Source organism: Lysinibacillus sp. NPDC093692, assembly GCF_050280125.1.
GTDB lineage: Bacteria > Bacillota > Bacilli > Bacillales_A > Planococcaceae > Lysinibacillus.
Genome location: NZ_JBNNUW010000004.1, coordinates 197,173 through 252,121, shown reverse-complemented (window position 1 = coordinate 252,121; position 54,949 = coordinate 197,173). Strand labels below are relative to the sequence as shown.

Genomic DNA, 54,949 nt, shown 5'->3' with positions numbered 1-54,949 from the left:
AAAATGACTCCGGCAGCATACCGAAGTCATTTAATCGCTGTTTAATGTAGCAAATGGTCTTTTATTAAACTGTCTACTTTATAGGGTTCAGTTCATAGATAACATTCTTGGCTTTTATTTTTTACATTAATTTATTTTCTGAAAGAGTAAACATTAATGTCATAAAAAGATTCTTTTGATTCTTCATATTCTTGAAATGTTCCTTCAAACGTAAAATTCAATTTCTCTACTACTTTTATAGAATTACTATTACCAGGCTCTATTTTTGCTACAATTTTAGTGATGCTTAAAGTAGAGAAAGCGTAATCCATCAAAGCGGAAATACATTCGGGCGCATAGCCCTTTCCCCAATGTGCCTTAGCAAAATCATAGCCTATTTCTGCAGTAGCTCCTTCTACGTCAAATGAATTGAATCCACAAGAGCCGATAATCTCATTGGATTCCTTCTCAATAATTGTTAAGCGAATAGCTTTGTGCTCATCAGCCAATTGATCAAAAAGTTCAATCATCTCCTTCGCTTGCTCTTCGTGAGCAAAATTGGTGATATTCATAAATTTAGTAACTTCTGGGTCTGACCAAATGTTAAATAAACTATGTGCATCAGCCATCTGCATTTTTCGTAAATATAATCTTTTTGTGTTCATGTGTTCTATCAATACTTTTACCTCCAAGTTTTTCGTTAAGTTTGGATGAAAAATATTGCTATCTGCGCATAATTCAGTCCCTTCAAATTTCGTGTATCTATTATACAATAATTGTAGTAATTGTTAAAATATTATACTGTATGAAGAGTTACAAAAGAATAGGGGGAATGATAATGATTAAAGTTACAGCAGAGAATTATTCGATTATCAAAGAAACAATAGAAAGGGCGCCAACATTTGTCTACAGTATTCTAGATCAAGTAATAGAAGGTGCAGTCTATGCCGACAATGAAAACCTTCATTCACTACTGTTTCAAACCAAATCCGGAATATACTACGTTTATGGTGATTCATCCAGCGAGCAAGTTATAAATAAACTCGCGGCTTTACTACAAGAATCGATTGAGGAAAGTAAACGTTTCACATTATTCAGTTATTCAGATGAATGGAGCGCAAAAATTGAGCAACGATTAAATGATTATGTGAATAAATTAGAAAGGTACAATTTTAGCTTCGATATAAATGCTTATAACAATAGAGAGAAACGAGAGTCGCTTGACTATGAATGCATTAAAATCAAGCAACCTCAAATTGACCATAGTTTAGAATTTGAGAATCAATATTATGAGGACTACTGGGATTCTACCGATAATTTTCTAGAAAAAGGCTTTGGTTTTTGCCTTCAGCATGAAAATAAGATCATTAGCGAAGCAGTTTCTATTTTTAGATCTCATCAATTTGCAGAGATTGATATAATAACTGATGCCAATTATAGAGGAAAAGGGTTAGCAAGCTTTATTGCAGAAAAATTTATTAATGATTGCCTTTTAAATGATTTACAGCCTTGTTGGGATTGTGATATTGATAACAATGGATCGTATCATTTAGGCGTTAAGTTAGGCTTTACTAATCCAATGAAATATCCAGTTTTTTACAAAAAACAATAGATAAGCTCACGATGTAAAAATAACATCGTGAGCTTTCTGTATGGCTTAAAAGAACCGATTGCGGATATCGAAGATATTGTAAAACAATCTAGCATCTTTAGCCATTTTATTATTAGCATTCATTTGAGGTCGTAAGCAATTTTGGAACATTTCATCGCAATATCTTGATCTACCATATCGATCATAACATTCGTCGTGTAATTTGCAGCATGAATCTACAGCATTGGTAGGTCTACCTGGTCCTGAACACCCTGGTCCGCAGTATTTATAGCCAGGGTAGCAAAAACCAAATTTGCGTTGTCTGTACATCGTCTATTCTCCTTTTTAAAAGAAATAATTGTTACTATAAAATATGAAATTTTCGCTTTTAGAAAGGGATTAAAAACTAATGTAAGTGAAAAAAGGCATTAACTTATGAGAAAAATCTATAAATGTAAGGTTCCTGTAAGCTTTTAAAAAAACTATTGTAAGGATGGAAAGCTATGATAGTCATACACAGTAAAGTTTGAAAGATAAGGAGTTTTAAAAATGAATCCATCCGTACCTCAAAAAGAAAGAATCGTATCCTTAGACATTATTCGTGGGCTAGCGTTATTTGGCATTTTGTTCATAAATGTAGCGGCCTACCAGGTAATAATGGAGGGAGGACCGATGCCTGACTATAGTGGAGTTAATGGTATTATCGATACGCTCATAGATATTTTTATTGAGAAGAAATTCTTTTCAATTTTTTCATTCCTCTTTGGTGTAGGTTTTTATATTTTTACTTCACGTGCAGAAGCGCGTGGGGATAAACCAAAATGGCGTTTTGCAAGACGTTTATTAGCTTTATTATTAATTGGCATTGTTCATATATTTGTTTTCTGGGGATCAATCTTAGCTATGTATGCAGTAATAGGTTTTTTACTGATACCTTTTTATCATGCAAAGATTTTAACAATTAGTAAATGGTTATTTGCGATTATTACTGTTCATATCCTGTGCATTCTTGGGCAAATATTGATACCAAATCAAGAAGCCTTTTCAATTGTTTTTGGATTATTAGGAAATGATGCAATTACTATTTTCATCATGTTTTTAACTGGTTTTTTAGTAGCGAAAGCTGATTGGATTAGTCATGTAAGTGAATACTCAAAACAAATAAAGTGGCTACAATTTGTGACGTTCCCACTTTTTGTTGGCATTTCAATATGGATTTGGTTTGCATCTCAAAGTGAAGATCAAAGTTTACAATTAATTATTGGATTAGGTGTAATTCCTACAACATATTTTTATTTAGCTTGTCTATTTCTTTTGTTAGAGAATAAGAAAATTGCAAAGCTGCTTAAGCCAATAGGACGAGTTGGACAAATGGCATTTACAAACTATTTAGCTCAAAGCTTTATTGGCCTAGCTATTATGTCTGCAATGGGGCTTGAAGTTGTTTCGCCTTCTGATGTAGTAATCATTGCAAGCATCACTTTTGTCATTCAAATTATCTTTAGTGTCATCTGGTTCAAATTCTTTAAAATGGGACCATTTGAAAAGCTATGGCGCTTTATGACATACGGAAGAAAAGCAGTACCGAATAAATAATTTGTATAAAACTCCCTGATGGTGAATGAATCCAATCCATCAGGGAGTTTTTAGTGCAATAATAATATGTATGAATTTGTAAAAAATGAAACCTAGAGAAGTAAACATCCGTAAAGAAGGTATCGAGATAAAGGAGAAATATAATATGGCAAAACAAATGAAAAAATATATAGCAGTCACAACTGCGTCATTTATGGCTATGCAATTAGCCGCGTGTGGGAATACAGAAAGTCAAACTGTCGAGGAATCCTCTGCTCCTTCAACGGATACAAATAATGTAACGGAAGAAAACAATTCGGCAGCTACAGCTAGTGATGATTTACAAAGTGTTTATGACAGCGACATGGCAAATGCATGTGATGAATGGAAAGAAAGTGATGATGGCTCCTTCGAATGTTTAGATGAAAATTCGCCTCATTATGCACATCATTTCTTTAATGGACTTATGTATGCAACTACCGGTGCATTGATTGGAAGTGCCATTTATAAAAGCCGCAATCTAAAAAATGGTACAGATCGAGAGGATAAAAGTGGTGGTTCAGGTTCAGCAATGCCACGTTCGACTAATAGTAATACTAGCGAAAGTAAAAATACAAATGGAATCACGACGAACGGCTCTCAAAATTCGTCTGGCGCAACATCTAACAGTTCAAATAACTCAACAACAAATAGCTCTCATTCAAATACAAGCGGTTCCAACTCTTATTCGAGTGGCAAACGTTCATTCTCAAATAGTTCAGATTCATCTTCGAATAGTTCTTATTCAAATCACTCATCAGCCAGTACTGGGAAATCAGGTTTCGGCTCAGGTGGTGCCTCTCGAGGTGGCTCTTCATCTTCTTAAAAGGAGAAATCAATATGGACAATTATTTTCAACAACGCCAAGCATTTTATTCTCAATTTCCTGATTTTTTTCCTGACTTTGAGAACTTAGAGTACGCCTTATATGATGTAATGGATTTACCTAAAGAGAAAATCGATGAAATTAACTATGCATCTACTATACTCTGGAAAGTATTTTTGAAGGTGGGTAAACAATTTAAGCATTTATCGGATGAACAACTTTTAGCACTGGGCATTCGTTCTGAAATGCTGCCCTATATCCAATTGGATTATTTACAGCAACAATCGGTACTGGCACGCTTTGATTTTATTTGTACAGAGGACGGACAAATAAAATGTCTTGAATTAAATGGTGAAACGCCATTTCTTGTCCAAGAAACCTTTGAGATAAATGAAACGCTTTGTCATCATTTCGGATTTGATAGCCCAAATGATGTTTCGGCATTACAGAAAACCTTGTCTAGTGCACTCTTTGCAGCTATGAATTATGTAAATGATTTGAAAAAACCTAAAATCATTATCACAGGGAAAACGGCAGCGGAAGATTATGAGGAATACTGCCAGATACAGTTTTTAAAGAAATGTATACCTTTTGATGTAGAATATGTACCTATAGAAGAGCTAATCATTTTCTCTAGTAATACGGCTAATATAGCTCGAGGACTCTATACGCCTAAAATGGAGAAAATTGATATTTTGTATCGCCCTGCACATCCAGTAGAGTTTTTAATAGATGATGTGTCTTCCGACGGTGAGCGTATTGGTCTACATTTATTAGAACTTGTAAAAGATGGACAGCTTGCTATTATCAATGCACCCGCTGCATATGTACTGCAATCGAAAATTTTATTATGGCTGATTTGGGAAAGAAAAAATGATCCTCTTCTTTTTAATGCAGAAGAGCGAGCGGCCATTCAGAAATATATGTTACCAACATATGTTTCGGAAGAGCCCTTTGTTCAGGAAAATATGCCGTTTGTAAAGAAACCTGTCTATTCACGGGAAGGGAATACTGTAGAAATTTATGCAGGAGATGGTACGAAAACGAATGCCTCTGCGCATACCCATTATGATGATAATTTGTTTATTTATCAGCAATATGTAGAAATGCCTTCAATAACGATAAAGCTTAAAGAAGGATTACAAACAAAGAAATGGTTAATCGGCTCATTTATCGCTGATAATCGTGCATGTGGCTTATCTTGTAGAGTAGGCAATCAAATTACAGAATGGGATTCTCACTGGTTAGCCGTTGGATATAGGGAAGAAAGCTAAATCAAAATCGGCGAAGCTCTATAGAAAGTTTCGCCGATAATTATATCTTTATTCATTCCAGCCTTTGCAAACATCAACCCATTCTTGATATGGAGTATAGGTCTCTAATTCAGAAATAGTAAGTTCAATGGCGGAGTTACTGCTACCACATGCAGGGAATACTGTTGTGAAGCGTTTGAGTGATTCATCTAAATAAATAGCAACCCCCTCATTCACGCCAAAAGGACACACACCACCTACATCATGTCCGATCTTTTCGAGTACTTCATCTTTCCCAAGCATTTTTGCCTTTGAACCAAAGACAGCTTTATATTTTGCATTGTCGACTTTGGCATCACCTGCAGCAACAATTAATATCGCTCCATCGTTTACGAGAAACGATAAGGATTTTGCAATGCGTTCTGGCTCACACCCGAGTGCCTGTGCTGCCAGTTCAACAGTAGCCGAGCTTTCGTTTAGCTCCTGTATTTTATGTTCCGCATTCCATTGCGCTAAATGCTTACGTACTTTTTCAATTGCCATATGTAATACCTCCTTACAATAATACGTTTCATTTTAACATAATTTTCTGAACACATCGCTATTTATCTTTCTGATTAACCTTGGCTATGTCTCAGTAGAAAAAAGCTGAATAATTTGCTATACTAATAGCATAATCAAATATGAAAGTTTTCTAGGGTTCCGTAGCAAATGCTAGTCTGGTCCGAGAGAAAACCACAAAATTGATTTTGTGACACGGAAGGATAAAAGCCTGGGAGATACTGTTTACAGCAGTGTTTCTTAGGCTTTTTTTTATTTGGCTACTGTGGGAAAGGAGTTTTGTTCAGGGGTAGACAGCGTGAAGTGATTGGGTATCCTGAAGAAGTGATCAGTTAGGTCAGAAAATCGCTCAACATCCGTGTTTTTAACAATAAAATGGAGGAATTCGCAATGAACAAACAATGGTTAAGTGTCGTAATTGCTGCTTTTTTTGAAGTTGGCTGGGTTATAGGTTTAAAGCATGCAGGAAGTGTAGTTGAATGGGTTGGTACTGCTATTGCAATTTTTATTAGCTTTTATTTATTAATTAAGGCTGGAGAAAGCTTGCCGGTCGGGACTGTTTATGCAGTATTCGTAGGCTTGGGGACAGCGGGTACTGTGTGTGCGGATAGCTTATTGTTCGGAGAGCCATGGAAATTAGCCAAAATGTTATGTATTGTCGTTTTACTTGCAGGGGTCGTCGGTTTAAAGCTTTTGACCGGGGAGCCTACAGAAAAAGAGGTGAATGAATAATGGCGTGGATTGCATTAGTAGCTGCGGGGCTATGTGAGATGATGGGTGTTTATATGATTAGTAAATATAATGATACTAAGAGTACTAAAAATTTGGTGTTATTGATTTTTGCATTTACCTTGAGCTTTGCTGGCCTTGCATATGCCATGAAAACATTACCGATGGGCACAGCATATGCTATTTGGACAGGAATCGGAGCAGCGGGTGGAGCTTTACTCGGAATGCTGTTTTTCAATGAATCAAAGGACTGGAGACGTGTTGTTTGCATTGTCCTTGTTTTAGGGGCAGCGATTTCTTTGAAATTATTGTCTTAATTAATGGATTAAATAGTCACCCTGCATCGGTTTAATCGTTGTGGGGTGACTTTTTTTATCCTCACTTAACGACAAAAATTCGCTAATACTTTAAAAAGAAATAATAAACATTTGAATATTATGCGTTATTTGTTAAAATAAGGATAATGAGATAGATATTAATTATTCGATTCTGTTCATAACGGAGAAAGATTTTTATAGAGTAGCCTTAATGTTCTTCAAATAAGATAAGAAAAATCAATAAAAAAGACAGACAACTTTTGGTGAGTTGTCTGTCCATTTTTAAAAATTATTTTTTTACATCCTTCGTCCATTCAGCAACTTTATCTGGATTAGCTTCAACCCAATCTTTAGCAGCTTGTTTTGGGTCTTTGCCATCCATAACTTCAAGCATAACGCTCTCTAAGTCTTCTGAAGTCCAATGGAAGTTATCTAGCACAGAATATACATCTGGTTTATCTTCTTTTAACCCTTTACGTACGAATGTGTTAATTGTTTCTTGTCCACCAAAAATTCCTTTTGGATCTTCTAAATATTTAAGGTCATATTTAGCGAATTTCCAGTGAGGAGACCAGCCAGTCACGATGATGTCTTCTTTATTTTTAATTGCTTTAGCAAGAGAAGTTGTCATAGCACCAGATGAAGATGTTATTAGATTCCAATCTGCTAAGTTATCGTATTCATCTAAAGCATTTTCTGTAGCAGCTGTAATTCCAGCACCAGGCTCGATACCCGTAATTGTGTGATCTGCTTGATTTTTTAAATCTTCAATCGAATTAACGTTCATATAGCTTGGCACTACTAGACCTATTTTTGCACCAGCAAGGTTCTCGCCTAGCTCATCAAGATCATTCTTATATTTTTTGTACTGTTCTCCATGAGTATTTGGTAACCAAGCAGCAACCATACCATCTGCATCACCTTTTGAAACAGCCTCCCACATAATTGCATTATCGAGTGGTGTTAAAGTTACATTGTAACCTAAATCCTCTAGCACCTGCCCAACTACATTAGTGGAAGAAATTTCTGTATCCCATTCAACGTAGGCTAGATTGACGTCTTTTGAGTTACCATCGCTCTTACTTGAATCATCCCCACTACATGCAGCTAGCAAAAAGCCAAGCCCTAAAGCCATTCCTAATTTAGTTAAAGTTTTCAGTTTCATTGAATCTTCCTTTCGTATATTAATAACGTAAATCTTAGCTATGAAAATGAAAAACTAAGACTTTACTAATAAATTCCTTGTTTTTCTATACGGCTTTCTTCTTATTAAAACTTTGCGTTAAGCGGTCTATAATAATGGCGAAAATAACAAGACCTAGACCTGCAACGAAGCCATTTCCGACCTGTGTACGTTGTAGTGCAGTTAATACTTCACGTCCTAGACCAGGTGCACCAATCATTGAAGCAGTTACAACCATTGAAAGTGATAGCATAACAGTTTGGTTAATCCCTGCCATTATAGTTGATTTGGCAAGAGGTATTTCAACTTTAAATAGTTTTTGTCTTGAGGTACTACCATATGAATCCGCAGCTTCTACCAATTCTTTTGGTACTTGGCGAATTCCTAGGTTCGTCATTCGTACAGTAGGTGGTAAGGCAAAAATAACGGATGCAAATACGCCAGGTACTATTCCAATACCAAAGAAGGCAACGGCAGGAATCAAGTACACGAAACCAGGCATTGTTTGCATGAAATCGAGTATCGGCTTAATCACATTTTCAGCTACTGTTGACTTGGACATTAGAATGCCAAGCGGAATACCTAAAATGATGGAGATGATACTTGAAAAGAGCACGAGCGTAGTTGTTTCCATAAGATGTGTCCATAAGCCTTGATTATAGATAAATAACAAACCAATTAATGAAAACGTTGCGAGCCCGAATTTTTTGCCGGTAACGAAAAAGGCAAAAATGACAACAAGTAAAATAAGAATAATCGGGGGAATGCTAACTAATAGATCAGTGACCTGATTCATGAGTAGTTTTCCATTTTTTTGAATCAAGTTAAAAAACAGTGAAAAATTACTCGTCAACCAGTCCATAACTGATTCTACCCACGTTCCTACGGGTATAGCTGGGATATTGTCTAAAAAATTATTCATCTGCTACTACCTCCTCATCGCTAGTTGAAAGTGCTTCGATGACAACGCCCCGGATGAGAACACCAAGTAAGCGCTCATTTTTTACAACTGCAATAGGAGTAGGAGAATTATGAATCATGCCTAAAATATCTTGTAAAAGCATATCTGGTGGAACAGTCAAGATTTCAGATTGAACAATTGAATGTACCGTTTGTTCTTGTCTTTTAGCTGCAGCCCGAGCGTCGTCAGCAGTAATAAAGCCTTTCAAATGTCGATTTTTGTCAACGGCCATTAGTAAGCTAACCGTTTCTTCGCGCATTCGTTTAAGTGCCACGGTCGGTCCATCTACATCTATATTGACATATACAGGTCGAACCATTGCATTTTCAGCTGTTAATACTTTAGAACGATCGACGTCTTCTACGAAGGTTTTAACATAATCATTTGCGGGATTTGTTAAAATTTCTTCTCCAGTACCAATTTGAATGATTGAGCCATCTTTCATAATAGCGATACGATCACCAATACGTAATGCTTCATTCAAATCGTGTGTGATAAATAAAATTGTCTTTTTCACTGTACTTTGTAAATCGAGTAACTCATCTTGCATTTCTTTACGAATTAATGGATCGAGTGCAGAAAAGGCCTCATCCATTAGTAATATTTCAGGGTCGTTTGCTAGTGCACGTGCTAATCCAACACGCTGTTGCATACCACCTGATAATTGATTTGGATATTGGTCCTTATAAGCAAGTAAGCCTGCATTTTCGAGAGCCTGCTCTGCTTTGGCTTGTCGTTCTTCTTTAGAGATGCCTCTAATTTCAAGGCCATATTCAGTATTTTGAAGAAGTGTACGATGGGGGAATAAACCGAAGTTTTGAAAGACCATACTCATTTTATTTCTTCTTACATTTCGTAAACTCTCTTTACCCATTTTAGAAATATTTTCTCCGTCGATAAGAATATTTCCGCTTGTAGGCTCGATAAGCCGATTTAAAAGTCGGATAAGTGTTGACTTCCCACTCCCTGATAGTCCCATAATAACGAAGATTTCACCTTCATTTACTGTAAAACTTGCATCGTATACACCAACAGTTGCCCCTGTTTCTTTTAAGATATCAGTCTTGCTTTTTTGTTGCTTGACGAGTTCTAATGCTTGGGGAATATGTTTCCCGAAAACTTTAGAAACATGCTCCACTTTTATTTTTTCCAATAGAACCATTCCTTTCGTAGATCAATATCGCCTTGGCGTAAATGGCTTGCTTCACTTACGCACAGATAATATGCCACTGTACGTGACATATTAGGCTTAGTTCTTCTAGTACAGTAGGCGTTTGGACACCTACTGAATGAAGATAAATACTATTTGAGGATAATGATACCCAAATATGAACAAGTAACAACTTAACCCTAACAAAGAGTTGTTACTTTTGTCAAATCGACAAAATAGAAAAAATCCGCTTAAACGCTGTTATACCAGCGCTTAAGCGGATTTTAATTTGGATATAAAAAGCTCTGAACTCGAGCGAAACTTTCATCATTACCTATAAAGTAAACGATATCTCCTTCTTCCAATGACACATATGGACCAGGTGATAGTAATAATTCATTTTTACGACGAATTCCGACAATCGTGCTAGATGTATTTTGCCAAAAATTCAATTCCTGAACTGTTTGGTTGATACAAGGGCTTTCAGCTGTCATCTCTAATTGATATGGGATAAATGGATTGACGGATCGGAAATGTTCAGTTCGACTAATAAGTTGTTTAGTCTTATCCTGTAGATTTATTAATTCTTGGTGTTGCTTCTGAATGCTAGTCATAAGCTCATGCTGTAGTTCATGGACAGATTGAACATCCTGGAATTGTCGGACAAAAGATGCAGCCTTTTCATAGGAGATGATAATAACTCCACTACCTTTAGTTGCCTCCACAATTTCCAAGTCTTGCAAAACGGCAATTGCTCTTCTGGCAGTTTCCGAAGAGACATTGTATTGGCTAGCTAGAGACGATCTTGCGTAAATTTTATCGCCAATTCTATATTTTCTTTCCACGATTTTTGAGGCTAGGTCGACAGCTATTTGTTGGTATTTTGGCTGCTTCACCTGAACATTTTTTTCAAATTGCATTCTTAACTTCCTTTCGTCATTACAGTTGCCACAGCTTATTATAGACTAGCCTGCACAGAAAAAATAGCACCTCCATAAGCTATTAGTATATGATTACAACGTAATGTAGCAGTTTTTGTTTCTAATTAATTATTTTTAATAGAATAGGAGCTGTAGTTTGACAGTTTTTAGTTATTATTATAAACTAAGTTACGTAATGTAAGTGTTGTGAAAATACAAGTGCTCAGTTAGTATATGAAGCTAACTGTTTAACAATAGAAGGTTGGAGAAAATATGACAATTACTACTAAAGTTTTGGACATAGTGAAAGATAAAATGACGATCGTGAAACAATCTGAATCTGAAAGTATTTGCCTAGTTGGTCCAGTGAAATTACCGGTAAAACAGGGTGAATTTTCTGCGACATTTCAGTGGTATAACTGGTTAAAAGTAGGGACGAATCAATCAAAAGAAGAAATCATTGATGGATTAGCATCTGCAAATTTAGCTTTTTTACAGCAGTCATCAGTGCTTATTTATGGAGATTTTGCACATGCAGAGAATGCTTTAATTCGTATGCATAGCATTTGTCATACAGGTGATATTTTTGGAAGCCAGCGTTGTGATTGTGGCTATCAATTACAGGAATCGATGAAAATGATTGTGGAGCATGGCTGTGGTGCTATTTTCTATTTAGCAGATCATGAAGGTCGTGGTATCGGGCTATTCTCGAAATCGCTCGCTTATTTATTACAAGAAGAGGGGTTAGATACTGTTGAAGCAAACCATGCTCTTGGCTTCCCGGACGATACCCGCTCTTATGAAGATGCCATTACTGTGTTAGCTGCACTGCGCTCAAAGCCAGTTACACTGATTACCAATAATCCGAAGAAGCTTGCCGCGTTACAGGCGCATGGTTTAGCAGCAGAAGGACATGTCCCATTATGGGGAGGATTAACGGAAACAAATCGTTTTTATTTAGATACGAAAGTAGAGAAATCTGGACATTTGCGCGAAGAGAAGTGAATGGAGGAACGATGATGACAACAGATGAAAAATATATGCAGCTAGCACTTGATTTAGCTGCTAGTGCAAAAGGAAATACGAATCCCAATCCATTAGTAGGCGCTGTAATCGTCAAGGATGGTGTAATTGTTGGAACAGGTTTACACAGAAAAGCAGGTGAGCCACATGCAGAGGTGCATGCATTCCGTATGGCTGGAGAACATGCTAAAGGTGCTACACTTTATGTAACTCTTGAGCCATGCTCGCATTATGGAAAAACACCTCCTTGTGCAAATTTAGTGAAGGAATCTGCAGTTAGTCGTGTTGTTGTGGCGATGCAAGATCCTAATCCGGCTGTTGCTGGACGTGGTATTCAACTGTTACGAGATGCGGGCATTGAGGTAGAGGTAGGTGTTTTAGAAGCACAAGCTCGCCGTATAAATGAACGTTTTATTCATAATATGCTAACAAAACGACCATTTATTATTTCGAAATATGCGATGACTTTAGACGGAAAAATAGCTGCTCATACGGGACATTCCAAGTGGGTAACTGGTGAGGCAGCGCGTGAGGATGTTCATCGTATTCGTCATGAAGTGGATGGTATTTTAGTTGGGGTTGGGACTGTTTTAGCTGACAATCCATCCTTAACGACAAGATTAAAAGAAGATTATGGGAAAAATCCAGTACGCATTATTATGGATAGCTCACTTCGTACACCGGTGCATGCTAATGTCCTAAATGTAGAAGAAGCGAAAACAATTATTGTATGTAGTGAAAATGCCAATCCAGAAAAAATAACAGCATTTGAGGAAAAAGGCGTAACTGTATTGCCAGTTCGACATGAATCTGAGGGGCTTGTTGTTGATGATATGCTTGAAAAACTATATCAATATGGCATTACGGATATTTTAGTAGAGGGTGGAAGTACGATAAACGCTTCATTTTTACAGCAAGGTGCTATTAACAAATATGTAATCTACATAGCGCCAAAGATTCTCGGTGGTCGTTTATCTTTAACACCGATTGCTGGTCACAACCCAACTTCTATGGATGAAGCGTGGGATGTAGAATTTGCTTCGTTTGAGCAGGTTGGGCAAGATTTACGTATCATTGCTTATCCCAAGATAGGTGAGGAAAAGTGAATTATCAAGCAGATGTTTGTATTGTAGGGGCTGGGCCAGGTGGAGCACTTCTTTCGCACTTACTAGCGAAAAAAGGTCTTTCTGTAATCCTACTGGAAAAAAACGCAGCACTGGGGCAGGCATTTCGCGGTGAGCATTTAAATGAAGAGGGTGAGGCAGTTTTAAAAAGTCATCAACTTTTTGAAGCGGTCGAGGCACTCGGTTTATTACGTATGAGAAAGCTTGAATATTACACAGAAGGTAGAGTATTTAAAACTATTTTTCCTGATGAAGCTGTAGGACATTTAGGTATTCATGTGCCGCAAGCAAATCTATTAAAGGGAATTTTACAAGAAACACAGCATTTTCCGCACTTTTCGTGTTTCCTAAATACGAAGGTGACGAAGCTCATAGTTGATTCTTTTGGCAGATATATAGGCGTCATTGCAACAAAAAATGGGGAAACAATAGAAATAAATAGCCGGTTAATTATCGGTGCTGACGGTCGTTACTCTACGATTCGTAAGCAAGCGCACATTGAAAGTCAAAAGCATAAGCATGGTTTTGATTTATTATGGGCAAAAATTCCTGCACCTCACGGGTGGGAGCCGTCGATTAAAATGGCTTTAATAGGTGATAAGCAGCTATCATTGTTTACGCAGGTAGGTGGGTTTATTCAAATCGGCTGGAATATTGAACAAGGAAGTTTTCCCCAGCTTAGAAAAAATGCATTTACACCATTTATCCAACAGCTTTCAGAGCAATTTCCGGAACTATCCGATACTGTTAAGGAACATATCCGATCTTGGCAAGATTTTGTATTGCTCGACGTATTCAGTAGTCATTGTGATTGCTGGGGGACAAAGGGGCTTGTGCTATTAGGGGATGCTGTTCACACGATGACACCAACTGGGGCATTTGGTCTCAATAGTGCACTCAAGGATGCAGATTGTCTTGCATCACTATTAAATAAAGATGTGCTTGTTCATTTTAACGTACAAGAGTTTCAACAAATGCGCAAGCAAGCTATTGAGGAAGTATTAGCGACACAAATTGAAAAAGAGCAAACATTTGCGACTAACTTCATCAACAAGGCTTCGTGAAGGGAAGAAAAACAAGATGAAATTTGGCTTTGATATAGATGACACACTCATCGATTTACGAGCACATGCCTTTGGGCTCTATAATAAAAACCTTAGTAAAAATGTTGCACTAGAAACATTTCAAGCTTTGCAAAGAGTTGAAATTCACGAACCTTTTGGATTAACAGATGCTGAAGGATCGGCAATGTGGAATAGTTCATTAGAGGAAATTTATTTTACGGATTGTCCTTCTTTTGAGGGAGCACTCGAGATGCTTCAAGCTTTGGCACAGCAAGGACATGACATTTATTATATTACTTCGCGTCCAAAACAGTATTGTGAGCAAACACAAGCTTGGATGAAGGCACAAGGTTTTCCAATCACAGAAGGTCATTTTTTCTGCGGAATGCAGGATACAGAAAAAGTGGCGATCATCAAAGAGCTAGCTTTAGATGTTTATGTGGATGATAAACCAGCTGTATTAGAAACACTGCAAGATGTGCAGACAAAAGTAATTTTAAAAAATCAATCCTATAATCAACATGTTGAACTGCCACGCTTAAATCATTGGCAGGACTTCTTAGAAATAGTAAATAATTAAAGTAATAAACCCGAATAGAGGGCACTTAAAAAGTGAACCTATTCGGGTTTCTTTGTTTCTATCAATACAATTGCTTTTCGATTTCTAATGCAACGCTTTGAATAGCTTCAATTAATAAAGTTTCATCATAGTCACTATAGCGTACTTCTGGTATAACGAGTGACACGGATGCAATGATTTGGTTGGAAGCGTTTAAAATCGGTGCAGATAAAGAACATGCTCCACGTACACGCTCACTATTGCTTCTCGCAAAGCGCTGACTACGAATCTGCTGTAAATCATCCCACAGCTGCTCTTTTGAAAGTATTGTCTGATCAGTGATACGTTCAAGACTAATATTCTCTACATATTCTTCAACATCTGGCATAAATGCGAGTAATATTTTAGATGATGCACCTGCATAAAGGGGAGAGGTGTCACCTACAAACATTTTCGTTGAAAGCGGGTATGTTGAATCATAGTTTAAAATACATCGTCTTTCCAATCCGTCAATAATATTCATGGAAACACTTTCGCCTATTTCTTCGTTTAGCTTTTTTAAAATAGGGTCTGCGACAATAATAAGACTGGATTCTTCTTTTACTAAATTTCCTAAATAAAGAAGTGAATGACCTAATTGATAGCGCTTAGTACGCTCATCTTTGTGAAGAAAGCCTTCGTACACAAAGGTAGAAACGAAGCGTTGTAAACTGGAAATGCTTATCCCTGTTTTTTTACTTAACTCAGTTAGGGAAAGGCTAGGTTCATCTTTTGAAAAAGCTTTTAACACTTTAATAGCTTTGTGCAGTGATGACATTGTATAGTTTTTTTCGAAAATCTCTTGATTCATCCCGTCACCTACGTAATAAAATTCTCTTCGACATATGCCGGAGGATTTACCTATATTAATACATTTTACCTCTATTATAGCGCAATTTTATTTTTGTAGAGAGGACTTTTGGAATTCGTTCGTATGTTCTCCAAGTATCGGTGGTGCTAATTTAGATTGAATAGGTAAATCAGAGAACTTTATCGGGCTTTTGATGAACTTGATCGTACCATACTGTTCGTGCTCTATTTCACCAATCATGTCGCGTGCAATAAATTGGGGTTGTTCTAGTGCTTCAGCGATGGTGTTCACACGTCCACCTGGAATTTTGTATTGTTGTAATTTGGTAATCCATTCATCCCGTGTTTTTGTCATCGTAATGTTAGTAATCATCTGAACTAGCTCCGCTTCATGTTGCTTGCGCATCGTATTTGTTAAAAAACGCGGATCATTAGCCCATTCTTCACGTTGCAACAGAGTGCAAAACTTTTTAAATTGCCCATCTGTACCGACGCAAATCATTAAGGGGCCATCCTCACAGTGAAATACTTGATATGGCGCAACATTATTATGACGATTCCCTAGACGTTCTGAGATAAAGCCTGTATTTAAATAGGCGCTTGCTACATTTGCTAAACTACTCATCTGAACGTCTAATAATGCTAAGTCGATAAATTGCCCTGTATTTGTTTGGTCACGCATTCGTAAAGCGGTTAAAATACTAATGACTACATAATTAGAGGTTAAAATATCTGCAATAGGGACACCAACTTTTGTCGCTTCTCCTTCAGCTGAGCCAGTAACATGCATTAAACCACTCATCGCTTGAATAACTGGATCGAAGCCTGGTTCATGCGCTAGAGGACCTGTTTGACCGAATCCTGTTACCGCGCAATATATGATTCTAGGATTCACTTTTCTTAATTCCTCATAGCTTAGTCCCATTCGTTCCATGTCACCCGTCTTAAAATTTTCGAGTATGACATCAGCGTCTTTTACAAGTTCTTTAAATTTTTCTCTGTCTTCTAGTGTCTTTAAATCTAATGTAATCGATTTTTTATTGCGATTGGCACATAAATAATACGTACTTTGACCATTTACAAATGGCCCCCAATCACGCATACTATCAGAGCCATTTGGATGTTCTATGCGAATTACTTCTGCTCCTAAATCGGCCAACATCATGGAGCCAGCAGGGGCAGCATAGACGCGAGATAAATCCAACACTCGAATATTTTCAAGAGGTTGCATTGTTCGTCCTCCTAACACTTCATTTATAAACTGGCTTACGTTTTTCTACTACTGCGTTTACACCCTCTTTAAAATCATCTAGCTCTGTGACAATCGCCATTTGTGAAGAAATGTAATCAAGGGCAGTACGCAAATCCATCCGTTGACTTTGATAAACAGCACGCTTTATGAATTGTAATGTCGTAGTTGGACGACTTGCTAATTCCTTAGCATAATTCAATGTGTATTCATCAAGCTCTTGGTCTTCTACAACAAATGTCACAACACCTTTGTCTTTCGCTTCATCAGCAGTTAATACACGAGCTGTCCAGAACATGTCTAATGCTTGGTCGATGCCGATTAATTTCGGTAAATAATAAGCGCCACCGTCGCCCGGCACGATCGCAACGTTAATATAGCTTTCTGAGATCTTTGTAGATTTTGCAGCAATCCGAATATCGCACATTAAGGCCATATCAAGTCCTGCACCCATCGCAAACCCATGTACCTGTGCAATAACGGGCTTATCAATTTCTTCAAGGAGAAGGGGGATACGCTGAATCTTTTTCCAAAGCGAATTTTTGCGTGCTAAACCTGTTGAAGAGATATCGTCCTCGCTTTGGAAAAATCCTTCACCGGCTTGCATCGCTTTAATATCCCCACCAGCGCAAAATGATTTTCCATTCCCTTTTACGATAACGACACGAATATCCTCTGAATCACGGACATTTTCAAGAGCTTCAATCCATTTAGAGATCATCTCTTCACTAAAAGCATTGTACGCTTCAGGTCTATTTAATGTAATTGTGGCAACATGGTCTTGCACCTCAAAAAGTAAATCAGTCATTGATAACACTCCTTATCATGTCATTAGTTTTTTAAAATTCATTACAACCTTGTATAATTAACGTCTTTAACCTTCTACTTTAAGAAGCGGTGAGCTTGCGCTGAACGAAGTTAAATATCCCCATAGGCTATCTCCGCTTTTTTCCAATAGTTGTGTTGCGACAAAATGAGTCCAATAAGAGGTGCTGGCTCCTTCATCGCGCCATGACCAAAGTCTTCGTGTAAATTGATGCAAACTATGCTCGTGTGTTGTACCAATTGCAGCGTGTACTTGATGCGCAATTGTTGTCACTGCTTGAATAATTTCTTCAAAACGAATGCAAGCGTAAGCAACCTCACTATTTTGACTGTTCATCTGAAGGGCTTCTGTAACATTATTAAATGCTGCAAGAGCAATCGCCGTTTCACCTGCTAAATTTACAATATGCTGTTGAACGAGCTGGAAGCGATGAATCGGTCGACCGAATTGCTCACGTTCTTTCGTATATTGAATAGTTAAGTCATTTATTTTATCGATCGCACCGGTCATCAGTGCTAATTGGAACGCAGAATTAAGTGTTGTTATAGTGTGTATCTTATCAGTGGGTAACACAGCAGATATTTGTGAAGCAGTAGCATCATGGAATATCACGGTATCCCGCGGCTCGCTTGCTAAATTCGTACCTAGCTTAATTTCAGCTTGGCTTAAATCTATTTCTACAAGATGCGTGCCCTCCGTGCTATGAGCAAGTGTTACTAGGTGTTTTGTATGACGTGCCCAAGGGACTTGAATCGCTTCTCCCGTTAATTTACCATTCTCTAACGTAAAGGCTTGATTAGGGCATAGTATATACGTAGCTAAATCCTCAATTACTTGTAACTGCGTAAACTGCAATAAGTAATTTGCAAATGTTGTTTCTATAAATGGAATAGGTGCAGCGTATTTTCCAGTTAAACGAACAATATTTAATAAATCCTCTATGTCGCCACCAGCACCGCCATTTTCTTCTGAAATAGCAACAGCAGTCATTCCATTTTCTTTAAACAGTTCCCATAGTTCAGGTGCCCAATTACCTTGTTCCACTGTATCGACTAAATCTTTATCAACTTTTTCTTTTAACATACGCTCTACAACATCAACAATCATGTCTCTCATTTCACTCATTGTGCTATAACCCCTTTCGCTACAACGCCATACAGTACTTCTGAAGTTCCTCCACGAATAGTAAAACCTGGTGCATGTAAAATGGATTCAGCCATAAAGCGGTCGATTTTACGATGCGCGTCAAGTGTTGGATAAGTCTGTACGATTAAGCGTGTGATTTCAGGAATACTTTGCTCAAATTTCGTACCGAGAGCCTTCACAAGTGCTGCAGGAATAGATACATCATCACCTTTACAGGATTCTAGAAGTTGAGCTACACCAATTGATAAATTACGTAAACCCCAAAGACGAGCTACTATTTTAGACGCTTGCTGTAACCCTCCTAAATTGTTTTGGCGCTTTAACTCTTGAATAAGCTCATCGATTAATGGGAAGGTACTCAATATGCGCTCTGGGCCACTGCGCTCAAACGCAAGCTCTGCTAATCCTTGAGTCCAGCCATTACCGATCTCTCCAACAACCATATTGTCAGGTACAAAAACATTGTCAAAGAACACTTCGTTGTAATGATGTTCACCAGTTAAAAATTTGATAGGAACAACAGTTATACCTTCTGCATGTAAATCGACAATCAACTGACTGAGCCCGGCATGTTTACTTTTTCCATCAAATGGACTTGTGCGCACTAAAGTAACCATATAATGGCAAAGGTGTGCGTTACTCGTCCATATTTTCTGACCGTTGACAATCCATCCACCATCTACTTTTTCAGCACGTGTGCTGACCGAAGCGAGGTCAGAACCACTATTCGGCTCACTCAAACCTATGCCGAAGAAGCATTCACCTTTTACGATTTTTGGTAAGAAATAGTCACGCTGCTCTTCTGTTCCATAACGTAAAAGAAGGGGCCCTGTTTGGCGATCAGCAAACCAATGTGCAGCAACTGGGGCACCAACGGCTAAAAATTCCTCTGTTAAAATGTATCGATCGATAGTACTTCTCTCGTGGCCGCCATATTTTTTAGGCCAAGTTAAACCAATCCAACCTTTTTGACCGATTAATTTAGAGAATTCAGGATCATCTCCACTGAGCCAAGAATCACATTTAGGCGTGAAGGTTCCTTTTGCTAATTCATCCTGTAAAAACGTTCGAACATCTAAGCGAAATTGCTCTTGCTCTTGTGTAAACTGCACAGTTGGTAAATGAAACAATTTGATTCACTCCTTAAATTTTACCGTAATGTGGTAATTATTATCGTATATGTGTATTTTATGATTACTAACATGTGTAGTCAATTACTTTTTGGAATTATTAGAAAATTTAACGAGTGAAGTGAAGAAGTTTTAACGCTTATCACCAAAACGTGGGATGATTTCCGTTCCGACTGGGCGCTTTGTTGTTGCTGTCGCTTCGCTTTCGCACAGAGCAGAGCTTCCTGGGGGCGTCCGATGAGCCGCTTCACTCGCGATGCTCGCTGCAGGGTCTCGGGCCAACAGATGTTTTTTGCGCGAAAGCGTAGTGCTAACGAAGTGGCAGCAGCACCGATGTTGGTCACGAAGGTGTTATCACAGGATGTGATGCTTTTAGCCTTCGTTCCTCTATCGCTGATCCCCAAGGAGTCGCCCAGTCTCCACTCCAATCCACTTATAAAATGGCATACATTTTAACAAATATCATCCCAGGCTTTTTATGCACGGAAATAAAATTGATTAAAAAATGGAAAATTGCAGAATAAACATGTTACTATGTAGAAAATTCTGTTTTTGGAGGTGTGGGGTATGCAATTGGCTATCGAAACTTCCCAAAAAATAATGCAAGTTTTATCACCACAATTAGTACAGCATTTGGAAATACTGCAATATACAACGAATGAGCTAGAACAGTATATTTATGATAAGGCTAACGAAAACCCACTGTTAGCAGTCACTGATGCTAAGGTGAAAATGCATTATGAGGAAATTATGCAATTAGCAAGCTATTCCGATAAAAGTTATTCCGCGCAACATTATGCGCCTCAACATCATTCATTTAATCCAATTGAGATGAAGTTTGCTGTAAAAGAAAGCTATGAGCAGTTCTTACTGGAACAAGTACCTATGCATAAAAATCTATCTTCTATAGATTTGAAAATTTTAACGTTTTTAATTCAATCCTTAGATGAACGTCTATTTATAGATGTTGATTTAGAAGTTGTCGCTACTATATGTAAAACGGATGTTATGCATGTAGAGGCATTATTGGACTTACTTCAAACTTTCGAGCCAGTAGGAGTAGGGGCACGTAATTATCAGGAGTATTTACTCATTCAAGTAGACAGTGATGCGCTTGCTCCAAAATTGGCCTCTCGATTTATCGAAACGGATTTAGAGCTAGTAGCAGCACAAGCTATTAAACAGTTAAGTAAAAAGTATAAAACGTCTCTACATGAAGTGCAGAAAACGATCCGCTATATAAAAAATTTAAACCCAGTGATGATGGGAGATCAATTCGAAGCGATTCCATATGTTATGCCAGAAATCGAAGTAGAGAGATTAAGAGAGGAATGGCTGATTAAATTAAATCGTGGATATTTACCAGTCGTTACTATCGATAAACAGTATGTTGAAATGCTAAAAAATGATCCGAATTGTAAAACATATTTCAAAGATACAATGAGAGATGCTCTTTTATTATTACAAGGAATTGAGCAACGTGATAAAACATTGTATGAGTTAGCTAGATTGCTAGTGGAATTGCAAGCAGATTTTTTCCGTAAGGGTATGGAGGCATTGAAGCCAATGCAGTTAAAAGATGTAGCGGATAAATTAAGTCTACATGTATCAACAATTAGTAGAGCCGTGCGTGGAAAATATATAAAAACCCCTCAGGGTGTGTATGCTTTACAATCGTTATTTACAAAAGGAGTAATGAATATTTCTGGAAAAATGGATTCGATTATGTATATTAAAAAGCGGCTCAAACAGTTGATTGAGGGAGAGGATAAACAAAAGCCTTTAACTGATCAACAGATTACAAATACTTTGAGTGCTGAAGGTATCCAAATATCCAGACGAACAGTAGCGAAGTACAGGGAAGAGATGAATATTATGAGTTCCTTTAATCGAATGTATGGATAGGATAGATGATGTAAAAGAATAGTCATTGATGTATTTTTGCATCAAAACTTGAAAATCGCATATTAAAAGATTTGTAGATTTTCCTAACTAAGTAAATTTAAAGCTCATCAGCATAGCGTGAGGTTGATTTCCGTTCCGGCTGGGCGCTTTGTTGTTGTTGCTGTCGCACAGAGCAAAGTTCCTGGGGGCGTCCGATGAGCCGCTTCGCTGCGCTGCAGGGTCTCGGGCCAACACGATGTTGGTCACGAAGGCGTTATCACAGGACGTGATGCTTTTAGCCTTCGTTCCTCTATCGCTGATCCCAGAGGAGTCGCCCAGCCTCCACTCCAATCAACATATACATGGCATATGTTTTGACTTCATTCTAGCGGGTGTCCAAACATCCTTATCCCTGAATTTTTGTGATAAGACAATTTTCGGCAACAATAATCGATGTAAATAAAAATATTTTGAAATTTTTGATAATTAGATAGGTTTGGCATCAGAATTGCTCATTAAACTGTAGACATTCAAGTAGAGAAAAGGGGCTAGTAAATGTCTACATAAAACACAAAGGGGTGGTTTAATGGGAACTTTGCAAAAATCACTGAAAACACGACATATTACAATGATTTCCATTGGTGGGGTTATTGGTACAGGGCTTTTCGTTGGGACAGGAAAAAATATTTTAAGTACCGGTCCTGCAGCGGTGGTTTCATATGCAATTGCGTGCTTACTCATAGTGCTGATCATGCAAATGGTTGGGGAAATGGCAGCTGGAGAAATTGTATTAGGAAAGAAATCAGGAGGTTCTGCAGAGTTAGGTTCATTTGCTTCGTATGCAGGTAAGTATATTGGCCCATGGGCAGGGTTTACAGTAGGCTGGCTTTATTGGGCAAGCTGGGTATTTATTGTGGGGTTAGAAGCAGCACTCATAGGGGGAATGCTGCATAATTGGTTTCCGATGATACCAACATGGCTTGGAAGCGTAGGCATAACGTTATTGATGACAATCGTTAATATTTATTCAGTAAAATCATTTGGTGAATTTGAATATTGGCTTTCCTTCGTTAAAGTTACGGCTATCGTTGTATTTTTAATTGTTGGTATAGCCATGATTTTAGGGATTTGGCCAAATTCTGAACCGAAGGGATTGGGCATTTTAACAGAGTTTGGTGGATTTGCTCCAAATGGCATTGTCCCAATTTTTACGGCAATTGTCTTTGTTATATTCTCGATATGTGGTGCTGAGGTTGCAGCCATCGCGGCAGCAGAGTCAGAAAATCCAGCAAAAAATATTGTCCGTGCTATCCGCAACGTTGTCTTTCGATTAGGTTTATTTTTTGTAGGATCAGTAGCTATTATGGTTTTACTTATACCTTGGAATGATACAAAAATGTTGGCAGCGCCGTATGCAAATATTTTAACAATGGCAGGGCTTCCAATTGCTGCTCAACTTATTCAAATAGTCATTTTCATTTCATTAATTTCTGTTTTAAATTCCGCTCTTTATACAAGCTCACGAATGTTACTAGAAATGTCGCGTCAAGGCGATGCACCAAAAATATTCTCACAAATTAAAAATCATCGAGGTGTGCCTGTCCCAGCTGTTATTGGTAGTACGGTGGTTGCATATATTTGTGCGATGTTATACTTCATTTCACCTGAAGTTATTTTCTACTTTTTGGGGAATTGCGTTGGAGGATTAATGATTGCAGTTTATATTTTCATTGCTATTTCACAAATTCGTTTCCGACGTCATTATGACAAAGTTGCAGATGAGGTATTATCGATTAGAATGTGGCTATTTCCATATCTATCGTATGTCACAATTGGTATTTTAACACTCGTTTACTTCTGCCAAGCACTCATCGAATCTTTACGTTCACAATTTTATTTAAGTACATTAGTACTAATTGGCTCAATTGTGTTGTTCATGATCATGCGAAAGCTGTCGACAAGACCTGCGGAGCAAATAGAGGAAAAGCTAGCCTCGGAGTAGAATTCTATAAAATGCAAAAAATTCGCGATATTCCTGCGAGATATCAAGCCGCGAAAGAATTTAAAGGATGCTTTAAGTTCTTTCGCGACGTATAGATGCCCCGTAGAAAGAGCGAATTTTTTTGTTATTTTATTGGATAAGGTGTGGGTTTGTAAATCGGTAAAAATGGTTAACTGATACACCTATTAATTGATAAAGATTTAAAGTTCGAGAGGGAGTGATCTAGATGTCGATAACTCAACTACATAAAGATGAGCATTTTTTTATTGTAAAAAATGATGAGGTAATGATTAAAAGTGATATCCAAATAGAGCTTCTTGAAAAAATAATAAAAAACTATAGTAAAGGGACGGAAAGCTTTGAGGTAGATGGTTATTTTGTTCATGTATTAGAGACTTCGCAAAGTAGCTTATTTTATGTCAAACCATTCATGCAGTATAGCTATATAGATTTTATGAACCCGTTGTCCATTAAAGTATTAAACTCCATATCTGATGGCGTTACAGTATGTGATAGCGATGGCAAAATTTTATTTCAAAATGATATTGATATTGAAATTGTTGGCATTGATTTAATGGGGAGATATGCAAAAGACGTAATCGCTGAAGGATTAATGAGTGATTCCATTTCGATGAAAGTAATTGAATCAAAAGAAAAAGTTACGATTTTGCAGACGTTTATTAATGGAAAATGCTTTTTAGTTTCTGGTAAGCCAATATTTGATGAATACGGTGAATTACAATACGTAGTAGCAATTACACGTGATATGACACAATTAAAACTGTTAGAGAAAGAAGTAAAAAAATTAGAAGTTCAAAATGAAAATTTTAAAAATAAGCTACATGCCCTACATAATAAAGAAACAACAAAAAGTAGTTTAATCGCAGTCTCTTCAGAAATGATGCAGGTTGTAAAGCGGGTTATGAGAGTTGCAGAGGTAGACTCAACTGTATTAATTGGTGGCGAATCGGGCGTTGGTAAAGAAGAGATTACAAAGCTTATTCATGCAAATAGCCGACGTTACGATAAGCAAATCTTAACAATAAACTGTAGTGCAATCCCTGAGAATTTATTAGAGTCTGAGCTTTTTGGCTATGAGGCAGGAGCATTTACGGGTGCAGCAAGAGGTGGTAAGGCAGGATTATTTGAGATTGCGTCTGGCGGTACAGTGTTTTTAGATGAAATTGGAGAGATGCCCTTACTACTACAGGCGAAATTATTACGTGTCCTCCAAGAATCTGAGGTTCAGCGTTTAGGGAGTGGAAAGCCTATTCCAATTGATGTACGCATAATCGCTGCGACAAATCGAAATTTAGCGGAAATGGTAAGGCAAGGTCATTTTCGTGAGGATTTATATTATCGTTTAAATATTATCCCGATTGAAATTCCTCCTTTAAGATTTCGTCGTCAAGATATTATCCCGCTAGTCTACCACTTTTTAGCTGTTGTTGAAGAAAAATATGGTATCCATCGAACAATAGAGTCATCTGCAATGAAAATATTAGAGTGTTATGATTGGCCAGGAAATGTACGACAACTTAAAAATATGGTGGAGCGTATTTGCTTGCTAGCAACGCAGCCAGAAATAACAGCATATATTGTGCAACAAGAGTTAGATAGTAACCCCATTATTATACGTGATGTAGAAAATCCTGTAGAAATACAAAACAACGAGGAACAAGTAGTAAGCCCGAAGTTTAGCGGTACGTTAAAGGAGCAAGTAGTGGCGTTTGAAAAGAAGATTATTAAGGAAGCTCTATCTAAATTTCCGAGTATCCGACAGGCTGCTAAATCACTAGGCTGTGATCAGTCAACGTTAGTACGTAAAATACAAAAATTCCAATTAACGAAACAAATTTCATATAAGGACTAGTGATGTATTTTTGCATCATAACTTCATTTGTGCAAAAAAAGCTGTAATATTGCAATACTCACTAATTCATACAAGGAAAATGATGAAATACATCATTAATATGTTTATAGATTTAGAAGAAAAGGGGCATTTTCAAAAAAGAAAACGTCTCTTTTTCATTTGTTGCAGTTGTTGTGAAGCGTTTTGATTTTTTCACTCATCACCAAAAGATAGGAATGATTTTGTTGAAATGTATGCAAAATATATAAGTTGATTGGAGCGGCTCATCGGACGCCCCCGGGAAGCTTTGCTCTGTGCGAAAGCGAAGCGTCAGCAACAACAACAAAGCGCCCAATCGGAACGGAAATCAACCCCACGTTATTTAATAAGGCAATATTTTTCGTTAAAAGAGATTTTTTCATCAGTTGGCATGAGAATTGCTATTAAAAAAGTGTATGAAATTTAAACGAAAAGAGGTTGGCATTTATGACAATTCAACTAAAAGAAGAGTTAAAAACGTTAGATCAAAAACATTTTCTACATCCAACAACGTCGATCGAGCAACAGCAAACACAAGGTCCAGCAGCCATCTTTATAGAGGGCAATGGTATTTACTTAAAAGATATAGAAGGAAATATATACATTGATGGCATGTCGTCTTTATGGAATGTAAATATCGGGCATGGCCGTAAAGAAATTGCAGAAGTAGCGAAGGAGCAAATCTCTACATTAGCATTTAGTTCCTGCTTCGCATCATTTAGCAATGAACCAGCTATCCGTTTAGCGACGAAAATCGCATCTTTAACTCCGGGAGACTTAAATACTGTATTTTTCACTTCAGGTGGCTCAGAGTCGAACGATACAGCGATTAAATTAGCACGTCATTACTGGTTACTTAAAGGGCAGCCAGAGCGTCAAAAAATTATTTCTCGTACACATTCATACCATGGTGTAGCTATGGGGGCTACAAGTGCGACAGGCTTACAAGCATTCCGTGACTTTACCAATTCACATGCCCCTGATTTCCATTATGTATACAGTGAATCGGTACGTAATTTACGTGAAACGATTGAAACATTAGGCCCTGAGACTGTTGCGGCATTTATTTCTGAGCCTGTACAAGGAGCAGGTGGAGTTAATATTCCACAAAAAGATTATTTTAAAGAAGTGCGAAAAATTTGTGATGAGTACGGTATTTTATTCATTGCGGATGAAGTTATTACAGGGTTTGGTCGTACGGGAAAATTCTTTGGTATGGAACATTACGGGGTAGTGCCGGATATGATGTCTTTCGCTAAAGGAGTATCAAGTGGGTATGTTCAACTTGGTGGTGTGGCGATATCCGAAACCATTCATCAAGATTTATGTGAGCTTTCTAAAGGGACATTAATGCACGGATATACTTACAGTGGTCATGCACTCGCTTGCCAAGTTGGATTGAAAAATATAGAAATCCTTGAGCAAGAAAATCTCGTTGAAAATGCTGCAAACATGGGGGATGCCATGTTAGAAGGATTCCGAGCATTGCAAGAAAAATATAGCTTTATCGGTCGTGTGCGTACACTTGGATTACTTGGAGCCATTGAATTAGTGAAGAGCCGTGAGACGGGTGAATTGTTTGAGACTGCTCTTAGTCCGACTTTTGTTCAAGAAACGATGAAACGAGGATTGATTCTACGTACGGTCACGTATGATCAAGATACAGTTGTTTTTTCTCCACCTCTCATTCTATCAAAAGTAGAGCTAGATGAAATGTTACGTATTTTAGACGAAACATTTGAGCATATACGTAAAACAATTGTTAAAAAAAATATTTAACTTCTTTCAGAAAATATTTTGGTAGCGAAAGCAAAGCGTCAGCTACAAATGCTGAAAGAAGTTAAAAAGCCTCCGGCGGATGTCACGGAATCGGAAAGGAGTTCTAGAGGATGTTAGCCTAAAATCATTGCATCCTTGCGATAACGGCTAACTGACCTGCATCGGTAAAAACGCCACTTCCTGTGGCATTACCGAAATGACCGACATCGTGTCGGCCCTCGTGCAGGCCTAAGCACAAAGCCGATTCCGGACGTAATTATACCGAGGCATAATTGATATAGGTGTAAACGATCATGATTTGAAGGAGGAGTTTTATGACAACGATCGTTAGAGAAATACGAGAGCAATTTAACCCAGCGAAACCATCACAATGTATTGGCCAAGTTGAGCTTTTGACGATAGATGAAACGAAAGAAGTTATCGTTGCAACTCAGGAAGCATTTGAAGGGTGGAAAAATACGTCCTCGGTTATACGTGGAGAAATTTTACGTGTGACAGCAGACTTGCTTGAGAAAAATATTGATAAACTAGCTGAAATAGCTTCCAGTGAAATGGGTAAAACGAAAAATGAAATGCTTGGTGAAGTGAAACGTGGTGCTTCCATTTTACGTTATTTTGCACAAGAAGGAATGCGAGCAAAAGGAGAAGTATTACCTTCTGCCAATGAAGCGAAATTATTGTACACAATGCGAGTACCACTTGGTGTCGTTGCTGCCATAACGCCTTGGAATTTTCCTGTCGCTATTCCACTATGGAAAATTGCACCTGCATTAGTGTATGGCAATACAGTTGTGTGGAAGCCATCTATTGAAAGCGCTTTAACTGGTAAAATGATTGGTGAATTATTCCAACAAGCAGGCCTGCCGGAAAATGTATTAAATGTCGTACAAGGTCGAGGTTCAAAGGTAGGGCAAGTATTATTGGAGTCACCTGAAGTAAAGGCGATTACATTTACAGGTTCGAATGGTGTGGGTCAAAGTATTTTAGATACTGCTGGATCTACGAATAAAAAAATTCAGCTCGAGCTTGGAGGCAAAAATGCAGCGATCATTTTGGCTGATGCCAATATAAATCAAGCTGCAAAATTAACAATTGAAGGTGCGATGAAGCAAACGGGACAGCGTTGTACAGCAACTAGTCGAGTTTACATCGAGGAAACAGTTTATGATAAGGTATTAGAGCAATTAATCGAGGAAGCTAAAAAAATTGAAGTTGGTGTCACGATGGGGCCAGTGTCATCCAAAGGGCAATATGATTCTATTTTATCCGCTATCGAAAAAGCAAAAGATGAGGGTGCGGAGCTTGTATTTGGCGGAAATCCTACAAAAGGTATGTTAGAAGGATACTATATTGATCCAACCATCTTTACGAATGTAACCCACGAGATGTCGATTGCTCATGAAGAGATTTTTGGACCAGTTTTAGCGGTCATCAAAGTAAAAGATTATGAAGAAGCGGTTCGATTATCGAATGATTCTAATTTTGGATTGAGTGCTTCTATTTATACAAATAATATTCCGAAAGCATTTGATTTTATTAACCGTAGTGAAGTTGGACTTGTACAGGTAAACGATGAAACGGGTGGAGCGGAGCCCCAAGCGCCGTTTGGAGGGGTGAAAAACTCAAGTACTGGTGCCCGTGAGCAGGGGCAGGCGGCGAAAGAGTTCTTTACAACGTTTAAAACAATTACGATTGGCACAAAAAGTGAGTAAAAAGTTTATCATGAAAGAAATTTAAAATAGAAGACAAAAAAATAAATGTCACATATGCCTCGGTGTTGTGGCCCAGATTTTTCTTGAATTGTACGCAATAATTTAAAAAAATCAGGGGCATTCGCACGAGGCATTAGCTTTATATAAAAAGATAATTAAACGAAAGAGGGTAGAGCTATGACACAAAGTCGTTTAGCAATTGATGTCGGTGGAACGTTTACAGATGTATTTGTTTTTAATGAAGAGACGGGAGAAGTATTTGTCACAAAAACGTCGTCGACACCTGCAAATCCGGAGCAAGGGATTTTAAATGGAGTAGCAAAAGCAGAATTAAATGGCAAGGATATTAAAATTTTTTCTCATGGCACAACAGTTGGAACGAATGCGTTAATTGAGCGTAAGCTGCCGAAAACAGCTCTTATTACGACGAAGGGCTTTAGAGATGTCATCGAAATCCGTCGAGGGACAAAAGAAGATATTTGGGATACTTATAAAGATACTGCGAAGCCTTATATTCAACGACGGGATCGATTTGAAGTGACAGAACGAATAGATTATGAAGGGAATATTCTTCAGGCTATTGATGAAGGGGAGATTCGTTTATTAGCAAAAAAATTAAAACGTCGGGGAACTGAATCCATTGCAGTATGTTTCATCAATGCCTATGTGAACGGGGAAAATGAGGCGAAAGTCAAAAAAATTTTAAAAGAAGAATTACCGGATATCTATGTTTGTATTTCAAGTGAGGTGCTTCCGGAAATTTTTGAGCATGAGCGTATGAGTACAACGATTATTAATGCCGTTCTTGGGCCAATTATGAGTAATTACATTAGTAAGTTAAGCAATGAAATGCAAAAAAAGGGCTATGGCGATGAAATATTAGTATTACATTCTGGTGGCGGTGTCATGACTTCAAGTACAGTTCCTCGCTATGCTGCTCGATTGGCAAGTTCCGGGATAGCTGCTGGCGCAATTGCAAGTAAGCATATCGCAAAGTTGTGTGGATTTGACAATGCTATTGGCTTAGATATGGGTGGTACAAGTACTGATATTTCACTGATGTATAAGGGGGATATACGAATCACAAAGGATTGGTCTATAGAATATGGCTATCCAATCGGTTTCCCGAGCATTGAAATATTAACAATAGGGGCCGGTGGAGGTAGCCTCGCATGGCAAGATGAAGGTGGTTCTTTACGTAATGGACCACAAAGTGCAGAGGCAGTACCAGGTCCAGCTTGCTATGGCCAAGGAGGTGCGGAGCCCACAAACTCAGATGCAAATTTAGTGTTAGGCCGTCTTGGTGTAGATTTGTTAGATGGAACGATGCAGTTAAATAAAGAGGCAGCAAGAGATGCTGTGACAAAAATCGCAAATGCATTCGATCAATCAGTTGAAGAAGCGGCAAGTGCCATTATAGAAGTTGCAAACGCCAATATGAGTGATGCAGTTCGCTTGATTTCAGTACGGAGAGGCTATGATCCGCGTGATTTCGCACTTGTAGCTTTTGGTGGTGCAGGCCCATTACACGGTGCTTATTTGGCAAAAGATTTAAACATCCCAAAAGTCATTATCCCTACGCATCCAGGTGTAGCTGCAGCAATGGGATGTTTACTAGTAGATGTACGCCATGATATTTCTAAAACGTATGTGAAAAAACTTGATGAAGTAAGTGAAGAGGAACTGACAAATCAATTTAGTGATTTACGAGAAGAGGCAAGTGCTTTATTAGAAGAAGAAGGAATAGCAGAAAACACATCGTCATTAACGAATTATATAGATTTGCGTTATAAGGGACAATGGAGATCTCTAGCTGTTCTTGTATCCGATCAAATCACTTCCTTAGATGCTATTTTAGAAGCTTTCCATACAGAACATGAACGCGAATTTGCATTTTCTGATAAGGAACAAACTGTAGAAATATTTGGCCTACGAGTAACGGCTATAGGAACAGTACCAAAGCCTAATTTCCCACAATATGTTGCTGAAGGCTCACTGGAGGATGCTCTTAAAGAAACACGTCCTGTTTATTTTGAGGGAGAATATATAGAAACAAACGTTTATAACCGCGATAAAATACCTGTACACACACAATTTGCTGGTCCAGCCATTATCGATCAGCTAGATACGACGACCGTTATTCCGCCAGGATTTACTGCGGAAGTAGATGCCTATAAAAATATCATTATAACAGTGAACTTATAGCGATAAGGAGGAATGGGTGATGAGTACAACGAAATTGGAGACAAATCATAAGGTCCAAAATCTAGACCCAGTAACATTTGAAGTGTTAAAAAACGGCTTTGTCAATTTAGTGGATCAAATGGCTGAACAAATGCTGCGTACATGCTACTCGTTTGTTATTTATAATCGAGACTTCAGCTGTGCTTTATGCGATGCACAAGGGAATACCGTTATGCAAGGAACGCAAGATATTTCCGTTCACGTAGGGACATTGCATTTAACGGCAAAAGCTGTCTTAGAGGATTTCGCGGATGATATCCATCCAGGTGATGTATTTTTAGTAAATGATCCTTATCGTGGAGGAACACATTTCAGTGATGTACGTGTGATTTTACCAGTGTTCCATGATGATAAACTAATTGCACTCATGCAAACAAATGGACATTGGGCAGATGTCGGCGGTTCTAATCCAGGTTCCTTTGATATTACAGCTAAGGAACATTACGGGGAAGGTCTACGTATTCCCCCTGTCCGCATTTATAGTAAAGGTCAATATTTAACCGATGTAGTGAAGATTATTGTTATGAATATGCGTATTCCTGAAGAACGTATTGGAGATTTGCGGTCTCAAGTGGAAGCGGCGAAAGTTGGGGAAAAACAACTCAAGGAAATGATTGAAAAGTACGGGATTCAGACAGTGCTAGTAGCTTTTGAAGAAGTTCAAAATTATGTAGAACGATTAATGAGAGCGAAAATTAAAGCTTTACCAAAAGGTCAGTGGGAAACGGTGGACTATATCGATATGGATCCGCAAGTAGGAGATGGTCTCATCCCAATTCGTGTGAAAATGACCATTACGGAGGATGAAATAGCATATGATTTAAGTGATTCACATCCTTATATTAGCTGTTTTTTAAATGCAGGATTTGGCTCAGCCCTTTCTGGTACTTATGCAGGAACGAAAACATTTTTCCCAGAGATTCCGCTGAACTCAGGATTTTATCGTGTTGTGAAAATATTCCTCCCTGAAAACTCTGTCGTCAATGCACCTAGTCCAGTAGCTGTTTCTGGCTATTGTTCAGGAGCGTTTGAAAAAATTATGAATGCTTGCTTTGAATTATGGTCAAATATTATGCCTGAACGCGCTATCGCATGTTCATTTAATTTAGAATATTTATTAATAGGTGGGTATGATCAACGAAGAGACGGTAGTGAATATTTTATGTGGTATGACTGGATGGCTGGTGGCCATGGTGGACGTATAGACCGTGATGGTGCGAATACTACCTCACCGGTGTTCGGGGTAGGCTTGAGTGTTCAACCATGCGAAGGGCAAGAGCGTTTGTCACCGGTTGTTACAACGAAGCATGAAATCATTATAGATTCTGCTGGTCCAGGTAAATTCCGTGGCGGTTGTGGTGTAGAAAAGGGAGGCGTTTTAACGAATGTAAACCAAACAGTGATGTCCTATTGCTGTGATCGGTCTCGTTCCATTACATGGGGCATTATGGGCGGCTTACCTTCTATTGCACAGGGGGCTATTTTAAATCCAAACAAAAAGGAAGAAGAATTTTTAGGCACAATCTTCTCCAATGTTGAGTTGAAGAAAGGAGATTCCTTTACACGTCCATCAGCAGGAGGTGGTGGTTTAGGTGACCCATTAGCACGTGATGTAAACGCTGTTTTAGAGGATGTAATTGATGAATATGTTTCGATTGAGCGTGCGAAGCTTGATTATGGCGTAGTCATCCATGAAATTGACCGTGATATGGATGCCTTCGAAATTGATATGGCAGCAACAGTAAAGGAACGCGATTATATCCGCAAAAACCGCCATCGATGGCTGGAAACAGATCCAATTGATGTTGAGCAGATGTATAACAAAGGTGAAATTAATCAAATGGATGTTGTTCGAAAATATGGTGTTATTATGGATTACCAAACAAATAAAGCATTGCCGATCTCAACAGAGCAATACCGAGAAGCGATGAAAAAACGTTCTTTGGCCTACTGGTGACAGACATAACGTTCTTGCAATCAAGTGTTAATTAAAATAAGAGAGTAGTATACACTACTCTCTAGAAAATAAGGGTATAAAATTTTTGATGGCTTCTATCATGGTATCGTAACGTATGACCACAAAAAAACCACAATTTGACCACAATCTTTTTCTCGGTTCCCCATTATTTTTTACGGTTTTTAATTAGAAAAATCCCCCTTATATGCGGTTTTTTATAACAAACCAATGTCCCTAATTTTTTCAACAGCTTCTATTCTTGAATGTACTTGTAGTTTTTTGAAAATCTTTGTTAAACGATATTCGACTGTGCGTAAACTGACAAATAAATTTTCTGCTATTTTTTTATTTGTTTTTCCAGCGGCCACTAATTTAAGCAAGGCTAGTTCATTTTTTTGGAGGTCATATTGGAATAACTGATTCATTAAGTCCATTCTGTTCTTTTGGCGATCGACTACTTTTAATCGTTGTAATAATTGTACTGGCATCATGGCATTCCCATCTAGAGCGGAGTGTATTGCCGCAATAAGATTTTCTGTAGATGCTGTTTTACTAACAAAACTATAAACACCGGATTCTACTAATATATCGAAGAAAGGTTCAATGTCGTATCCTGTGTAAATAATTTTAATTACATCATAATTTAGTTTTTTTACACTTTTTAATAATGCTAGATCCTTTAAAAAGGGCATGTTTATATCAAATAAAAATATATCAAATGTTTGTTGTGAGAGAGCATTCAAAGATTCCTCATCAGTTCTTACAACCGTGACATGGAAATTTCCTTCTTGTTCTAACAATAATTTTATACCTTCACCAACAGCTTTATGGTTATCTACTACTAAAATATTTACCAACTTCTTACCTCCTTGATGAAAATAGGCTATTATTTTGAAACTGTTAATTATAATGCATTATACCTAATTTTATGCTGAAAAGGGATACAATTCATAAATAGATTTAACTTATTTCAACGGGTATCTAAACACCCATTGAAATAGAGGAACTAGTCTAAGAAAGCCACGTCCTGTGGCAATTTATCTGCGTGAAAGCGACAACAACAGCAGCAGATCATGAATCTTTTTATAGAAAAAAACATGGCTATCGAATAAGTGGTTAAATTAAAACACTATTAGTATAAAATTACACTAATAGTGTTTTTTTTGTTGTGTCGGCAAATTTTGAAGGACATCGATAAAATAGCATTACTTGATTGAGTAATGCTTCGGGAGGGAATAAAATGACATTGTTACGTTCTTGGCATGTCAAAATTATGATGGCATGTATTGTTGCATTAATTGTTGCGGTAATTGGTACCAAGTTATTTCTTACTTATCCACTGTCAACAAGGGGGATCTATCTATTTGGTATATATTCAATGTCAACAATTGGTATACTTGCTCTTATTGTGCTACCAATCACGCTGATTTTAGCTGGAAGACGCTTTACTCCAGCGCCATTGAATAATTTCACTACGTGGGTTGTTATCATGATGATTGGTATTTGCATCTTACATTGGATAGATCAAGATGATAATGGATTTTTGATGACGCTTGTCACGCTTGATTTTGTATTTATGCGGCTGCTCCATCACGACACTGTACGAGAGTATATGATTGCTAATGATTTTACGTTTTTTAGCTATATCGTGCGCATTATGCTTGGGGTATTATATGGTGTTTTGTTGGATGCATTCAGCTATTTCTTCAAAAAGATAATGAAACGATAAGTTTTCTTAAACAGCAGAAGACTGCCTTTAAGGCAGTCTTCTCGCAGTAATACGCACACTGTAGTAAGAGCATTGAGTGGGGGATTTCATAGAAGCGAAGTGTTAGTCTGTCTTAAATCGACTAAGGCTAAAGGGTGATAAATCCTGTATGCTTTTTCCGTTTAGCGTTAAATCTGCTAGTACTTCACCCACTGCACTACTAAATTTAAAACCATGTCCTGAGAAGCCCGCTGCAATGATAATATTTCGATTCTCAGGTAAAAAATCAATAATGAAATCCTCATCTGGTGTCATCGAATATTTACATGTTTTGCCGAATTTCAACGCACCGTGCTGAGGCATAAAACAATTGATAAAATTTTGTAAATCTATTGCATCCTGTTCGTCGAATGGACGTAGCGGATCATTTGGATTGACTGCCTCACCGCCATCATGTCTGCCAAGCTTTAGGCCTGCTCCATCGATACTTGGAAAACCATAGTACATAGAATCAGTAAATTCAAAACAATAGGCTGGGAAAATTTCTTCATGATAAAGCTGCTCATCAGCCTCAAACCATGCAAATGTTTTTCGCGTCGGTGTTACAGGGATGGTGATGTCCATTGTTTGTAGTAACTCAGTTGCCCAAGCACCAGCAGTTACAATTAAATGTTTAGCTTCGTAAATATTATTCAACGTTTGGACACGGACAATTTCTCCAGCTTTGATGTTCTTCACTTTTTCATTTGTATGTAAGGTTGCTCCTGCCTCAATAGCTAATTTTTTATAAGCGCTAATGCAGGCTTCTACACGGAGGACACCGGCAGTAGGCTCAAAGCAAGCAACAAAGTTTTCTGGTAATGATAATCCAGGCCATTTTTCCATTGCCTCAGCCGCAGAATACTGCTCTAATGTTAAATCATAGAGCCTAGCACTTGTTTTCACATTTTGAATAAATGGATGGGTCTCTTCACCGACATTCATTACCCCTGTTTGTAAAAATAAAGTTTCACCCGTTAACGTTTCAAGCTCTTTCCATAATTCACCTGCTCTTTTGACAAAAGGGACATAGCTAGCGCCTTCACCATACGCAAAGCGAATAATTCTCGTTTCCCCATGATGACTACCTACCTCATGTGGAGGATTAAAGGCATCAAGCATCAAGACATTTTTTCCTGCTTTCGCTAAATGATAACCAGCTGCCATCCCCATCGATCCAGCACCAATAATAATTGCGTCGTAAATCATATTAATCCCTACTTTTTTGCTCAAGTATAACAAAATAAAAGGAGGTAGGACAGAAATTTCAGAAAATATTTTAAATTTCTTTAAGCCTACCACCGATTCCGGACGCAATTATGCCGAGGCATAATTGATAGTAGAAAATGCACAATCTCACTAGGAGGTTGTGCATTTGAATAAAAGTCTTAAAAGCTATTTCGAGCTTGGTAATATTTTATTTAACAATATGGCTACTATAGCAGCTGTTGCTATTGGAGAGCCGAATAAATATTGAACGGTTGTTGGTAATGAATATAAGAAATCTTTCGGAAGTAATGTAAGGGCTAATGTTAAAATCACTGGTACTGCGATTACATACATTTCCTTTTCACCAATGTTTTCATTTTTCATTATTTGTAAACCACTGATGGCAATAATGCCACAAACGATCACGAATACACCACCGATAACTGCTGAAGGAATTGCAGAAATAAGAGCAGCTAGTTTACCAGAGAAGCCGAATAAAATAAACCAAAAACCTGCAGCAATAAAAACACGGCGACTTGCGATACCTGTAATCGATATCACACCTGCATTTGTTGAATAGCCAGTAACAGGAGTTGAGCCTAGTAATGATGCAATGAAACAACCAATTCCTTCGCCGATAACTCCACGATTAATTTGTTTATCAGTTAATGGCTGATCAATAACGTTACTCACTGCAAACCATGTACCTGTAGTTTCTGCCATTAACACGATATAAATAATCACCATCGTAATGATAGCTGAAAAATTAAACGTAAAGCCGAAATCTGTAAATGGAATTTGAGGCATACTAAACCATTTTGCTTGTGACACTGCTGATAAATCTAAAACACCCATAATATTTGCGGCAATACAACCTGCGATTAAAGCGATAATTACTGAAGCGATACGAAATACGCGACCTTTTTTATTAAAGACAGAGCCTAGCATAACACAAAGGATTAGAACGCTAGCAGAAATAAGAGCTAAATAGATGTTTTGGTTAATAGATGCGCCTGCCGCATTAAAAATGTTATTACTTAAACCTACAGGCATTAATGAAAGACCTACTACAAAAATAATTGTCCCACCGACAATTGGTGGAATGAATGTTTTCACGATTTTATTGAATATACCTGTAACACCTAAAATAATTACTAAGATGGCGCCGACTAAACTTGCTCCTAGCACAGTACTCCAACCGAGATCTCCACTACCACTCGCTGCATAAATACCTACAATTGCACCGATTGGAACATATGAAGGACCTTGTGCTATCGGTAACTTCATGCAAAAGTGAGTTTGAATAATTGTTGCAATTCCTGCAGCAATGAAAGTCGATTGAATTAATGCGCTTGATTGTCCTGATTGTAAACCGATTAACATGGCAATTAAGAATGGCACTACGTAGACGTCCATCGCCATGACGTGCTGTAAACCGAGTAGAGCTGATTGACCAAATGATACCTTCTCATCTGGTAAAACTGTTAACTGCTGATTTTTTATTTTGTCGATTGCTAATTTGTTATGTTGCGTTTCCACTTAGATGTACACCTCAAAGTTGTAAATTTAGAATTTTATTTATGCTCTAGCGTGAACCTTATTTCCTTGTACCCAAACATCACGGATGTTTTCAGGGCGCACAAGATACATAATTTTTTGGAAAATATCCTGTAAATCTTCCTTATCATCAAAAATAGGAAGTTTTGCAGAAGGTAACCTAGTATCGATAATTTGTACATCCCACGTGTAGCTTTCTTGTAATCGACCAATTGGCAGGCTTAAGCTTTCTCCGCCACCTGCTGTTGCTAAATAAAATGCTTCATTAATCGTAATACGTGAATTTGGGACACCACGTTTTTCAGCAGAAAGAGTTGTATCGACGCCATCTTCTAGCATTCTAGATGACATGACTGCTTGTCTAGCATTATCGTATAGGCTAGGGGAGAAACCGCCAGAAATATCTGACCCTAATCCGATATCAACGCCTTTTGCACGGAAGCGGGCAATTGGAATGACACTATTTGCAAAATAAGCATTGGAAATTGGACAATGCCCAATCGCTGTGCCTGTTTCAGCAAATAGTTGTACATCATCATCATTTAAAAAATTACTATGCGCCATGACAGATTTATCGCCTAATAGACCAAAATCATTTAAGGCAAAGGCGTCATTTTTCTTAAATCGTTCCTTTACATAGCCATGCTCCCAATCGCTTTCACTACAATGTGACTGGATATGTGTATCGTATTTAGCAGCTAATTCTCCCAAGCCTTTTAGTGCATCGTCTGTACAGCTTGGAATAAAGCGTGGTGTGACAACTGGATAAACACCTTGTTTCGTTGATTTGGCTAATTCCTTCACAGCTACAATAAATTCTTCTGTATCTTTGAGTGCAGTTTGAGTATTTGCATCTCGGTAATAGTCTGGATTTTGTTCTGGATCATCCATTACAACTTTGCCGACTAGACCTCGTTGACCTTTATCAGCACAAATTTTCGCTAATAGTAGGCTTGCTTCTTTATGGACAGTTGCAAAATAGAGTGATGTAGTAGTTCCGTTTGCAAGTAGAGTACTTACTAAATCGTCATAGACCTCTTGTGCAAACTCTAAATCGGAGAATTTAGATTCAATAGGGAAGGTGTATGTGTTCAGCCAATCATAAAGTGGAATATCTAATGCAGTTCCAGCCTGTGCCCATTGTGGTGCATGTATATGCAAATCGACAAAGCCAGGTAAGAAATATTGTCCATCGGCTAATTGATGGAAATTTTCTTGATGTTGATATGTAGTTAGTAGATTATGATAGTCTGCATGCTCAGGAGATACTGTTTTCGCAATCATCCCGTCAGCATTAATGAAGAATAAATAATCCTTTAAAATTTGTACTTCAGTAGGAGACTTACTAGAAAAAGCTGTCCCTTTAAAAATTAACGTATATTCACTCATAAAATCCACCTTAATGTTCGTTTATTGTTGAATTCAAGGATTATTATAGGTCGTTAAATCTATTTTGTCTATAAAAAAGCGAATATTGATAGATTTATTTAAGGTTTTTAAACGGAGCTCACTATTTTTTTACAGCTTTTATAAGCATGGAGATGGATTATCGGCAAAATTGGGATTGAATTTTTTTACAAATGAAAAACTACACAAAAACTTGTTATTGTACAAATTTTGTGTAGTTCAAACTTCTAAAAAATAATTGTTATGAAATTGAATCATTGATGATGTTAATAAAAGTATTAAAGGTCGAAGAGGTATTTTGTTCATTTTTTCTTGTGCAAAGATAAATAGGACGCTGAATATCGATGTCTTTTATAAAAACTCGTGCTACTTCCTGTCGTTGAATAAAGTTAGAAGCCGCTATGGACGGAGCTAACATCGTACCATATCCAGCTGCAATGGCGTGAATGGATTCGTTGATGCCGTCTAGTTGTAGCCCTACTCGTGGTGGTGGGATTTTATGAACTTTACATAAAGCGTTTAAATATTCTTTCGTAGAGCTACCATCTTCTCGTGAAACAAATGGCTGCAGCATTAATTCCGCTAATGTCACTTTCTGATCTGCCAGCGGATGACCATAGGGGACGATAAACCAATAATCGAGATTCATGAGAAATTGATAATTAATATCTGGATGATGGCCATCCTCTTTTACGATAAAAGCCATATCAACCTTATAGTGAAGCAATTCTTCAATAACCTGCTGGGAGTTAGCCGTTTTTATATGGATATGAGTAGTCGGATAGGCTTGTTTATATTTTGCAAGCCATTTCGGTAGTAAAAAATGGGATGGAACATGGGTAGAAGCAATTTGTAATTCTTCATTACCTGTGTTTTTTAATTGCCCCAACTTATTTTCGATATCCATTTCTAAATCAAATAACCGTCGTGCCTGTTTAAATAAATATTCTCCGTTTGGTGTTAAGGTAATTCCTCGACCTTTAGATTCTAAAAGGGTTAGGCCAAGTTCTTTTTCTAAATTTCTCATTTGAATGGTAACGGCAGGTTGACTAATCATTAGAGCTTGCGCGGCCTTCGAAACACTATTGAGCTCGGCAACTTTTGTGAATAATCTAAGAGCATGTAAATTCATTATGTATCCCACCTTATATAAGAATTTTTTATCCTTTTATATAAATTATATATTAGATTTATTAATTTTCACTCTGTATCCTTTTAATTACAAGAAGTTTTTAGGGGGTGGGGACAATATGAATCGACAGCACATCGGGATTTTATTTGGTGGGGTGCTATTACTTGTAGTGGCTATGGGGATTAGCCGGTTTGCATTCACACCAATTTTGCCTTTTATGCGTCATGATGTCGGGTTTTCGTTTGAAATTGCAGGATTTTTAGCATCGAGTAATTATATTGGCTATTTCATTGGTGCATTGTGGGCAGGGTTTATTAATCGCCAAAAGAAGGGTTTTTTATTGTTAAGTGTTGTCTTGAATGTCCTTTCTGTTGTTCTTATGGGAATCATTGGAATATATAGTGTTTGGCTTGTGCTTCGCCTAATTGCGGGCATTACAGGGGGGCTGATTTTTGTATTAACATGTAGTATTATTATGGATTATTTAGCAAAGCATTCACTTACAAAATGGTCAGGCTATTTATTTGGCGGTATTGGATTAGGAATTGCTATTTCAGGTTTATTAGTCCCTGCTATTGAAGCGCGTTTTGCTTGGCAAGGTACATGGATTGGCTTAGGGATTTTATCTGCTATTTTTTTAGTGGTGACATATATACTTTGGAGAGGCTTGCATGTACAAGATAGTGTGAAAACTGCTAAATCCTCTGATGCAAAAATGACAACAGGCTTTATGCCATGGTTAATTGTCGCATATGGTTTTGAGGGATTAGGTTATATTATTACAGGTACTTTTTTAGTCGATATCATTCACAATATTCCTTCACTACAAGCATACTCTTCGTATAGCTGGGTCATTGTTGGGGTAGCGGCTATCCCATCAGCACCTGTTTGGACTGTATTATTAGAAAAATTTTCTGCCATCAAAATTTTGTTTGTTGCCTATGTATTGCAAGTAGCGGGCATCTTGTTGCCAGTATTTTCACAAACAGTATGGAGCGTATTATTATCGTCATTTTTATTTGGCTTAACATTTGTAGGCATTGTGACGTTAACGACTTCTTACGCACGTCAGCTATTCCCAACGCAAAGCGGTCCAGTCGTATCATTATTAACAACGTTCTATGCTTTTGGTCAAATTATCGGACCAATCATCGCGGGCCAGCTTGTGGCGGTTTATAGTAGTTATAAAGCAGCGCTTGTCTTTGCAGGAGTCATTGTATTTTTTGCATTAACTATCATGTTATGTGGAAGATGGATCACAGTTAAACGACAGGTCTCTTTAGACAATGCATTACCTATCAAAACTCAATCTAACCCTTAAATAAGAAAAGCCAGAAATTCCGTTGGGAATTTCTGGCTTTTATTTTTACTTAAAGATGGCGTGCCTCAATCTAAATGATATAAAAAAATAAAATAAAAGTCTATAACTTTTTGGGTATATATGAAAAAATAGTAATGTGCACAAGGGACGTAACGTTACGATTCTATACAGAGATGAGGGAATTATATGGCAAGAACAGTACCGACAGAAGAAGCGATTAAACGCTGGAATCAACATGCAGAAAGGTTTACAGTAAACTACGATGAACATGGTGGCATACACCGTGAAGTATTATTAAATCCAGCCATTTTTTCATTATTAGAAGAGGTGGAAGGAAAAAGGCTTCTAGATGCAGGGTGCGGAGAAGGCTATTTAAGTAGAATACTTGCTCAAAAAGGGGCTATTGTCACAGCAGTTGATTATTCAGAAAAGATGCTAGAAATTGCTAGAGAAAGAACGTATGAGGAAGTTCCGATACAATATAAACATGGAAATTGCGAAAAACTAGATTTTTTAGTAGACGAACAGTTTGATTGTATTGTTTCCAATATGGTCCTTCAAGATTTAGAGGATTATAAGGCGGCTTTGAGTGAAATGTATCGCCTTTTAAAACCTAATAGTACTTTCATCTTTTCTATTCTTCACCCGTGCTTTGTTACGCCGAATAGTGGATGGATAAGAAATGAACGGCTTGATCAACAGTATTGGAAGGTTCAGCGTTATTTTTATGAAGGAGTATACGATCAAAAGCTTCCGCTAGATTCCGATGAAAAAATTGTATTTTATCACCGTACATTAACGAGCTATATGAAAGCAATTATTCAAGCAGGCTTTTCTATAGAGGACGTTATCGAACCGATGCCTTCAAAAGAGATGCTAATAAAGTATCCACAATTCGAGGAAGATTTGCATTGTGCAGATTTTATCGTATTTAAATTAAGAAAATAAAGGAGGGGAGCATGTGCGTATATTTCATGTGAGTGAGGAAAGCGATATTACAATATTCCATCCCCGATTACCTGATCGACTAGATTTAGATCCAGAGAAAGGGCTAGTATGGGCAATTAACGATACATGTTTGCCTAATTTTTTAACCCCTAGAAATTGTCCACGAGTTTGCTATCATAGTGGTGCCGATACAACCGAACAGGATAAAAGAGCCTATATAGCATCAGCATCATGTTCACATGTTGTCGTAATTGAAAGCAAGTGGTTTGAGACGATGAAAAATACGAAACTTTACTTATATGAGTTTGATAGTAATGGATTTACGCTGCAAGATCAAAATGCTGGTTATTATACGAGTGAGACAACACAATATCCTATAGCTAAATTTGAACTAGAAAATTTATTTGAGGAAATGTTTAAACGTAATGTTGAATTACGGATAGTCGATAACCTGTGGAACATCTATGATGAAATTCAAAAAACAACCTTGAATTGGTCGATGTGCAGAATGCGATTTGCACTACCAAGAAAATAATTAACCAAGCCTCGTATACGCTACTATCGCGTGTACGAGGTCTTGTTTAACTTAGACAGTAATAGTTTGTACGAATGGGGTACTCGTAATGTCAATTAATTTACTATCTTTATATGTAAATATATATTCATAGTTGGCTGTTTCATCTAGCATTTTTGGTAAGTAATGTTTTAAATCGGCTATTCCTACATTTTCGGGATGAAAAATCCACGATAAATCTTTCCAATCTAAAATGCCCTCCGCGACTTTAATCGGTGTCACATATGGATAAGATTCTGGCAATTCAGCAATAAAAGCATACATACAGCCAAAGTCGGTTGTTCCATCCGTCCATGATATTTTCCCTTTGAATGTAATATCGTTCAGTACGATGCCCGTTTCTTCTTTAATTTCTCGTAATGCACCAGCAAGTGGCGTTTCATTTTTCTCAATCTTTCCGCCAACCCCATTCCAAGCTCCCATCCAATGAGGGAAATCCCTATTTAGCAATAATATTTGGTCACCCTTTTTAAGAAAACAAATTGTAAACTCAACCAAGTCTTTTTCCTCCTTTTTAAATGATAGAATGAATTCATAAAAGAAATTTAGATAATGAAATAGGCACAACCCAGTAAAATGGTTGTCCTACTAATAATAAACAACAGTTTCAAAATATCAATATTACTCTTTAAAAAAAGAATAAAGTAGGGGAAGTAAGGTTTAGCATTGTAATAGATGTTGACAGACTATTTTAAAGAGCTAAAGTTTTCCTTATACGATATTACTTAAATGAGGTGTGCATATGATTTTAATAAGTGCTTGCTTAGCGGGATTAAAGGTACGATATAACGGAACAGATAGTTTAGATGAAAGAATTCAAAAGCTTGTGTTAGAAAATAAAGCGTTAACCGTATGCCCTGAACTTATGGGAGGTTTTTCGACGCCTCGTGAGCCCGCTGAAATTGTTGGTGGAGATGGTGAAGACGTTCTAGATGGAAAAGCGAGAGTTGTTGAAATATCTGGTCGGGATGTTACGGAGCTTTATTTAAAGGGCGCATATGCAACATTACATAAAGCACTCGAAATAGGTGCAACTAAGGTTGTATTAAAAGAGTATAGTCCATCATGTGGCAGTGCAATGATTTACAATGGTGATTTCAATGGTACAAAATTAGGTGGCGTAGGCGTAACTACTGCATTACTAAGAAGAAATAATATTATTGTTTGTTCTGAAGAAGATTTTTTGGAGTTGTTTTTGCAAACTTAATAGGTAAGAGCGTTGCCTTTAAATGATTGCACTAAATTGAATTGGCGATTTGCACGACCAAGCAAATAATTAACAAGACCTCGTACACGGTACTACCGCGTGTACGAGGTCTTGTTATACTTACTTTTTGTATGGAAACTCTTTCGGAATCGGTCCAAACGCAATCCAATGATATTTAAAATATCTTCCTATTAAAAATACAATAGCCCAAGTGACGAATAGGGCAACAAGAAACCCACCAACACTCCATATATGAAATAAAATACTGTTTCCACTTATAGGAATTTGTCTATAAAGGAAAAGGAAATATGGATGTAATAGATAGATACCAAATGATAGTGTGCCTAAGCTAATTAAGCAATTGACAATCGCTTTATTCCATTTGTTATAAATCCAGAAGGAAAACTGTAATAAGACAACGCTTGCTGTTATAGATTGTAGCTGAAAAACAATTTCAAATACAATACTGTTAGTTAAATAGGTTTTAGCTGAGAATGCAAAATAATATAAATATACATTATAAAAGGTAGAAAATAGCCATATAATCCAGATAAATAGGATAGCAATATGGAAATCCCCTTTTTTTAGATGGATCCATCTTTTGTATTTTTCAAAATAGATGCCTAAAAATCCACCTGCTAAGAAATAGGCAAAATAAGAAAATGAGATACTTCCTCTATATGGATATTGCCAAAACTCTGCATTTAACAAAATAAAGCCCCATTGAAGGGCAAATCCAATCCAAATGAGATGAGTGGATAGGGCGGGTTTTTTCTTTAAAACATATAGGAATAAAGGGAACATCAAATAGAACTGTACAATAATAAAAATATAGTATAAATGCGTATACGCTTTTCCAATTAAAAGTTTTTCAAGAAATTCCACACTAAATAGTGCATGCCATGTTAATGATAAATCACCCGTCAAAAAAATTTGAATAGCAGCATAATAGAAAATAGAAAAAAAGAGAAAAGGAATGAGAATTTGCGTCACTCTTTTTTTATAAAAACTAACGACCAGCTCTTTTGTTAAGTCCTTTTGTATATAATTGTAAAATAAAACAAATCCACTTAAGAAAATAAATACAGGGACAGCAAATTTAGAGGAAATGTTAAAAAATATATAAAGCGGATATAGTTTTGAGTCACTTGGTAAAACCGTAACAGGTGTACTAGTAGCATGGATAATAAGTACAGCTAAAATGGATAATGCACGAGTAATATTTAATTCATGAATATGTGCTCGTTTCATACAATCATCTCCCAAAAAATATTTACATATGATAGTTGTTTTCTCGTCTAAACGGTGTACTGTAAACATTTGTGCTAGGCAGATGTCGGCATACCCATTAGGAAAGAAAGGATCTCTTGGTAAATTGATAACCCAGAGAAGTAAATTTCTTTTATTTTTTGGAATATTATAACACGAACTTGATAGTTATGAATATATTAAAATGAATGCCCCCACTACCTAAGTAGATTGGGGGCATTTTTATTCAACAAGCAAAATTCTCGGTGAGGTTTTGGCGATGATTTTCGTCGATACCCAGCAACCAAGACAGGCTGCCACAACACTTAAGAGAGATAATCCGATAGGTGTTGGCCAATTGATTAAAAGGGGGTAACTACATATGCCATATTCTAAAAGAATACTTTGTGTTACCCGTGGAATATGTCTTATATAGGTTTTGAGCATGAATAAGTACCTTGTTTTTCACAAGAAAACCCCCTTCATTTGATATTATTTCTTTTAGTGTAAGTGGATTTATTATAAGGTCCTTATTAAATTATTTCTTACAACAGAAAGATATGTTGATGGAATATGCGGATCATTTCATTTCAAAGTAACTTTTAGAAATGAGAAACGTTGTAATAAATACATTATTAAATAGGAGGGGGATACCGGGACACTATGCCATTAACATTTGCTCATCCGGCGGCAGTATTACCTTTCACCAGAAAAAGTAAATATATTAATTTTTCCGCAATGGTTTTAGGTAGTATGGCGCCTGACTTTGAATATTTTTTACGAGGACAACCTATAGGAGAGATAGGGCATACCTACACAGGTTTTTTACTATTCAATCTCCCGTTAGTGGTAATTATTTACTTTATTTATCATCGAATTATACGTTTGAAAGTAATCCACCATTTATCTAACTTTCTGCAAGATACATCCAGCTACAAAGTGGTGGGAAGTAAAAAATGGAAGACAGTCATTTTTTGTTACTCAGCATTGTTTGGAATGTTAACGCATGTAGTATGGGATTCTTTTACACATACAAATGGATTTATGGTAAGGAATTTCCCAACTCTGACCTATACCTTCAATCTGTATGGCTATCAAATACCCATTTATAAATTTTTGCAACATGGTAGTACACTTTTGGGGATTTCACTTATTATCGGTTATATGTATTACAGGGCATCATTAAATAAGAATAAAGATATTCCGAAAATTTCCGCTAAAAAGAAGCTCGATTTTTGGGTTTTAATATTTATTTTAACGCTACTATATGTATGTCTTTGGTACATAATCGATAGGTTATCGATTAACAGCTATGGAATAATGGTTGTACGTATCATCGATTCATTTTTGGGAAGTATACTAACCGTTTGCTTAGCTATGACATATCATCAAAACAAATCAAATTATCGAAATAATAATTTGCAATAGGTCCTTTTTTATCTGGCATTAACTGCTATAGAATACTGATGGAGACAAATAACGAATAGGGGACGATAAAAACCCCACTGATTTATAATTTCTATATAACAGGGGGTTAATATAAAGGCAAAAATAAGCTTTGGATATAAGATGATGTCCATACTCTTTCAAAAAATCATAATGTTTTTACTTGCTCAATCTTTAATCCGAAAATTTGAGGCGGTTCAATCTTGTTCATTTGTAAGTATGAAGAGATTTGCCCACGATGATGGATTTCATGTTCGGGAATGGACATAAGTATTCTCCAAGCACTAACTTCATGACCATGAAGGGTTAAAACCTTTTTTGACAATATATCATTGCCGATTTTCAGTAAACCCTCTGTTAATTTAACTTGGCATGACTCTAAATAATTTGAAATATCCTCAAGAGAAGTCCCCTTACTAGTATCATGTCCTGCATACGTCCACGAACCATGTTCAAATATACCAAGAAACATCAAACGAGCTGATGCAATATGTCGCAATAAATCACCTATAGAAAATTTATCTTCTGAAGGTTTCCAATCTAAAAGTTCTTCATTTATTACCTTTACATATTGTATCGTTCGTTTATGAACACCCTCTAAATATTTTACATATTCTTCAATGTCATGAATCATGTCTTCACTCTCCGTTTTTTTCTGACTTTTATTACTTATATACTTATTTTTTTGAAATTATTTTCTTGGAAATTTAAATAATAGGAATGGTTAATGTAAATATTGTTCCTACATTTTTGCTTACTTTTAAGAGAATTGAACGCTCTTTTCTTAAGGAATTTATCTCCTTTTTCGATTCGAAAGAAGGAAGAACAACATGATGACAAAGGCCGAATAGGTGAAGATCCAAGTAAATTGCCAATAAAAACTGTTAGGGATTGATTTAATGGAGTCTTCTGAGCCCATCATTTCTAATGAAAGGCGGACAGGGGGAAGTAACCAAATAAGCCCTTTGATCTGAAGAATTGTTTCTTTTAAAGTAGCAATGACGACAGAAACAATTAAGATGCCAAGTACACCCCACCAAGTATTTTGTTTATTTTTAACGAGTTCTCTCGTAAATATAGCTGAAAGTGCAATCGCTAGTACAGCTAAACTAAAATGTGAGAGGAATCCTAGTAATTGATGTATAAATCTTGGTTTTTCTCCAAAGGCGCCAATAAGAGTAGGGTAGACTACTGATACAAAGCTTAAGAAAAAACCAATGAGTACACAAATTATAAAAATTCCTAAATTATAGTGTGTTCGACTTTTGGCATGAAGTGTTGTAATTACTTTTTGTCCTTCATCTTCCGCGTGAAATAGTGTAATTGTAAACCACCCCATTAGAAAAAATAGAATGATAGCTGTAAACGAATAACTATCTAATATTGGATTTGGTACAAAAGTATAATTAACAACAAGACATAATATGAAAATTGAAAAAGGTGGAACGTATTGATAGGTTCTTAAATAATTAATAAATTGATAACGTAATAAACTAGTCATATCGGCGTCTATTCTTCCTCATTAAAAATGGGTAAAGAATTGTTCCTCCTTTTCATTGATCGGGATTAATTGTTTAATTGAGTTTTTTTTGTGTAGTAGCTCTAATAATACTCGGTCTGTTTCCGCGGCCTTAATAATGGTGATAACCTCATAACAACCGTTGTCTAAAAGATTTTGTTGTTGAATTTCAAGAATGGGTAGCATGTCATCCAATAAATTCAAGCTTGAAATCTCAAAAATTAATTTATTTTTCAATGTATGACTCTTATGTAATGAATCAGTTTGATTGACTTTGTTATTTTGAATAACAAGAACGGTATCAACAAGATGTTGAAGTAATTTTGGTTCGTGACATGTTAAAACGATACTTATCCCTTTAGCCTTTAATATCGAAAGGGTTTCTTCTAAATCACTTTGGGCTTTAGGATCAAGTCCTGATAGTGGCTCATCTAAGATTAGCAGGTCTGTGTCTTCAAGCATTGCCTGCATAATCATAACCTTTTGTTTCATACCTTTAGAAAAGTTAACAATCCGAATGTTTCGAGCTTCCTGTAAATGAAATAATTCAAGTAACTCATTTATTTTTTGCTGTAGTTGTTTTTTGGTCATGCCTCGAATACGGCCCATATGATAAAGATATTCTTCTGGCGTAAATAAAATATGTGAAGGGGTCACTTCTGGCACATAGCCAATTTTTAATGATTGTCGATGCTTCACAATAGAACCACTGTCAGCATCAACTAATTCCGCAATAATTTTTAGAAGGGTACTCTTACCTGCTCCATTTTTTCCTACAATAGCTATAATTTGATTAGCGTAAATAGAAAATGTAGCATGTTCTAAGATTTTTTTACCTCTATACTGTTTAGAAATGTTCTGAATTTCCATAATCGTATTCATCTTTACACACCTTTATTTTTAGGCTTTTTATTATAAGTCATTTTCGTTTCTATATGTCCGTACTTACGAAATTTTAGACCATTATCTGTAAAATAAGTATAGATGAATATTTGTACTTTTGCTAATGGGAGATGTTATAGAGTAAGTACTAATTCAACTAACGGATGCTTTCGTATTATAGAGTTCAGCCAGAACTTTCTGGTTGAACTTTTCTTATTTAGATTTAATTTAATCTATCAGTAGCCTTGGCAGAAGGTACTGGGGCGTGAGACTCTGAACTGTCAGCCCGTTACTATTAAAAAGAAAATATTATCAACTATATATTACCATTATACTGTAAAAACTAATGGTGATAGTATATATTGGTTGTCTTTGGGGGGGGCAAAAATATACATGTTAACTTTTAGGAGAGTAGATTAATTGAAAAGTTTTTTAGGAAAATTATTAGTTTGTAGTGTAGTACTTACGTTATTCATCGCGTATATTCCTTTTGAAAATTTTGCGCTACAAGTAGAAGCAAAAAATGTAAAAGAAAAGAAGCGTGAAGAAAAAGAACCAATAGAATTAGTAGACTTAAGAACAGAGAATGCTAGTACACTTATGATGGAGATAGCAGCCGCGTTCTCTATGAAAGGATAAAAGCTCTTACGCAGTAAGAAGTTACGTTTACGATGATAACGGATATCTACTCACAATGGTTTACAAAGGACACCCTTATAAGTACATCACAAATTATCGTGGTGATGTACTTGGGATGACAGATGAAAATGGCAAGCTCGTTGCATCCTACACATATGACGCATGGGGTAACATTTTAACACAAAGTGGTACAAATGATATGGATACTATCAACCCATACCGCTATGCTGGCTATCGTTACGATGAGAGTACAAAGCTTTATTATTTAATGGCACGTTATTATAATCCGAATATAGGTGTGTTCTTATCACTAGACCCTGTCCGAGGTGATACAATGGATCCTTTATCGTTGAATGGCTATAATTATGCGAAAAATAATCCAGTGATGAACGCAGATCGTAATGGTTAATATTGGAAGGATGTATTTTGGAATTCTAGAGCATCAATAGCAACTTTAATCAATATGGGTTTGATGGCAGCGCTATCTGGTTTTAGAGTATGGGCCTCGGGTAAATTATTTGCTAAAGCTGTTCAATAATTTATTAAAGTTAAAAGAAGTATATTTTCGACACAAATTAGAAAATCTCTTCAACGAAGAGGTGCCTCAAATTTATTAATAAGTAGTGTAATTTCAGGAGTAATTGTATTTGCAGATTATTTGGTGGGCGTATATAGCCCAGGTCAAATTTTATTTGATTATTCCGACCGAAGAGATGCTAAACCAAAAAATGGTTATTTAAATTGGTAAGGGAGGATTATAACCGATTACTATAATACAGGGAAAGGAAAAATAGGTATATTAATCCTATACTAGAATTTAAAATGCTAAAATTTCCTTCGATGAGAGCATTTTTATATTGTACATTTTTTTTGATTGTTACATTTAAATTTGTTGATAAACAAAATTTTTTCATGATTTATGTTTTTCTTTGGATTATTTGGATGTTTGAGAATTATTTAACCCTTTATAGAAAAATCAATAAAAAAGCTAGCTCATGGTGGCTTAATTACCTGTGGATTGTATTGGTGATTTTTACTTTTACAGCAATTCAATTTTATTTAGAGTTTAATATTTTAACTGATTAGCTCTAACCACACGGTGAAGAGACAAAAAAAGCACTTCAATAGCAAGTGTTCAATTACTTCCAAAGGGAGTAGTTTGAACATTTGTCATATTGAAGTGCTTTTTCATGTTTTAGAAATGAATAAACATTAGGGAGTCAAAGTATATGACAAAAGAAATTACATTATTCGATCAATTACAATCAAGTGAGGAAAGGTTTAACTATCCGGTAATGAAAGCTATTTTTCATTACCATTCAGACAATGTAACAAAACAGACAGAGGCACTACTTGTTGTTAATGTGGTGCAGCATGAGACGGCTCTATCAATTGCTAACGCGTTTGTACACCATGGTTTATTAAAGGGGCTTGATTTAAGCAATGATAACTACTCAATCAACAAATTAGAAAGCTTAGAGTTAAATCTAATATCCACCGACGATTATATTTCGACCTTACAAAACACAATTATTGTGCACGATAAGCTTTACGAACAAAACAGACCAATCATAACAGGCTCAATGTATGATGGTCTATATAAGGAATTAATTAGGCTGGAAGCGGCATATCCGCGTTCTGTAAATTCTAATTCTCCAACTCAGAGAATGATCGCCAATTTTGCTGAGTCATTAGAAAAAGTAAGCCATAGCTAGCCTATGCTATCCCTTGATTAACAACATATTCATACCTTTAGGTTTGAAATTAAAAAGGGTAAAATAGCGCACAAGAAGCGAAAAATGCAATTCCCTTGTTCCTCTGTTGCTGATCCCCAAAGAGTCGCCCAGCCGGAACGAAGATTAACACTTTAAATGTCATTCCTAACTTTTCGTGATGAGCTTAGTTAGTAAAAAAGGTTCTGCCCAATTTTTGAGCAGAACCGTTTCAATTATAATGATCGATATTTTTTGAGACTTACAATATTTAATGTAATAAATACAAGAGCGAAACAAGCAAGAATCGCTAAGTCGGCTAGAATCTCACTAAAGGTATATCCTTTATACATAACCCCATTCAACGCGTCAGCGGCATAGTATAGTGGCATAATTCGACCTATATTTTGTAGCCACTCCACCATATTATCCAGTGGGAAAATACCTGAAAAGAAAATTTGCGGCACAATGACAAGCGGGATAAATTGCATCATTTGAAACTCTGAAGCGGCAAAACTTGATAACAGAGCTCCTAATGATAATGAAACAAGTGCAACAACAATATTGATTAGTAGCACAAGCCAAATGGAGCCAACGTGTACAATATCAAGGACATAAACCCCGAATAGCACAATAATAATTGTTTGAATAAAAGCAAACAATCCATAACCAATCATATAACCAGCGACAATTTCAGAACGTTTAACCGGTGTCGCTAGTAAGCGTTCCAAAGTCCCAGAAGTTCGTTCTTTTAACAACGCTATACCTGTAATTAAAAAGACGAAAAAGAATACAAAGAAGCCTGTTAGCATCGGGCTGAAAATATCAAAAATAGCGGTATTTTCATCGCCATATACATAATCAGTTTTCAACTTCATCATGGCAGATTGTTCGGGCTGTAAAACCTGAGAAAGCTTCATCTTTAAAGCCTTAGCTGTTGAAGGATCATCATTTAATAATGTGAGCTTCAATTGAGTTTGCTGAAAAGCTAGCCAGCCATCATATTTTTCATCTTTTAGACTGGCAATAGAAAAATCATTTTTTTCGATAACATGAAAATCCGCATCTTCAAGCTTTTCAATTATTGAAGCAGGTCCATTTGATACGACTAGTGTCATGTCAGGTTCGTTACTATTAAAAACAAAATACATTAACGAAAGCACAAGAAGAGGGGCAAAAAATAATAAGCCAAGTGTACGTTTATCACGTATCATTTGCTGCATAATTCTAGTAACAATTGCACCGATTCTCATAGTGCTTCACCTCCTGCTTTTAAAAACACTTCATCAAAATCCTTTGCCTGATAATGAGCCTTCAATTCATGAGGTGTTCCATGCGCGATAATATGACCATTACGTAGCATAGCTAGCTGGTCACAGCGCTCTGCTTCATCCATTGCATGTGTCGTTACTAAAATTGTTTTATGCTCATCGTTTTTTAGACGAATTAACTCCTGCCAAATTTCTTTTTTCAATACGGGATCAATCCCAACAGTTGGCTCATCTAAAATTAACAACTTGGGATTTTGGATAAGGGCAATTGCAAGGGATAATCTCCGTTTCATCCCCCCAGAATAATTCAACACTTTAGTATTTAAATCATCCGTTAAATGAACAAGGCTTGCAGCATAATTGACACGCTCCGTACGTTCTTTTTTGGATAATCGATAAAGCTTAGCAAAAAAATGGAGATTCTCTTCACCGGTTAAATCCAAATACAGTGCATCAGATTGTGCCATATAACCGATATCCGTCAGTAATTGCTTATGGGGGACTGTATGATTTAACACTTGAATATGACCATTATCGGGCTTGATCATTCCCATAATCATTTTAATTAACGTCGTTTTTCCACAGCCTGAAGGGCCAAGTAAGCCAATAAGCTGTCCCTTAGGAATTTCTAAGGAAAGCGGGGCAATTACTTGTTTTTGGTGAAACTTTTTTTCTATGGAGTTTAATGAAATTGCATTGTTTCCCATATATCCATCTCTCCTTTACTGAACACAGTGTTGATACCTGAAATTTTAAGGCAGTGAATGGGGAATTACAATAAACAAATAACTAAAAAGTGTTAACTGACTACTCCCACAGCTAAAGCAGTGGGGTTCTTATATACTTAAGAGAAGCGTTACAAAGCTCTCCACAGATCATGTCCTGTGTACAACATCTTTGATTTATCTTCTGTTCTATAAGACTTTTTTATTTACACAACCGATGTTGTGTTGGCAATAAGTTTTAACGAAGGCAGGTAGCTCTACCTACGGAGGAATACCCCTACTTGATTTTGGATACCCATGCTAAAAGGGAATGTTTTCTTTACTTGTCTTAAGTCTTCTATATGTTGATTGTGCAACGCTAAAAGGTAGTAAACGTTTTATGACATAAGTCTCGATTAGTTTGTTGTAAATTTGGTTCACTATTCATCAGTAAAAACGCACTGTATAAATCTCGTTGTACGAGATGAATGCCAATTTGACACCAACGTTGAAGGAGTTTTTTCTTTTCATAACTGTCTGTCACATGGTTGTACTGACTGGCTCTAAAAGTGATCGTATTTACTTTCTGTATCGTTTGTTTTGTGTAACCTAACTTTTGATTGATAATTTCCACTAGCATAGATTACCTAGTCCAAACAAATTCATAGTACATAGTAGCTATAATCATCTAATTCAATGAGTAATAGTGCAGTTTTTAACAACTAAGGGTGTATACCGCCTAAAAATTTTAAAAAATAACTATTTTACTAAATTAGATTGTTGGAAATTAATAAAAAAGACCCGATAAATAAGGTAAATGCTGTAATGACTATTACTTTTTGAACTTGTTGTAATTATTGAGGTAACCATTGAGGTAATCATCTAACAACATGGCTAAATACT

General features: G+C 36.8%; 51 protein-coding genes and 1 riboswitch. Of the genes, 26 read left to right on the top strand and 25 right to left on the bottom strand.

Annotated elements, in window-relative coordinates; genetic code table 11:
* Window positions 1-131: 131 nt before the first annotated feature.
* Window positions 132-656 (bottom strand): GNAT family N-acetyltransferase, encoded by a 525-nt coding sequence (locus ACQKN4_RS07065; RefSeq protein WP_427483017.1) that lies wholly within the window; start codon window positions 654-656, stop codon window positions 132-134.
* Between the two features lie 161 nt (window positions 657-817).
* Here ACQKN4_RS07065 and ACQKN4_RS07060 point away from each other — a divergent pair, with 161 nt between their 5' ends.
* Window positions 818-1,591 (top strand): GNAT family N-acetyltransferase, encoded by a 774-nt coding sequence (locus tag ACQKN4_RS07060; RefSeq protein ID WP_427483015.1) that lies wholly within the window; start codon window positions 818-820, stop codon window positions 1,589-1,591.
* A 45-nt stretch (window positions 1,592-1,636) separates the two neighbouring features.
* Here ACQKN4_RS07060 and ACQKN4_RS07055 read toward each other — a convergent pair whose 3' ends face one another.
* Window positions 1,637-1,900, bottom strand: coding sequence for a Parvovirus coat protein VP1-like protein (locus ACQKN4_RS07055; RefSeq protein ID WP_427483014.1), 264 nt, complete (start codon window positions 1,898-1,900; stop codon window positions 1,637-1,639).
* A 219-nt stretch (window positions 1,901-2,119) separates the two neighbouring features.
* On the opposite strand from ACQKN4_RS07055, the gene ACQKN4_RS07050 reads away from it, so the two are divergent.
* The 3 genes from ACQKN4_RS07050 to ACQKN4_RS07040 all read left to right on the top strand — a co-directional run bounded on the left by ACQKN4_RS07050 (window position 2,120) and on the right by ACQKN4_RS07040 (window position 5,284).
* The gene (locus ACQKN4_RS07050) at window positions 2,120-3,166 is read left to right on the top strand and encodes a DUF418 domain-containing protein (RefSeq protein WP_427483012.1); all 1,047 of its coding nucleotides are present in this window, start codon (window positions 2,120-2,122) and stop codon (window positions 3,164-3,166) included.
* Window positions 3,167-3,311: 145 nt separating this feature from the next.
* Entirely contained in the window at window positions 3,312-4,010 is a 699-nt protein-coding gene (locus tag ACQKN4_RS07045; RefSeq protein ID WP_427483010.1) for a hypothetical protein, read from the top strand.
* Window positions 4,011-4,024: 14 nt separating this feature from the next.
* Window positions 4,025-5,284, top strand: a complete 1,260-nt coding sequence (locus ACQKN4_RS07040; RefSeq protein WP_079560792.1) for a glutathionylspermidine synthase family protein — start codon at window positions 4,025-4,027, stop codon at window positions 5,282-5,284.
* Window positions 5,285-5,332: 48 nt separating this feature from the next.
* On the opposite strand, the gene ACQKN4_RS07035 is transcribed toward ACQKN4_RS07040, so the two are convergent.
* Entirely contained in the window at window positions 5,333-5,806 is a 474-nt protein-coding gene (locus ACQKN4_RS07035; protein ID WP_079560794.1) for a YbaK/EbsC family protein, read from the bottom strand.
* 140 nt (window positions 5,807-5,946) lie between these two features.
* Window positions 5,947-6,044: riboswitch (guanidine-I (ykkC/yxkD leader) on the top strand.
* A 170-nt stretch (window positions 6,045-6,214) separates the two neighbouring features.
* Between ACQKN4_RS07035 and ACQKN4_RS07030 the strand changes: the two genes are divergently transcribed.
* Together ACQKN4_RS07030 and ACQKN4_RS07025 are read left to right on the top strand one after the other, a co-directional pair.
* Window positions 6,215-6,556 carry a DMT family transporter gene (locus tag ACQKN4_RS07030; protein WP_079560796.1) on the top strand — a complete coding sequence of 114 codons (342 nt, stop codon included), beginning with the start codon at window positions 6,215-6,217 and terminating at the stop codon, window positions 6,554-6,556.
* Window positions 6,556-6,870 carry a DMT family transporter gene (locus ACQKN4_RS07025; protein ID WP_079560799.1) on the top strand — a complete coding sequence of 105 codons (315 nt, stop codon included), beginning with the start codon at window positions 6,556-6,558 and terminating at the stop codon, window positions 6,868-6,870. The genes ACQKN4_RS07030 and ACQKN4_RS07025 overlap by 1 nt, the downstream gene beginning before the upstream one ends.
* Before the next feature lie 289 nt (window positions 6,871-7,159).
* Here the strand turns inward: ACQKN4_RS07025 and ACQKN4_RS07020 are convergent, their stop codons facing one another.
* The 4 genes from ACQKN4_RS07020 to ACQKN4_RS07005 all read right to left on the bottom strand — a co-directional run bounded on the left by ACQKN4_RS07020 (window position 7,160) and on the right by ACQKN4_RS07005 (window position 11,084).
* On the bottom strand, window positions 7,160-8,035 hold the full coding sequence (locus tag ACQKN4_RS07020) for a glycine betaine ABC transporter substrate-binding protein (RefSeq protein WP_427483007.1): 876 nt from the start codon (window positions 8,033-8,035) through the stop codon (window positions 7,160-7,162).
* Window positions 8,036-8,120: 85 nt separating this feature from the next.
* Complete coding sequence (locus ACQKN4_RS07015; RefSeq protein WP_079560803.1) at window positions 8,121-8,975, bottom strand: ABC transporter permease; 855 nt, start codon at window positions 8,973-8,975, stop codon at window positions 8,121-8,123.
* Entirely contained in the window at window positions 8,968-10,167 is a 1,200-nt protein-coding gene (locus tag ACQKN4_RS07010) for a quaternary amine ABC transporter ATP-binding protein (protein WP_079560804.1), read from the bottom strand. The genes ACQKN4_RS07015 and ACQKN4_RS07010 overlap by 8 nt, the downstream gene beginning before the upstream one ends.
* Before the next feature lie 281 nt (window positions 10,168-10,448).
* Entirely contained in the window at window positions 10,449-11,084 is a 636-nt protein-coding gene (locus tag ACQKN4_RS07005) for a TrkA C-terminal domain-containing protein (RefSeq protein WP_079560805.1), read from the bottom strand.
* Window positions 11,085-11,357: 273 nt separating this feature from the next.
* Between ACQKN4_RS07005 and ACQKN4_RS07000 the strand changes: the two genes are divergently transcribed.
* From ACQKN4_RS07000 to ACQKN4_RS06985, 4 genes are read left to right on the top strand one after another with little or no spacing between them, the layout of a single operon-like run.
* Entirely contained in the window at window positions 11,358-12,089 is a 732-nt protein-coding gene (locus ACQKN4_RS07000; protein ID WP_079560806.1) for a GTP cyclohydrolase II, read from the top strand.
* An 11-nt stretch (window positions 12,090-12,100) separates the two neighbouring features.
* The gene (ribD, locus tag ACQKN4_RS06995; protein WP_079560807.1) at window positions 12,101-13,213 is read left to right on the top strand and encodes a bifunctional diaminohydroxyphosphoribosylaminopyrimidine deaminase/5-amino-6-(5-phosphoribosylamino)uracil reductase RibD; all 1,113 of its coding nucleotides are present in this window, start codon (window positions 12,101-12,103) and stop codon (window positions 13,211-13,213) included.
* Window positions 13,210-14,295 (top strand): FAD-dependent monooxygenase, encoded by a 1,086-nt coding sequence (locus tag ACQKN4_RS06990; RefSeq protein WP_427483003.1) that lies wholly within the window; start codon window positions 13,210-13,212, stop codon window positions 14,293-14,295. Before ribD ends, ACQKN4_RS06990 begins: the two co-directional genes overlap by 4 nt.
* A gap of 16 nt (window positions 14,296-14,311) precedes the next feature.
* Window positions 14,312-14,875: a 5' nucleotidase, NT5C type gene (locus tag ACQKN4_RS06985; RefSeq protein ID WP_079560809.1), complete on the top strand. Its 564-nt coding sequence runs from the start codon at window positions 14,312-14,314 to the stop codon at window positions 14,873-14,875.
* A 61-nt stretch (window positions 14,876-14,936) separates the two neighbouring features.
* Here the strand turns inward: ACQKN4_RS06985 and ACQKN4_RS06980 are convergent, their stop codons facing one another.
* The 5 genes from ACQKN4_RS06980 to ACQKN4_RS06960 form a co-directional block, all read right to left on the bottom strand.
* Entirely contained in the window at window positions 14,937-15,704 is a 768-nt protein-coding gene (locus tag ACQKN4_RS06980; protein WP_079560810.1) for an IclR family transcriptional regulator, read from the bottom strand.
* Window positions 15,705-15,791: 87 nt separating this feature from the next.
* A complete protein-coding gene (locus ACQKN4_RS06975; protein WP_427483000.1) occupies window positions 15,792-16,934 on the bottom strand; it encodes a CaiB/BaiF CoA transferase family protein in 1,143 nt (380 codons plus the stop codon).
* Between the two features lie 19 nt (window positions 16,935-16,953).
* Window positions 16,954-17,760: an enoyl-CoA hydratase/isomerase family protein gene (locus ACQKN4_RS06970; protein WP_079560812.1), complete on the bottom strand. Its 807-nt coding sequence runs from the start codon at window positions 17,758-17,760 to the stop codon at window positions 16,954-16,956.
* 66 nt (window positions 17,761-17,826) lie between these two features.
* On the bottom strand, window positions 17,827-18,903 hold the full coding sequence (locus ACQKN4_RS06965; RefSeq protein WP_427482998.1) for an acyl-CoA dehydrogenase family protein: 1,077 nt from the start codon (window positions 18,901-18,903) through the stop codon (window positions 17,827-17,829).
* Window positions 18,900-20,060, bottom strand: coding sequence for an acyl-CoA dehydrogenase family protein (locus tag ACQKN4_RS06960; RefSeq protein ID WP_427483024.1), 1,161 nt, complete (start codon window positions 20,058-20,060; stop codon window positions 18,900-18,902). Before ACQKN4_RS06960 ends, ACQKN4_RS06965 begins: the two co-directional genes overlap by 4 nt.
* 561 nt (window positions 20,061-20,621) lie before the next feature.
* Between ACQKN4_RS06960 and rpoN the strand changes: the two genes are divergently transcribed.
* The 7 genes from rpoN to ACQKN4_RS06925 all read left to right on the top strand — a co-directional run bounded on the left by rpoN (window position 20,622) and on the right by ACQKN4_RS06925 (window position 33,523).
* Window positions 20,622-21,959, top strand: coding sequence for an RNA polymerase factor sigma-54 (gene rpoN, locus ACQKN4_RS06955; RefSeq protein ID WP_427482997.1), 1,338 nt, complete (start codon window positions 20,622-20,624; stop codon window positions 21,957-21,959).
* 565 nt (window positions 21,960-22,524) lie between these two features.
* Complete coding sequence (locus ACQKN4_RS06950; protein ID WP_427482995.1) at window positions 22,525-23,940, top strand: amino acid permease; 1,416 nt, start codon at window positions 22,525-22,527, stop codon at window positions 23,938-23,940.
* A gap of 226 nt (window positions 23,941-24,166) precedes the next feature.
* On the top strand, window positions 24,167-25,813 hold the full coding sequence (locus ACQKN4_RS06945; RefSeq protein ID WP_427482993.1) for a sigma-54 interaction domain-containing protein: 1,647 nt from the start codon (window positions 24,167-24,169) through the stop codon (window positions 25,811-25,813).
* A gap of 465 nt (window positions 25,814-26,278) precedes the next feature.
* Complete coding sequence (locus tag ACQKN4_RS06940) at window positions 26,279-27,610, top strand: aspartate aminotransferase family protein (protein WP_427482991.1); 1,332 nt, start codon at window positions 26,279-26,281, stop codon at window positions 27,608-27,610.
* A 314-nt stretch (window positions 27,611-27,924) separates the two neighbouring features.
* A complete protein-coding gene (locus tag ACQKN4_RS06935; protein WP_079560820.1) occupies window positions 27,925-29,322 on the top strand; it encodes an aldehyde dehydrogenase family protein in 1,398 nt (465 codons plus the stop codon).
* 177 nt (window positions 29,323-29,499) lie between these two features.
* Window positions 29,500-31,527 carry a hydantoinase/oxoprolinase family protein gene (locus tag ACQKN4_RS06930; protein ID WP_427482989.1) on the top strand — a complete coding sequence of 676 codons (2,028 nt, stop codon included), beginning with the start codon at window positions 29,500-29,502 and terminating at the stop codon, window positions 31,525-31,527.
* A gap of 19 nt (window positions 31,528-31,546) precedes the next feature.
* Window positions 31,547-33,523: a hydantoinase B/oxoprolinase family protein gene (locus ACQKN4_RS06925; RefSeq protein ID WP_427482987.1), complete on the top strand. Its 1,977-nt coding sequence runs from the start codon at window positions 31,547-31,549 to the stop codon at window positions 33,521-33,523.
* A gap of 215 nt (window positions 33,524-33,738) precedes the next feature.
* Here ACQKN4_RS06925 and ACQKN4_RS06920 read toward each other — a convergent pair whose 3' ends face one another.
* The gene (locus tag ACQKN4_RS06920; protein ID WP_079560823.1) at window positions 33,739-34,380 is read right to left on the bottom strand and encodes a response regulator transcription factor; all 642 of its coding nucleotides are present in this window, start codon (window positions 34,378-34,380) and stop codon (window positions 33,739-33,741) included.
* Window positions 34,381-34,763: 383 nt separating this feature from the next.
* Between ACQKN4_RS06920 and ACQKN4_RS06915 the strand changes: the two genes are divergently transcribed.
* Window positions 34,764-35,252, top strand: coding sequence for a hypothetical protein (locus ACQKN4_RS06915; RefSeq protein ID WP_427482985.1), 489 nt, complete (start codon window positions 34,764-34,766; stop codon window positions 35,250-35,252).
* Window positions 35,253-35,354: 102 nt separating this feature from the next.
* Here the strand turns inward: ACQKN4_RS06915 and solA are convergent, their stop codons facing one another.
* The 4 genes from solA to ACQKN4_RS06895 form a co-directional block, all read right to left on the bottom strand.
* Entirely contained in the window at window positions 35,355-36,479 is a 1,125-nt protein-coding gene (solA, locus tag ACQKN4_RS06910; protein WP_427483023.1) for an N-methyl-L-tryptophan oxidase, read from the bottom strand.
* A gap of 186 nt (window positions 36,480-36,665) precedes the next feature.
* A complete protein-coding gene (locus tag ACQKN4_RS06905; RefSeq protein WP_427482983.1) occupies window positions 36,666-38,018 on the bottom strand; it encodes a uracil-xanthine permease family protein in 1,353 nt (450 codons plus the stop codon).
* Window positions 38,019-38,057: 39 nt separating this feature from the next.
* Window positions 38,058-39,425: a guanine deaminase gene (gene guaD / locus ACQKN4_RS06900; protein ID WP_427482981.1), complete on the bottom strand. Its 1,368-nt coding sequence runs from the start codon at window positions 39,423-39,425 to the stop codon at window positions 38,058-38,060.
* Between the two features lie 259 nt (window positions 39,426-39,684).
* Window positions 39,685-40,575, bottom strand: a complete 891-nt coding sequence (locus tag ACQKN4_RS06895) for a LysR family transcriptional regulator (RefSeq protein WP_427482979.1) — start codon at window positions 40,573-40,575, stop codon at window positions 39,685-39,687.
* Window positions 40,576-40,693: 118 nt separating this feature from the next.
* Between ACQKN4_RS06895 and ACQKN4_RS06890 the strand changes: the two genes are divergently transcribed.
* The 3 genes from ACQKN4_RS06890 (at window position 40,694) to ACQKN4_RS06880 (ending at window position 43,379) form a co-directional block, all read left to right on the top strand.
* Complete coding sequence (locus tag ACQKN4_RS06890; RefSeq protein ID WP_427482978.1) at window positions 40,694-41,896, top strand: YbfB/YjiJ family MFS transporter; 1,203 nt, start codon at window positions 40,694-40,696, stop codon at window positions 41,894-41,896.
* A 186-nt stretch (window positions 41,897-42,082) separates the two neighbouring features.
* On the top strand, window positions 42,083-42,844 hold the full coding sequence (locus ACQKN4_RS06885; protein WP_079560830.1) for a class I SAM-dependent methyltransferase: 762 nt from the start codon (window positions 42,083-42,085) through the stop codon (window positions 42,842-42,844).
* 13 nt (window positions 42,845-42,857) lie between these two features.
* On the top strand, window positions 42,858-43,379 hold the full coding sequence (locus ACQKN4_RS06880) for a DUF6886 family protein (RefSeq protein ID WP_079560831.1): 522 nt from the start codon (window positions 42,858-42,860) through the stop codon (window positions 43,377-43,379).
* Window positions 43,380-43,430: 51 nt separating this feature from the next.
* On the opposite strand, the gene ACQKN4_RS06875 is transcribed toward ACQKN4_RS06880, so the two are convergent.
* Window positions 43,431-43,916 (bottom strand): NUDIX hydrolase, encoded by a 486-nt coding sequence (locus ACQKN4_RS06875; RefSeq protein ID WP_079560832.1) that lies wholly within the window; start codon window positions 43,914-43,916, stop codon window positions 43,431-43,433.
* 244 nt (window positions 43,917-44,160) lie between these two features.
* Here ACQKN4_RS06875 and ACQKN4_RS06870 point away from each other — a divergent pair, with 244 nt between their 5' ends.
* Window positions 44,161-44,625: a DUF523 domain-containing protein gene (locus tag ACQKN4_RS06870; RefSeq protein WP_427482976.1), complete on the top strand. Its 465-nt coding sequence runs from the start codon at window positions 44,161-44,163 to the stop codon at window positions 44,623-44,625.
* A gap of 120 nt (window positions 44,626-44,745) precedes the next feature.
* Here ACQKN4_RS06870 and ACQKN4_RS06865 read toward each other — a convergent pair whose 3' ends face one another.
* The gene (locus ACQKN4_RS06865) at window positions 44,746-45,876 is read right to left on the bottom strand and encodes an acyltransferase (protein WP_427482974.1); all 1,131 of its coding nucleotides are present in this window, start codon (window positions 45,874-45,876) and stop codon (window positions 44,746-44,748) included.
* A 660-nt stretch (window positions 45,877-46,536) separates the two neighbouring features.
* On the opposite strand from ACQKN4_RS06865, the gene ACQKN4_RS06860 reads away from it, so the two are divergent.
* Window positions 46,537-47,301, top strand: coding sequence for a DUF4184 family protein (locus ACQKN4_RS06860; protein WP_427482973.1), 765 nt, complete (start codon window positions 46,537-46,539; stop codon window positions 47,299-47,301).
* Window positions 47,302-47,467: 166 nt separating this feature from the next.
* On the opposite strand, the gene ACQKN4_RS06855 is transcribed toward ACQKN4_RS06860, so the two are convergent.
* The 3 genes from ACQKN4_RS06855 to ACQKN4_RS06845 all read right to left on the bottom strand — a co-directional run bounded on the left by ACQKN4_RS06855 (window position 47,468) and on the right by ACQKN4_RS06845 (window position 49,720).
* Entirely contained in the window at window positions 47,468-47,953 is a 486-nt protein-coding gene (locus ACQKN4_RS06855; RefSeq protein WP_427482972.1) for a DinB family protein, read from the bottom strand.
* A gap of 159 nt (window positions 47,954-48,112) precedes the next feature.
* Window positions 48,113-48,820, bottom strand: coding sequence for an ABC transporter permease (locus tag ACQKN4_RS06850; RefSeq protein ID WP_079560837.1), 708 nt, complete (start codon window positions 48,818-48,820; stop codon window positions 48,113-48,115).
* A gap of 21 nt (window positions 48,821-48,841) precedes the next feature.
* Window positions 48,842-49,720 (bottom strand): ABC transporter ATP-binding protein, encoded by an 879-nt coding sequence (locus tag ACQKN4_RS06845; RefSeq protein WP_427482971.1) that lies wholly within the window; start codon window positions 49,718-49,720, stop codon window positions 48,842-48,844.
* 420 nt (window positions 49,721-50,140) lie between these two features.
* Here ACQKN4_RS06845 and ACQKN4_RS06840 point away from each other — a divergent pair, with 420 nt between their 5' ends.
* The 3 genes from ACQKN4_RS06840 (at window position 50,141) to ACQKN4_RS06830 (ending at window position 52,074) form a co-directional block, all read left to right on the top strand.
* A complete protein-coding gene (locus ACQKN4_RS06840; protein WP_427482970.1) occupies window positions 50,141-50,359 on the top strand; it encodes a hypothetical protein in 219 nt (72 codons plus the stop codon).
* A 55-nt stretch (window positions 50,360-50,414) separates the two neighbouring features.
* Window positions 50,415-50,768 carry an RHS repeat-associated core domain-containing protein gene (locus ACQKN4_RS06835; RefSeq protein ID WP_427482969.1) on the top strand — a complete coding sequence of 118 codons (354 nt, stop codon included), beginning with the start codon at window positions 50,415-50,417 and terminating at the stop codon, window positions 50,766-50,768.
* 820 nt (window positions 50,769-51,588) lie between these two features.
* Window positions 51,589-52,074, top strand: coding sequence for a DNA ligase LigA-related protein (locus tag ACQKN4_RS06830; protein ID WP_427482968.1), 486 nt, complete (start codon window positions 51,589-51,591; stop codon window positions 52,072-52,074).
* A 233-nt stretch (window positions 52,075-52,307) separates the two neighbouring features.
* Here the strand turns inward: ACQKN4_RS06830 and ACQKN4_RS06825 are convergent, their stop codons facing one another.
* From ACQKN4_RS06825 to ACQKN4_RS06815, 3 genes are all read right to left on the bottom strand, one after another.
* Complete coding sequence (locus tag ACQKN4_RS06825; RefSeq protein ID WP_427482967.1) at window positions 52,308-53,324, bottom strand: ABC transporter permease; 1,017 nt, start codon at window positions 53,322-53,324, stop codon at window positions 52,308-52,310.
* Window positions 53,321-54,049, bottom strand: coding sequence for an ABC transporter ATP-binding protein (locus ACQKN4_RS06820; protein WP_079560841.1), 729 nt, complete (start codon window positions 54,047-54,049; stop codon window positions 53,321-53,323). Before ACQKN4_RS06820 ends, ACQKN4_RS06825 begins: the two co-directional genes overlap by 4 nt.
* Before the next feature lie 376 nt (window positions 54,050-54,425).
* The gene (locus ACQKN4_RS06815) at window positions 54,426-54,680 is read right to left on the bottom strand and encodes a hypothetical protein (protein WP_427482966.1); all 255 of its coding nucleotides are present in this window, start codon (window positions 54,678-54,680) and stop codon (window positions 54,426-54,428) included.
* Window positions 54,681-54,949: the final 269 nt, after the last annotated feature.

What these genes read in the sequence shown, in the direction of transcription:
- ACQKN4_RS06895 (WP_427482979.1), bottom strand. Translation starts at nt 40,575, where the DNA reads ATGAATTTACATGCTCTTAGATTATTCACAAAAGTTGCCGAGCTCAAT.
- ACQKN4_RS06865 (WP_427482974.1), bottom strand. Translation starts at nt 45,876, where the DNA reads ATGAAACGAGCACATATTCATGAATTAAATATTACTCGTGCATTATCC.
- ACQKN4_RS07000 (WP_079560806.1), top strand. Translation starts at nt 11,358, where the DNA reads ATGACAATTACTACTAAAGTTTTGGACATAGTGAAAGATAAAATGACG.
- ACQKN4_RS06870 (WP_427482976.1), top strand. Translation starts at nt 44,161, where the DNA reads ATGATTTTAATAAGTGCTTGCTTAGCGGGATTAAAGGTACGATATAAC.
- ribD (WP_079560807.1), top strand. Translation starts at nt 12,101, where the DNA reads ATGATGACAACAGATGAAAAATATATGCAGCTAGCACTTGATTTAGCT.
- ACQKN4_RS06925 (WP_427482987.1), top strand. Translation starts at nt 31,547, where the DNA reads ATGAGTACAACGAAATTGGAGACAAATCATAAGGTCCAAAATCTAGAC.
- ACQKN4_RS07055 (WP_427483014.1), bottom strand. Translation starts at nt 1,900, where the DNA reads ATGTACAGACAACGCAAATTTGGTTTTTGCTACCCTGGCTATAAATAC.
- ACQKN4_RS07020 (WP_427483007.1), bottom strand. Translation starts at nt 8,035, where the DNA reads ATGAAACTGAAAACTTTAACTAAATTAGGAATGGCTTTAGGGCTTGGC.
- ACQKN4_RS06830 (WP_427482968.1), top strand. Translation starts at nt 51,589, where the DNA reads ATGACAAAAGAAATTACATTATTCGATCAATTACAATCAAGTGAGGAA.
- ACQKN4_RS06835 (WP_427482969.1), top strand. Translation starts at nt 50,415, where the DNA reads ATGGTTTACAAAGGACACCCTTATAAGTACATCACAAATTATCGTGGT.
- ACQKN4_RS06860 (WP_427482973.1), top strand. Translation starts at nt 46,537, where the DNA reads ATGCCATTAACATTTGCTCATCCGGCGGCAGTATTACCTTTCACCAGA.
- ACQKN4_RS06980 (WP_079560810.1), bottom strand. Translation starts at nt 15,704, where the DNA reads ATGAATCAAGAGATTTTCGAAAAAAACTATACAATGTCATCACTGCAC.
- ACQKN4_RS07045 (WP_427483010.1), top strand. Translation starts at nt 3,312, where the DNA reads ATGGCAAAACAAATGAAAAAATATATAGCAGTCACAACTGCGTCATTT.
- ACQKN4_RS06915 (WP_427482985.1), top strand. Translation starts at nt 34,764, where the DNA reads ATGACATTGTTACGTTCTTGGCATGTCAAAATTATGATGGCATGTATT.
- ACQKN4_RS06845 (WP_427482971.1), bottom strand. Translation starts at nt 49,720, where the DNA reads ATGAATACGATTATGGAAATTCAGAACATTTCTAAACAGTATAGAGGT.
- ACQKN4_RS06930 (WP_427482989.1), top strand. Translation starts at nt 29,500, where the DNA reads ATGACACAAAGTCGTTTAGCAATTGATGTCGGTGGAACGTTTACAGAT.
- ACQKN4_RS07015 (WP_079560803.1), bottom strand. Translation starts at nt 8,975, where the DNA reads ATGAATAATTTTTTAGACAATATCCCAGCTATACCCGTAGGAACGTGG.
- ACQKN4_RS07005 (WP_079560805.1), bottom strand. Translation starts at nt 11,084, where the DNA reads ATGCAATTTGAAAAAAATGTTCAGGTGAAGCAGCCAAAATACCAACAA.
- ACQKN4_RS07025 (WP_079560799.1), top strand. Translation starts at nt 6,556, where the DNA reads ATGGCGTGGATTGCATTAGTAGCTGCGGGGCTATGTGAGATGATGGGT.
- ACQKN4_RS06940 (WP_427482991.1), top strand. Translation starts at nt 26,279, where the DNA reads ATGACAATTCAACTAAAAGAAGAGTTAAAAACGTTAGATCAAAAACAT.
- solA (WP_427483023.1), bottom strand. Translation starts at nt 36,479, where the DNA reads ATGATTTACGACGCAATTATTATTGGTGCTGGATCGATGGGGATGGCA.
- ACQKN4_RS06975 (WP_427483000.1), bottom strand. Translation starts at nt 16,934, where the DNA reads ATGCAACCTCTTGAAAATATTCGAGTGTTGGATTTATCTCGCGTCTAT.
- ACQKN4_RS06945 (WP_427482993.1), top strand. Translation starts at nt 24,167, where the DNA reads ATGTCGATAACTCAACTACATAAAGATGAGCATTTTTTTATTGTAAAA.
- ACQKN4_RS06985 (WP_079560809.1), top strand. Translation starts at nt 14,312, where the DNA reads ATGAAATTTGGCTTTGATATAGATGACACACTCATCGATTTACGAGCA.
- rpoN (WP_427482997.1), top strand. Translation starts at nt 20,622, where the DNA reads ATGCAATTGGCTATCGAAACTTCCCAAAAAATAATGCAAGTTTTATCA.
- guaD (WP_427482981.1), bottom strand. Translation starts at nt 39,425, where the DNA reads ATGAGTGAATATACGTTAATTTTTAAAGGGACAGCTTTTTCTAGTAAG.
- ACQKN4_RS06885 (WP_079560830.1), top strand. Translation starts at nt 42,083, where the DNA reads ATGGCAAGAACAGTACCGACAGAAGAAGCGATTAAACGCTGGAATCAA.
- ACQKN4_RS07060 (WP_427483015.1), top strand. Translation starts at nt 818, where the DNA reads ATGATTAAAGTTACAGCAGAGAATTATTCGATTATCAAAGAAACAATA.
- ACQKN4_RS06855 (WP_427482972.1), bottom strand. Translation starts at nt 47,953, where the DNA reads ATGATTCATGACATTGAAGAATATGTAAAATATTTAGAGGGTGTTCAT.
- ACQKN4_RS07050 (WP_427483012.1), top strand. Translation starts at nt 2,120, where the DNA reads ATGAATCCATCCGTACCTCAAAAAGAAAGAATCGTATCCTTAGACATT.
- ACQKN4_RS06950 (WP_427482995.1), top strand. Translation starts at nt 22,525, where the DNA reads ATGGGAACTTTGCAAAAATCACTGAAAACACGACATATTACAATGATT.
- ACQKN4_RS06820 (WP_079560841.1), bottom strand. Translation starts at nt 54,049, where the DNA reads ATGGGAAACAATGCAATTTCATTAAACTCCATAGAAAAAAAGTTTCAC.
- ACQKN4_RS06935 (WP_079560820.1), top strand. Translation starts at nt 27,925, where the DNA reads ATGACAACGATCGTTAGAGAAATACGAGAGCAATTTAACCCAGCGAAA.
- ACQKN4_RS06970 (WP_079560812.1), bottom strand. Translation starts at nt 17,760, where the DNA reads ATGACTGATTTACTTTTTGAGGTGCAAGACCATGTTGCCACAATTACA.
- ACQKN4_RS07030 (WP_079560796.1), top strand. Translation starts at nt 6,215, where the DNA reads ATGAACAAACAATGGTTAAGTGTCGTAATTGCTGCTTTTTTTGAAGTT.
- ACQKN4_RS06850 (WP_079560837.1), bottom strand. Translation starts at nt 48,820, where the DNA reads ATGACTAGTTTATTACGTTATCAATTTATTAATTATTTAAGAACCTAT.
- ACQKN4_RS06965 (WP_427482998.1), bottom strand. Translation starts at nt 18,903, where the DNA reads ATGAGTGAAATGAGAGACATGATTGTTGATGTTGTAGAGCGTATGTTA.
- ACQKN4_RS06890 (WP_427482978.1), top strand. Translation starts at nt 40,694, where the DNA reads ATGAATCGACAGCACATCGGGATTTTATTTGGTGGGGTGCTATTACTT.
- ACQKN4_RS06825 (WP_427482967.1), bottom strand. Translation starts at nt 53,324, where the DNA reads ATGAGAATCGGTGCAATTGTTACTAGAATTATGCAGCAAATGATACGT.
- ACQKN4_RS07035 (WP_079560794.1), bottom strand. Translation starts at nt 5,806, where the DNA reads ATGGCAATTGAAAAAGTACGTAAGCATTTAGCGCAATGGAATGCGGAA.
- ACQKN4_RS07040 (WP_079560792.1), top strand. Translation starts at nt 4,025, where the DNA reads ATGGACAATTATTTTCAACAACGCCAAGCATTTTATTCTCAATTTCCT.